Raw genomic sequence first — 53610 nt, 5'->3', positions numbered from 1 at the left:
CCCACTTCGAAGCCGACATTGGTCATCCCGTGCGCCCGCGCATGCGCGGTTGCGGCCGCGATCGAGGCCGGATGGAAGTCGTATCCGGTGAAGTGCGACTTCGGGAAGGCCTGCGCCATCAGGATCGTCGACAGGCCGTGGCCGCAACCGACGTCCGCGACCTTCGCGCCCTTGTTCAGCTTGTCGACCACGCCGTCCAGCGCGGGCAGCCAATCCTGCACCAGTGCGTTGACGTAGCCCGGCCGGAACAGCCGCGCCACGGCGCAGAACATGCAGCCGGCCTGGTCGCCCCACGCGACGCCCTTGCCGGTCTTGAAGGCCGCCTGCACCTTGGGCTGGTTTTCGACCATCGCGGCGGCTGTGTCGAAGGCGCCGATCAGATTGACCGGACTGTCGGGTTCGGCAAACACGAAGGCCTGCTCGGGCGTCAACGAGAAGCGTCCGCCCTCGTAGGTGACATAGCCGGACGCCGTCTGCGCGCAGAGCCACTCGCGCACATATCGCGGCGCGCAGCCTGCGGCCGCGGCAAGATCGTCGGCTGTCGCCGGTCCGCTGTTTCTGAGCGCGGCGTAGAGGCCGAGCGTGTCGCCTATTCGCACCAGAGGCACGCTCACGGCGCCGCCGAGGTCGCCGAGCACGCGGCCGACCAGCTCGTTCAACCTGGTTTCGTCGATCTGGGTCATATCGCATTCCTCCTGGTCTGCGGAGGGCTTGCTGCCGCTCCGAGGCTTCCAGGATGCGCGCGTGCATGGCGGCCGGCATGGGGCGGCTGTCCCGCGTGGCCAGCGAAATCCGGCTCGGACCGGGGACAAATGTCCCGCATAGGCTCGGAAACGACCTCAGCCGGACAGCGACTTGACGATAGCCTGCGAACGGCTGTGAACGTCGAGCTTGTCGAAGATCGCCGACAGCTGGTTGCGCACCGTCTTCTCGCTCTTGCCCAGGCGCTGGGCGATCGTGCGGTTGTCGAGCCCCTTCGCGACGAGGTCGAGGATCGCCTTTTCTGCGGGAGTCAGTCCGGCATCGCGGACGGCGTGGGGCTGCGTCGCCTGGTCCTGCCCTAAAAACCCCGCGAGTTCGGCCTGGAACACCGCCCACGCAGGCTCGTCGGGCAGGAGCACGTGGTTCCTGCTCTCCAGCGGCACGAAGCGCGCGCCGGGGATGGCGGCCGCCAGCTTGCAGCCTTCGTTGAAGGGCACGCGCATGTCGCCGCGGCTGTGCATGACCAGCGTCGGCACGCTGAGCCTTGCCGCAAGATCGAGGACGTCGATGCCCTGCATCTGCCAGAGCAGTTGCGCCGCGACGTCGGCCGTCGCCGTCTCCCGTTCGAGATCGCCCCACCAGCGATGTTGCTCCGGCTTGCCGCCCGGAATGAAGAGATTGGTGAAGAACCGGCAGAACGCGGGGTTGTCGCGACCCCAGCCGATGCGGACGAAATTGACCAGCGTCTCCGCCTCCAGCCGCTCGGCATCGTTCTGGGCACGCACCCGCCCGCCCTGGCCGTAGGCGTTGACGAGTACGAGACGCGATACCCGCTCCGGGTGCCTGAGCGCGAACGCTATGCCGAGCGCGCCGCCCTGCGACAGGCCGAGCAGGACGACGCGTGGCTCCGCGATCGTCGCTGCCACGGCGTCGAGGTCGGCATGCCAGGCGTCGATCGTCAGGTCTGCGACATGGCGGTCCGACAAGCCGCATCCGCGCGGGTCGTAGCGGACGAAGCGGTTACGGGCCGAAAGCGCCTCCACCCATGGCCGCCACACCGGACTTTCGAGATCGTAGTCGACATGGCTCAGCCAGTGCGCGGCTCGCAGGATCACCGGACCCTCGCCGCATGACGCCACGGCGATGCGTGTGCCATCGGCGGAGGCGCAGAAGCCTATCGTCTGCCGCAGTTTCATGGGGCAAGACTACCGCAGCAGCCCGCGCCGTGACAGCCGGAACCGCGGAGGGCGGGTAGCTCGGCCGGCTCGAGGGTCTGGAGATCACCGTCGACGGCGGCCCCGCGCTCAATCCTTCAGCGGCTTGCCAAGCCGACCGGCGAGATCCTGGATGAACTGCCAGGCGACGCGACCGGAGCGGCTGCCGCGCGTCGTCGCCCATTCCAGTGCCTCGGCGCGCAGCGTTTCCGGATCCATGTCGAGGCCGTGATAGCCGACATAGCCGTCGATCATCTCGAGATATTCGTCCTGCGAGCATTTGTGGAAGCCGAGCCACAGGCCGAAGCGGTCCGACAGCGACACCTTTTCCTCGACCGCTTCCGATGGATTGATCGCCGTCGAGCGTTCGTTGTCGATCATGTCGCGCGGCAGAAGATGCCGGCGGTTCGAGGTCGCGTAGAAGATGACGTTGGCAGGCCGGCCCTCGACTCCGCCTTCGAGCGCCGCCTTGAGCGATTTGTAGGACGTGTCGTCGTGGTCGAAGGAGAGGTCGTCGCAGAACAGGACGAAGCGGTGCGGCGACGTCTTCAGGATCGCCATCAGCCGGGGCAGGGTGTCGATGTCCTCGCGATGGATCTCCACCAGCTTGAGCGGCGTCTTGCCTTCGCCATTGACTGTGGCGTGCGCGGCCTTCACCAGCGACGATTTTCCCATGCCGCGCGCGCCCCACAGTAGCACGTTGTTGGCCGGCAGGCCGGCGGCGAAACGCTGCGTGTTGTCGACGAGGATGTCGCGCACCCGGTCGACGCCGCGGATCAGGCCGATCTCGACGCGGTTGATGCGATGTACCGGTTCGAGCACGCCCTGCTCGGCCGACCAGACGAAGCAATCGGCGCCGTCGAGATCGGTCGGCGGTGGCGCCGGCGGCGCGATCCGGCCGACGGCCTCGATCAGGCGGTCGAGCTTCTCCGACAGGGCGTGCAGCGAGGGGCTTGGCATGAGAGGCGTCCGGACGTTTCGTTAGCGCACACGGATACGCGAATCCGCCCGTCAGCCCAAGAGGCGGCCGCTGGTCCAGGACGGCAAAAAGCTGCGGGTAAGCCGCCGGGGCGGCCGCGGATCGTCGCGAGGCTCTCGAAAACCGCTGAATCAGCGGCGAAAAGCGGCGATCCGCCGCGCCGGGCCGGTTGCAATGGCGCCTCGACCGACTATATTCCGGCCAACTTTTGGCGGGGCCATGGCGGCTCCTTTTTCCACCTCAGGAGCACTCTCGCATGATCGTGACGCCGGCATATGCACAGGGCGTGGGCGCGGGCCCGGATATGTTCATCAGTATCCTGCCGTTCGTCCTCATCTTCGTGATCATGTACTTCCTGATCATCCGGCCGCAGCGCACCCAGTTGAAGAAGCGCAACGAGATGCTGGCCGCGATCCGCAGGGGCGACACCGTCGTCACCGGCGGCGGCTTCGTCGGCAAGGTCACCAAGGTGATCGACGACAACGAGCTCGAGATCGACCTCGGCGGCATGAAGGTGACCGCCCTGCGCTCGACCATCGCCGACGTGCGCGTCAAGGGCGAGCCGATCGCCAACCAGAACGTCAAGAAATAAACGCCATCGGGGCCTAGAGTCCCGATCGGCCGCGGCACGGACTGAAGGCAGATGCTTTATTTTTCACGCTGGAAGACGATCGGCATCTGGGGCGTCGTGCTCCTGGGTGTGCTCTTTGCGCTTCCCAACCTGATGTCCGAATCGTTCCGCGACAGCCTGCCGGGCTGGGTGCCGAGCCGGCCGATGACGCTCGGGCTCGACCTGCAGGGCGGCTCGCACATCCTGCTGGCGGTGGACCGCAACGATCTCGTCAACGAGCGCCTGCAGGCCGTGCGCGACGACATCCGCACCCTGCTGCGCGACGCCCGGATCGGCTACACCGGCCTGTCCGGCACCGGCCGCTCCGTGCAGGTGCGCATCCGCGAGGCAAACGAGGTCGACAAGGCCAGGACGGCGCTGCAGACGCTGATCCAGCCGGTGACCAGCGGCGTGTTCGGTACCGGCTCCATCACCGAGGTGACGCTGGAAGAGCCGGAGCCGGGATTGCTGCGCTATACGCTTACCGACGAGGGCATCGACTACCGTATGTCGTCGGCCGTCACCCAGTCGATCGAGGTGATCGGGCGGCGCGTCAACGAGCTCGGCACCACCGAGCCGGTCATCCAGCGTCAGGGCGTCGACCGCGTGCTCGTCCAGGTGCCGGGCCTCCAGGATCCGCAGCGGCTCAAGGATATTCTCGGGCAGACGGCCAAGCTCACCTTCCAGATGGTCGATCAGTCGGTGCCGGTCCAGGAAGCGATGCAGGGGCGGCCACCGGCGGGCACCTCGGTGCTCTATTCGACCGACGATCCGCCCGTTCCCTATCTAATCGAGGACCGGGTGATCGTATCGGGCGAGAACCTCGTCGACGCCCAGGCGACCTTCGACCAGCGCACCAATGAGCCGGTCGTCTCCTTCCGTTTCGACAGCAAGGGCGCCGCCCGCTTCGGCCAGGCGACCCAGCAGGGTGTCGGGCGGCTGTTCGCCATCATCCTCGACAATCAGGTGATCTCGGCGCCGCAGATCCGTGAGCCGATCGTCGGCGGTACGGGACAGATTTCCGGCAATTTCACGGCCGAATCCGCGAACGATCTGGCGGTGCTGCTGCGCGCCGGCGCGCTGCCGGCCGACTTGACCATCGTCGAGGAGCGCACCGTCGGCCCGAGCCTCGGCGCCGACTCCATCGCCGCCGGCGAGTTCGCCGCTCTCGTCGCCGGCGTGCTCGTGGTTGTTTTTATGCTGGCTGCCTACAGCACGCTCGGCATCATCGCCAACATCGCCCTGGCCGCCAACGTCATCCTGATCATCGCCATCCTGTCGGTGCTGGGCGCCACGCTGACCATGCCGGGCATCGCCGGTATCGTGCTCACCGTCGGCATGGCGGTCGATTCCAACGTCATCATCTACGAGCGCGTACGCGAGGAGCGACGATGGGGCCGCTCGCTGGTGCAGTCGCTCGACCAGGGCTTCGCGCGCGCATTGGCGACCATCGTCGACGCGAATTTCACCACCTTCATCGCCGCCGTCATCCTGTTCTACATGGGAACGGGGCCCATCCGCGGCTTCGCCGTGACGCTGGCGATCGGCATCGTCACCACGGTGTTCACGGCCTTTACGCTGACGCGCTGGCTGATCGCTATCTGGCTGCGCAAGGCCAAGCCGAAGGATCTGCCCGGCGGTCTGATCCGGCTGCTGCCGGAAGAGCCGAGATTGCCGTTCATGGCATGGCGCAAATATGCCTTCACGCTTTCGGCAGCGCTGTCGATCGCCTGTGTCGCGCTGTTCTTCGCCGTCAACATGAACTACGGCATCGACTTCATGGGCGGCACCAGCATCGAGGTGCAGGCCAAGGGCGACAAGGCCGATTCTGCCGAGGTGCGTGCCGTCCTCGGCGAGTTGAACATCGGCGACGTCCAGGTCCAGGAGTTCGGCTCCGACCGCGACCTGCTGATCCGGGTGGAAGGCCAGGGAGCAGGCGACAATGCCGAGCAGAGCGTCGTCGAGAAAGTGCGGCTGTCGCTCGAGGACAGCTACGATTTCCGCCGCGTGGAATCCGTGGGGCCGACGGTATCGTCCGAGCTCGCCTGGGCCGGCGCCATGGGCGTGCTCGCCTCGCTGGCGGCGATGCTGATCTACATCTGGTTCCGCTTCGAATGGCAGTTCGGCCTCGGCGCTGTGATCTCCACAGTGCACGACGTGATCATGATGGTCGGGCTCTATGTCATCACCGGGCTGGAGTTCAATCTGGGCAGTATCGCGGCGATACTCACCATTGTCGGCTATTCGATCAACGATACGGTCGTGGTCTACGACCGCGTTCGCGAGAATCTGCGAAAATACAAGAAGATGCCGATCGAGCAGTTGCTCGACCTGTCGATGAACCAGACCCTGTCGCGCACCATTCTCACCGGCGTGACGACGCTGCTGGCCCTGACGGCGCTCTATCTGTTCGGCGGGGAGGTCATCCGCTCCTTCACCTTCGCGATGATCTTCGGCGTTCTCATCGGCACCTATTCCTCGATCTTCGTGGCCGGCCCTCTGCTGATCCTGTTCAAGCTCAGGCCGGAGAGCTTTGAGGCGAAGGAGGACGGCAAGTCGACGCTGCCGCCGGCGGGCGCGCAGCCATCGCAGACCTGACCGGCCGTCTCGTGGCGGCCGGCATCGTCATCCGCAAGGCGCATTTCCCGGGGCGCGCGCCGATCGAGGCCTATGGCAATGGCGGCTTCCGCTTTGCCGACATGTCGCATCGCGGATCGCTGCTCTGCCTGCCCTCGGGCATATACGGCTGGGAGCCTGCCGACCCGGCGGCACTGGCACCAGCCGATTTCGGCCGGTTGCTGGACGAGGCGGACTCGGTCGAGATCCTGCTGGTCGGCATGGGCAGGGATTTGCGGCCGCTCTCGCCCGAGTTGAGAGCCGCCTTCAAGCAGGCCTGCATCTCCGCCGATCCGATGTCGACGGGCGCGGCGGTCAGAACCTACAACGTCCTGCTGGCCGAGGAACGCAGGGTGGCGGCCGCCCTGATTGCCGTCGACTGAGGTGACCTCCACGGCTGACCCGGTGACTGATTCCGTCCGCACGGCGGATCACGACCGCTATCTCTCGACGCTCTATGCGCCGCAGGACAGGCGTTCTGCGCTGTTGGCGCTCTATGCCTTCAATGCCGAGATCGCCGGCGTGCGCGACCGCATCCGCGAGCCGCTGCCGGGCGAGGTCAGGCTGCAATGGTGGCGGGATGCGATCGCCAACCGCGCCGCCGGCGCGCCGACGGGTCACCCGGTGGCCGACGCGCTGATAGACACCATCGATCGTTACGGCTTGCCGGAAGCGGCCTTCCAAAACTATCTCGAGGCGCGCATCTTCGATCTCTACGACGATCCGATGCCGGCGCGCACCGACCTGGAAGGCTATTGCGGCGAGACGGCCGGCGCCGTCATCCAGCTTGCCGCGATGGTGCTCGACGCCAGGGCCGCGCCGGACTTCGCCGCGCTTGCCGGCCACGCCGGCTGCGCCCAGGCGATCACCGGGCTTTTGCGTCTTCTGCCGCTGCACCGGGCACGAGGCCAGTGCTTTGTCCCGCGCGACATCCTTGCTGCCGCCGGAACGACGCCGGAGGAGTTCGTCGGAGGCATGAACGCCGCCGCCGCGGAACGCGCCTTCGCCGCTATGGCCGCGCTGGCCGGCGAGCACCTGTCGGCCTTCCAAGCCGCCGCCAAGGATATCCCGCAGACGCTGCGCCCGGCCTTTCTGCTCCTGGCGCTGGTGCCGGCCTATCTCGACCGGATCGCATCGCAACCGGCAAAGGCCCTCACGAAACCGGCCGACATCGCCGGCTGGAAGCGCCACTGGCTGCTCCTCACGACGGCCTCGCGCGGCTGGCGCAGGCCGTCTTTGACGTAAACGTCAATTGTGATACCACATAGCCGGCGGGTGAAATGCCTGCCGGGAGGAAATCGCCTTGAGCCTGCCGATCCTCGTCGCCATCGTGGCGATCGGCATAAGTCTGACCGTGGCCGCCGTGCACTTCACCGGCGGAAGCCGGCCCGCGCTCGTCGCGGATGCCGACCATGCCCGGCAAATCTTTCTCGGCGATTTCCCCGACGAGCGGCCGTCGACCGCTACCCTGACCATCGACCGCAAGTCGGCCTTTCTGGCCCTGACCGGCGGCAGAATGGGCATTGTGCAGAGTTTCGGCGACGGCTTTTTCACGCGCATCGCGTCACCTGGGGACGTGGCCTCGGTCCAACTGCGCGAGCCGGCGACCGTCTTGATCCGCTTTCGCGACTTTACCTGGACCGGCGGCCGTTTCGCCTTCGCCGAGGCGCGCGCCGCCGAGGCGGTCGTGTCGGCGCTCGCCCCTTCAGGCGCCAGGACGGCCTGAGCGATGGAAAGCCACGAATTCCCCAATGTGACGGACTACGCGATCCCGTTTTTCGTCGCCGCCATGCTGATCGAGATATGGCTGGTTCGCACCGGCCGCGCCAAAGGCTCCTTCGAGACGCGCGACACGCTGACCAGCCTGGTGATGGGGACGGGCAACGTCGTTGCCGGACTGCTGCTCGGCGTCGTTTCCTATTCCGCCCTGCTCTGGGTCTGGCAGTTCCGCCTCTTCGACCTCGGCCTGTCGCTCTGGGTGTTCGCAGTCGCCTTCCTGATCGATGATCTGCGCTACTACTGGTATCACCGCATCGCCCATCGGGTGCGCTGGGTGTGGGCGGAGCATGTCAACCATCATTCCAGCCAGCACTACAACCTGTCGACGGCGCTGCGGCAAAGCTGGACGGGGCTGTTCACCGGCATGTTCGTGCTGCAGGCACCGATGGTGCTGCTCGGCTTCCACCCGGCGGTGATCGTTTTCGTCTACGGCTTCAATCTGGTCTGGCAGTTCTGGATCCACACCGAGACCATCGGCAAGCTGCCCCGCTGGTTCGAGTTCGTCATGAACACGCCGTCGCACCACCGTGTGCACCACGCGACCAACCCGCGTTATCTCGACGCCAACTATGCCGGCACGCTGATCGTCTGGGACAGGCTGTTCGGCACCTTCGTCGAGGAGTTGGAGGATGACCGCCCGCGCTACGGCATCGTGAAGAATCTCGGCACGTTCAACCCGCTGCGGGTCGCCTTCCACGAATATGTCGGCATTTTCAGGGACGTGTTTTCGCCGGGCCTGACGCTGCGCCAGCGCCTCGGCTATCTGTTCATGCCGCCCGGCTGGAGCCATGACGGCTCGCGCCAGACCTCGGAAAGCCTGAAGCGGGCCTATGTGGAGCGCAATCAGTCGGAGGCCGGAAGGCCGGGACTGCCGGGCAGGGCAGGCATCGAGCCGGCGGAATGATCAGTCGTCACCGGGATCCGGGCGCTCGCCGTGCAGGATGGCCTCGAAATCGCGGCCGCCATAGAACACATTGACGATGCTGACTCTGTCGCCCTCGATGACATAGGTGATCACTGCAGATCGCTCGAACGGCACTGTCCGCAGGCCCGGCGAAATATCGTCCCGCGCCCTGCCGCCACGCGGAACATCACCTATTCGATGACAACGATCCCTGATCCGTTTTGCGAAGCGCCGAGCTGCCGCGGCGCTGCCCGACTCTCTCGTTATGTACTCGGCGATGCGGCGCAGATCATCCAGCGCGCTTCGTCGCAACTCCACGCGCAGCCTTTGTATCATCCGCCGTCTCTCCCAGCCGGTCGATATGGTCCTCCAGCATCGCAAACGCTTCCTCGATCGGGATAGCGGGACGAGGATCCTCAAGAGATGCCTTGGTTCGCTCCCTGATGGAAGCCATGCGCTCGGCATGCTCTTCGTCATCGCGCTGCAAGGCGCGCAATGCCGCGCGGATCACCTCGCTGGCAGAGCCATAGGAGCCGTCCTCGACCTTTTCGCGGATCATCCGCGCCATGGCGGGCGTAACGGTGACCGAGAGTTTTTCCGCATTTTCCATGGGTACGCTCCGACAGGACTTTCACGAGTAGGATGATATCCTACTCGTGAAAGTCCGTCCAACAAGCCCGATCGGCTATTCGGCCGCCTGCGCCGCCGGAGCCAGTCCCAGCCAGGCCCGGCAATCGCGCAATGCGCGCGCCGACGTCGCCTTCTTCTTGGCGATCGCCTTGTCCTTGCCGCGGAAACGACCCTCGAAGCTGTCCGGTTTGAGCTTCGTGCCGGGCTCCAGCGGCGGGAACAGGCCGAAATTGACGTTCATGGGCTGGAACGAGCGTTTGCCGGGCTCGTCGTCGGAGACGATGTGGCCGCCGGTGATGTGATTGAGCAGCGCGCCGAAGGCGGTGGTTGCCGGCGGCGGTGAAACAGGCCTGCCGAGACGCTGGGCGGCGGCGAAGCGGCCGGCCAGAAGGCCGATCGCGGCGCTCTCGACATAACCCTCGCAGCCGGTGATCTGGCCGGCGAAGCGCAGGCCTGGCCGGCCTTTCAATTGCAGCGTTGGGTCGAGCAGGGTCGGCGAGTTGATGTAGGTGTTGCGGTGCAGGCCGCCCAGCCGCGCGAACTCGGCATTCTCCAGGCCGGGGATCGTGCGGAAGATGCGCACCTGCTCGCCATGCTTCAGCTTCGTCTGGAAGCCGACCATGTTGTAGAGCGTGCCCAGCGCATTGTCCTGGCGCAACTGCACGACCGCATAAGCCTTCACCGTCGGATTATGCGCGTTGGTCAGCCCCATCGGCTTCATCGGCCCATGCCGCAGGGTCTCCGGGCCGCGCTCGGCCATCACCTCGATCGGCAGGCAGCCGTCGAAATAAGGCGTGCCCTCCCACTGCTTGAACTCGGTCTTTTGACCATCGAGCAGCGCCTGGACGAATGCCTCGTATTGCGCCTTGTCCATCGGGCAGTTGATGTAATCCTTGCCGGTGCCGCCCGGCCCGACCTTGTCGTAGCGCGACTGGAACCAGCAGGTGTCCATGTCGATCGTGTCGAAATGCACGATCGGCGCGATCGCATCGAAGAAGGCGAGCGCGTCCGCGCCGGTCCTTTGGGCGATCGCCTCGGCCAGCGCCGGCGCGGTCAGCGGGCCGGTGGCGATGATCGCCTGGTCCCAGTCCTCCGGCGGCAGGCCGGTCACCTCTTCACGTACGATGCTGATCAGCGGATGCGCTCCCAGCCTCGCCGTCACGGCGGCGGAAAACCCATCGCGGTCGACCGCCAGCGCCCCGCCGGCCGGCACCTGGTTGGCGTCGCCGCTCGCCATGATCAGCGAGTTCGCCAGCCGCATCTCGGCATGCAGCAGGCCGACGGCATTGGCTTCGGCGTCATCGGAGCGGAAGGAGTTGGAGCACACCAGCTCGGCAAGCCCGTCGGTCTTGTGCGCGTCGGTGCCGCGCACCGGACGCATCTCATGCAGCACGACCGGCACACCGGCCTGCGCGGCCTGCCAGGCAGCTTCCGAGCCGGCCAGCCCGCCGCCGATGATGTGGATGGGTTTCGTCGTCATGGCCGGGGACATATGCCCGCGGGGCCGGGAAAGCAACGTTCCACGCACGGCTTGTAAGCGGGGGAAGCCGCCTCCATTATGTGGTCGATGGCGCTGGGCAAACGCATTTCCGTCGCAGGGGTGGTCGTGCTGTCGGCCATCGGCACCGCAGACGTGAGTCACGCCGTCCCGTTGACCGTCTGCCATGGCTATTCATGCAGCTTCAGGACGCGGCTGGAATTGGGCCCGGGCGACCTCAAGGACATCGCATCCATCTTGCGTAGCGGTGCGTCGTCGGCCGCGGCCGAGCGCCGCGCGATCTCGAAGGCCGTGCAATATTACGAGCGCAGGGCCACGGCGGCTGTGGGAATCCGGGATCGTGCGAAGGGCGATTTCTCTGGTGGCCTTGAACGCGGCCAGATGGATTGCATCGACGAATCCACCAACACCACCAGCCTGCTTGAACTGCTGGAGAGCCGGGGCATGCTGAGACACCATACCGTCCAGCGCAAAGTATCCCGCGGCTTCCTTGCCGACCGCCGCTATCCGCACTTCACCGCCGTGATTGCCGACAAGGCGGGTGAAAGATGGGTGGTGGACAGCTGGTACGAGCCGGCCGGCGGTGCGCCGGACATCATACCGCTGGCCCGCTGGCGAACTCGCGGCGTGTGGGGCGAACGTTAGATCAGGAGATGTCGCCCTAGGATGGTGCGCTTGCCCTGTCGAGCTGCACGATGTCGTCGGGGTCGAGATCGAGGCTCACCGCCCTGATCAGGCTGTCCATCTGGTCCAGGGACGTCGCGCTGGCGATCGGCGCGGTCACCTCGGGACGCGCGATGACCCAGGCTAGCGCCACTTCGGCGGGCTGTGCGCCATGCTTCGCCGATACCGCGTCCAGCGCAGCGAGGATGGCGTAGCCGCGCGGGTTGAGATAGCCCGACACGCCGCCGCCGCGCGGGCTTTTGCCGAGGTCGGCCTCGCTCCGGTACTTTCCGGCGAGGAAGCCGCGCGCCAAGCTGAAATAGGTGATGACGCCGAGCCCCTCGGCGCTGGCAAGTTCGCTCAGCGCCCCGTCGAAGCTGCCGCGATCGTAGAGATTATATTCCGGCTGCAGCACTTCGTAGCGGGGCAGGCCTTGCGACTTCGCCACGTCGAGCGCCTCGCGCAACTGGCTGGCATCATGGTTGGAGGCGCCGATGGAGCGCACCTTGCCGGCCTTCAGCAGCTTGTCGTAGGCGCCGAGCGTCTCTGCATAGGGCGTCTCGGGATCGTGCCAGTGCGAGAGATAGACGTCGATGTGGTCGGTCCGCAGCCGCCGCAGCGAGGCCTCGACCTCCTCCAAAATCCATTTCGCCGACAGGTCCTTCCTGCCCTGGCCCATGTCGGACCCGACTTTCGTGATGACCACGACCTTGTCGCGGTTGCCGCGGCTCTTCATCCATTCGCCGATGATCGTCTCGGATTCACCGCCGGAATTGCCGGGCACCCACCTGGAATAGGCATCGGCCGTGTCGATGGCGTCGAGGCCGGCCTCGGCGAAGCGGTCGAGCAGGTCGAAGGAGGTCTTCTTGTCGGCGGTCCATCCGAAGACGTTGCCGCCGAGGACCAGGGGCGCAATCGAAATCCCGGTGCGGCCGAGTGCTCGCTTGGTCATGCCGATCTCCTAGGGATGAATAGGCGTTGATCCACGGGACATAGGTCACGCGCATGGATGATGCCAGGTGGTGCGGGAGAACTGTCGGTTGGGCCACGAAACACAACACCCGCCGGGGGAGGAGGTCCGGCGGGTGTCGCATAGGCCGGGCAGCGTTCGGGAGGAGGTGAAGGCTGCCCGTAGTCGCCGGACCCTGGGAGGAGGATGGGCCGGCGATGTTCTTTTCGCAGGTCACGGGTGCGAAGCCCGAAGTTTACAGCACCCGCCGGGGGAGGAGGTCCGGCGGGTGCCGCATAGGCCGGGCAGCGTTCGGGAGGAGGAGAAGGCTGCCCGTAGTCGCCGAACCCTGGGAGGAGGTAGGGTCGGCGATGTTCTTTTCGCATGTGGTGGGTGCGAAGCCCGTTTTCAACAGCACCCGCCGGGGGAGGAGGTCCGGCGGGTGCCGTTTTGGTGGCCAGTCATCGGGAGGAGGATGAAGACTGGCCGTATCCGTCGGGACCGGGGAGGAGGTCGGTCCCGGCGAAATTCGTCAGATCGCCTTGCGCGCCACGTGGGGAATGTCGCTGCGGGTGAAGCCGAGATCGGAAAGGTCGCGGTTGGACAGGCGGCTCAGCTCGGAAACGGTCTCCCGGTAGCGGCGCCAGTTGCGATAGTTGCGGATCAGGTTCATGGTCGTTCTCGGTGCTTCTGTCGTTCGTCTCTTTTCTTCACGGTCCGAAAATAAGGGCGGGCCACCCGGATTAAAAGTGCCGATACCGCATGGCAGCAATGCGGTTTGTGCAATGCAACATTAATCGGTTTTAGCGGGTGCGGCGGCTCTGCAGCCGATTCGAGAATATGACGCGACGTCAAAAGCTTGCCGACTAAAACTAAAGTCGTAGGCGGTGCGTCTGGGAGGGACGGGAATGGCGGGCTACGGGAAGCGTCTCCGGCGCGATGTGGAGCGCTGGATCGGCCTCGGACTGATCGACGCCTCGACCGGTGAGGCCCTGCTGGCGGATGCTGCGGCCAACGACCGGCGGTCGCTGAGCTTCGGCTCGGTGCTGCTGATGATGGCGGCACTGCTGTTCTGCGCTGCTCTGCTGCTGCTCGTCGCCGCCAACTGGGAGGCGCTGCCGCGGCTGGGGCGCGTCGGCCTGCTGTTCGCGCTCATTCTCGCCGGCTATCTCGGCGGCGCGCTGCTGAAGAACCGCGGCCATGGCGCATTCGCCGAGGGCGCATGGCTGATCGCGGCCACCGCTTTCGGCGGGGCGATCGCGCTGATCGGCCAGATGTATCACCTGTCCGGCGACGAGGAGGCGGCGATCCTCACCTGGTGCGCCGGCACGGCGCTGGCGGCGGTTGCCCTGTGCTCCGGCCCGCTGACGGTCGCGGCGGTCGGCATCGCTGCATGCTGGATGGTCACCGAAGGCTTCGACCTGTGGGGCCGTGGCGACCTGCCGCTTGCCTATCCGGCGCTGGCACTCGGGCTCTGGCTGGTCTCGCTGTGGAGCGGCAGCGTGGTGGCGCGCCATCTCCTTCTTCTGTCGCTGGTCGCCTACGCGGTGCTGCTCACCGGCGTGGCCGACGTGGCGGTGGTCGGGCTTTGCCTTGCCGCGGTGTCGGCGGTCGTCTTCGCCGTCTCCGTCCTGGCTGCCGAACCGGTCGAGCGGCTGACCCGGCTCGACGGGCGGCTGCCGCTGCATGGGCTGATCGGCTTTCTGGTCGGCGCGGCCATGGTGCAGCTCGAACACTCCGATGACACTGCGCTGCTCGTCGTCTGCGCGCTCGTCGTGTTCGCGGCCATCGCCGCGGCGATCCTGCTCGCCGGACGCGACAGCCGCGGCCTGCGCTGGCTCGCCTATCTCGGTTTCTTTAGCGAACTCGCTTTCCTCTATGTCGCGACCGTGGGCACCATGCTCGATACGGCCAGCCTGTTCCTCGCCTCGGGTCTCGCGCTCGGCCTCGTCGCCTTTCTCATCATCCGCATCGAGCGTCGCCTGGGTGGTGGCGGGGAGGTGGCAGCATGATGCGCCCGAAACACCTTGTCCTCGCCGCGCTCGCTTTGGCGATCGTCCAGATCGGCTTCCTGTCCTGGATCATCCTTGCGCGCGCCGCGGTGCTGCGCGACGGCCGCGAGATACTGCTCAAGGTGGAGCCGGTCGACCCGCGCGACCTCCTGCGCGGCGATTATGTGCGGCTCGGCTACGAGATCTCCCGCATCCCCGTCGGCATGGTGGCGGACATGCCTGCCGACGGCACAGTCGCGGCCGGCAACATCCATGTACGTCTGCGCCGGGAAGCCGATGGATACTGGGGGGCAGCGTCGGCAAAGCTGGGCGGCGCGCCCGAACAGCCGGCCGGTGCGGAGGAGGTGGACCTGCGCGGCCGCGTCGCCCCGGCCTGGAACCTCGGGCCGGACGCGACGCTGTCGGTCGACTACGGCATGGAACGCTTCTACCTGCCGGAGGGCGAGGGGCGGCCGATCGAGCGCGACATGAACGTGCGAAGCTTCGGCATCGTGGCTGCCGTCGGCGCGGATGGGACGCCGCAGATCAAGGCTTTGATGGACGGCGAGACGAAACTTTTCGAGGAGCCGCTATATTGAAGAATGCCGCGCCTCTCCGCGGAGAGGTCCAACCCCGGGGGTTCGCAAGGGAGACCGCCGGTCTGCCGGTCAGGCCGCCCATCGGAACGGTGAGCGATAGCGAACGCGCGCGAGATACGGAATGGTGCGGATGAAGGGACTCGAACCCCCACGCCTTTCGGCACTGGAACCTAAATCCAGGGCGTCTACCAATTCCGCCACATCCGCGTCCGTCCGGCATTCCCACGCCGCTTCGTTTCTGTCAACGCGGCAGGCCGGCGTCGATTTCCCGTCAATGCCGACGTTTCGCCGGCCGCGGCCATGCGAAGAGAGTTGAAAAACCGCCCCTCCTATGACAAAAGGCGTCACAAAATTGACGGGATGTGACGGTCCGCTTCGGACGGGTTCGGTAAGAAGCAGGAAGAACAACGGCTTACCGACAGTCCTGGCGCGCAGAGAGAACATCTCCCCTGGTTCGACAGGGTCACGGTTTCTCCACACGCGACAGATTGCCGCCCGGCATGCAGAAATTCATGGACGCGAGCGGTCGCAGCCAGCGAGATGACAAAGGTTTGATGATGCAGGTTACCGAAACTCTGAATTCCGGCCTGAAGCGCGAAATCACCGTGACGGTGCCCGCCGGCGACATGGAATCGAAGCTGCTGGCGCGGCTCGAGACCGCCCGCGGCAAAGCCCGGATCAACGGCTTCCGCCCAGGCAAGGTGCCGCTTCAGCACCTGCGCAAGATGTACGGCAAATCCTTCATGGCCGAGGTGGTTAACGAGATTCTCTCGGACACGCCGCGCAACATCGTCGCCGAACGTGGCGAGAAGGCTGCCATGCAGCCCGAGATCACCATGACCGAGGACGAGAAGGAGGCGGAGAAGATTCTCGCGGGCGGCAGCGACTTCGAGTTCAAGCTCGCCTACGAAGTCATCCCGGCCTTCGAAATCAAGGATTTCTCCGGCATCTCCGTCACCCGCCCGGTCTACGACGTTCCGGAGGAGGAGATCGACGAGCAGGTCAAGCGCGTCGCCGAATCCGCCCGCAGCTACGAGCCGAAGGACGGCAAGGCCAAGGAAGGCGACCGCGTCACCATCGACTATGTCGGCAAGATCGGCGACGAAGCCTTCGCCGGCGGCAGCGGCACCGACCAGCCGCTGGTGCTCGGCTCCAAGGAGTTCATCCCGGGCTTCGAGGACCAGCTCGTCGGCGCCAAGGCCGGCGACGAGAAGAAGGTCACCGTGACCTTCCCGGAAAACTATTCCGCCGCCAATCTGGCCGGCAAGGAGGCGACCTTCGACGTCACCGTCAAGGAGATTGCCGCCCCCGGCGAGCTCGAGATCAACGATGAGACGGCCAAGAATCTCGGCCTGGAATCGCTCGAGCGCCTGCGCGAGATCGTGCGCGGCCAGATCGAGAGCCAGTTCGGCTCCATGACCCGCCAGAAGGTGAAGCGCCAGCTCCTCGACCAGCTCGACAAGGACTACTCCTTCGAGGCGCCGTCCAAGCTCGTCGAGGCCGAGTTCAACAACATCTGGGCCCAGGTCAACCGCGATCTCGAAGCCGCCGGCCGCACCTTCGCCGACGAGGAGACGACTGAGGAGGAGGCCCGCGCCGACTACATGAAGCTTGCGCAGCGCCGGGTGCGTCTCGGCCTGGTGCTCGCCGAGATCGGCGAGAGGGCCGGCGTCCAGGTCTCCGACGAGGAGCTGCAGCGGGCGCTGTTCGAGTTCATCCGCCGCTTCCCGGCCGATCAGCAGCAGGGCATCTACGAATATTATCGCGGCAATCCTTCGGCTCTGACCACGCTGCGCGCGCCGATCTTCGAGGAGAAGGTCGTCGACCACCTGCTCGGCCTGGTTTCCGTCACCGACAACAAGGTGAGCAAGGAAGAGCTGATGGCCGAGGACGATGAGGCCGACGCCAAGCCGGCCAAGGCCAAAAAGGCCAAGAAGGCGGAAAAGGCCGAGGCCGGCGCCGACGAGGCCGCCGAGGAGCCGAAGAAGAAGGCGCCGGCGAAGAAGAAGGCCGCCTCCAAGGACGCCGACGCGGAATAACGCCACGCCGTCCGAAATCATCCGCGAGGGCCGCTCTTCGGGGCGGCCTTTGTTTTTCGGAGCCTGTGGCGACCCGGCGCACGTCCGGGTACGGACAATCTGGTTTCCGGTCGGCAACCGCCGGCCCGTGGCTCGCGCAGCCGGCTTTCCGATAAGGCCTTGCTCTCGCGTCCGATCCCGTCAAAGTTGCGATCCAAAGGCGCGTATCGGCGGAAGAGGGCGGGGATGGCGTGGAGGTATGCGGCTGGACGGATACTGGCGGCGCTGGCAGTCGTCGCCCTGTCGGTGCCGCCGGCGGATGCGCAGCAGTTCGGCCGCTGGAAGATTTCGCGCGGGCAGGGAGCGGCCAGCGCCACGCTTTACAGCCTCAACACGCTGACGGCCGGAAACCGCACCATCGAATACCATCCCGCGCTGGTCGTTTCCTGCGAGACGCGCCGCTATCCGGTATGGCGCCAGGAGGTTCAGGTGCGCCGCGCCATCTCGGGGGAGGGCCGGACGGCCGTGACCATCCGTCTCGACAATGGCGGCGCCTTTTCCGAGGAGTGGGCGCTGGTGAGCATGAGCCGGTCGCTGCGGCTCGACGGCGACCACGCGGTGGGCCGGCTGGCGCGCGCCAGGCGGCTCAACATGTCGTGGCGTTTCGGCGTCTTCTCCGGCAGGGGCGAGGCGGTGTTCGACGTCGCCGGAATCAGCGACACGCTCGTCGAGCTGGCCGAGGCCTGCGGCACGCCGGTGCCCTAACGGCAGGACCACGGGCCGCCATCCTGGAACGGGTGGGGAACGTTTTCTGCAAAAATCAAATAAATCAAGATGTTGTCCATCTTGCCAAAAAAGAACAAAAGAAGTACAAAGAGTCTGGGATATCGGCCCGCATGGCCTTCATAGACGATCAAGGGGTATGTATCATGGCGCAAAACACATTGCGGCTTGTTGAGGACAGATCGGTGGACAAATCAAAGGCTCTGGACGCGGCGCTGTCGCAGATCGAGCGCGCGTTCGGCAAGGGCTCGATCATGCGGCTCGGTGCCAACGAGCAGGTCGTCGAGATCGCGACGATCTCGACCGGCTCGCTCAGCCTCGACATTGCGCTCGGCGTCGGCGGGCTGCCGCGCGGCCGCATCATCGAGATCTACGGGCCGGAAAGCTCGGGCAAGACGACGCTGGCGCTGCACACGGTGGCGGAGGCCCAGAAGAAGGGCGGCATCTGCGCCTTCGTCGATGCCGAGCACGCGCTCGATCCGGTCTATGCCAGAAAGCTCGGCGTCGATCTGGAGAATCTGCTGATCTCGCAGCCGGATACCGGCGAGCAGGCGCTCGAGATCTGCGACACGCTGGTGCGCTCCGGCGCCATCGACGTGCTGGTCGTCGATTCGGTCGCGGCGCTCACGCCGCGCGCCGAGATCGAGGGTGAGATGGGCGACTCGCTGCCGGGCGCGCAGGCGCGACTGATGAGCCAGGCGCTGCGCAAGCTCACCGCCACCATCTCGCGCTCCAACACCATGGTGATCTTCATCAACCAGATACGCATGAAGATCGGCGTGATGTTCGGCTCGCCCGAGACCACGACCGGCGGCAATGCCCTGAAATTCTATGCCTCGGTGCGCCTCGACATCCGCCGCATCGGCTCGGTCAAGGACCGCGACGAGGTTGTCGGCAACCAGACCAGGGTGAAGGTCGTCAAGAACAAGCTCGCGCCGCCCTTCAAGCAGGTCGAGTTCGACATCATGTATGGCGAGGGCGTTTCCAAGACCGGCGAACTGGTCGATCTCGGCGTCAAGGCCGGCGTCGTCGAGAAGTCGGGCGCCTGGTTCTCCTACAACTCCCAGCGTCTCGGCCAGGGTCGGGAGAATGCGAAGCTGTTCCTGCGCGACAATCCCGAGACGGCGCGTGAGATCGAGATGGCGCTGCGCCAGAACGCCGGGCTGATCGCCGAGCGTCTTCTCCAGAACGGCTCGGACGGCGGCTTCGACGACGCCGCGGAGATGTAAGCCGGCTACTTCCCCTGCATTTGTCTGATCCAGGCCGCCGGCAGCAGTGCCGGCGGCTTTTGCGTTTGAGGGAAGAGACGGCTGAAGCAAGGGAACAAGCCGGCGGAACGGCGCAGGATTGGCGCGCGGGTGGCGGTGTCGCCGGATGCCGCGCCGTTCCGCGCCCCGTGGACAGGGTTCGGCGCTGCCGCTAAAAGGCCGTACCCATTTTTCCCGGGCGGGATCAAGCAAAGGCAGTGACATGAGTGGCGTCAACGAGATCCGGTCGACCTTCCTCGACTATTTTGGGAAGAACGGTCACGAGATCGTCGCCTCCAGCCCGCTCGTGCCGCGCAACGATCCGACGCTGATGTTCACCAATGCCGGCATGGTGCAGTTCAAGAACGTCTTTACCGGACTGGAGAAACGCGCCTATGCCCGCGCCACCACCTCGCAGAAATGCGTGCGCGCCGGCGGCAAGCACAATGATCTCGACAATGTCGGCTACACCGCCCGTCATCTCACCTTCTTCGAGATGCTCGGCAATTTTTCCTTCGGCGATTATTTCAAGGAGCGCGCCATCGATCTCGCCTGGACCCTGATCACCAGGGATTTCGGCCTGCCTAGGAACAAGCTGCTGGTCACCGTCTATCACACCGACGATCAGGCTGCCGATCTGTGGAAGAAGATCGCCGGCTTTTCGGACGACCGCATCATCCGCATCCCGACGTCCGACAATTTCTGGGCGATGGGCGATACCGGCCCCTGCGGGCCGTGCTCGGAGATTTTCATCGATCGCGGCGAGCATATCTGGGGCGGCCCTCCCGGCAGCCCGGAAGAGGATGGCGACCGCTTCCTCGAATTCTGGAACCTGGTCTTCATGCAGTATGAGCAGGTGACGAAGGAAGAACGCATCGATCTGCCGAGGCCGTCCATCGACACAGGCATGGGCCTGGAGCGCATGGCCTCGATCCTGCAAGGCGTCGACAGCGTTTTTGAGACCGACCTGTTCCGCACCCTGATCGACGCCACTGCGTCGGCGCTCGGACGCGGGCCGGACAAGGACAGCGTTGCCTCGTTCCGCGTGATCGCCGACCATCTGCGCTCGTCCTGCTTTCTGATCGCCGATGGGGTTTTGCCGTCGAACGAGGGCAGGGGTTATGTGCTGCGCCGCATCATGCGCCGCGCCATGCGCCATGGGCAATTGCTGGGTGCCGGCGAGCCGTTGATGTGGAAGCTGGTTCCGGCGCTGGTGCGCGAGATGGGCCAGGCCTATCCCGAACTGGTGCGCGGTCAGGCGCTGATCACCGAGACTCTGAAGCTGGAGGAGACGCGCTTCCGCAAGACGCTGGCGCGCGGCATCGGCCTGCTCGAAGACGCGACGGCCACTCTCGGCCCGGGCGACATGCTCGATGGCGAGACGGCCTTCAAGCTCTACGATACCTATGGTTTTCCGCTGGATTTGACGCAGGATGCGCTGCGTCAGCGCAATATTTCCGTCAATCTCGACGGTTTTCAGGATGCGATGGCGCGGCAGAAGGCCGAAGCCCGCAAGAGCTGGGCGGGGTCCGGCGAGGCGGCGACGGAAGTCGTCTGGTTCGGCGTGCGTGAACGAACCGGAGCCACCGAGTTTCTGGGCTACGACACCGAACAGGCCGAGGGCGTCGTGGCTGCGCTGGTCAAGGACGGCGTGCCGGTGGAGAGCGCAGCGGTCGGCGAGACGGTCGGGCTGGTCGCCAGTCAGACGCCGTTCTACGGCGAATCCGGCGGACAGGTCGGCGATACCGGCACGATTGCAGGCGAGGGCTTCCGCTTCGACGTGACCGACACGCAGAAGAAGGGCGACGGCCTGTTCGTGCATTTCGGCAAGGTGGCGGAAGGCACGGTCAAGGTCGGGGCTGCCGTCGTGCTCGAGGTCGACCACGCCCGCCGCACGGCGCTGCGCTCCAACCATTCCGCCACGCATCTTGTCCACGAGGCGCTGCGCGAGGTCCTCGGAACCCATGTGGCCCAGAAGGGATCCCTGGTCGCGCCCGACCGGCTGCGCTTCGACATCTCGCACAACAAGCCGATTTCGCTCGAAGAACTCGAACAGGTCGAGCATATGGCCAACGAGATCGTCGTGCAGAACAGTCCGGTCACGACGCGGCTGATGTCGGTCGACGACGCGATCGCCGAGGGCGCGATGGCGCTGTTCGGCGAGAAATACGGCGATGAAGTCCGTGTCGTGTCTATGGGCACGGGTCTGCACGGCGCCAAGGCCAACCGGCCCTATTCAGTCGAACTGTGCGGCGGCACCCATGTCCGCTCGACCGGGGACATCGGCCTTGTCCGCATTCTCTCCGATAGTGCCGTCGCGGCCGGCGTGCGCCGTATCGAGGCGCTGACCGGCGAGGCGGCGCGAATGCACCTGGACGAGCAGGACCGCCGGCTGAAGGCGATCGCAGCGACCCTCAAGGTCTCGCCCGCCGACGCGCTGTCGCGCGTCGAGGCGCTGGTCGAGGAGCGCAGGAAGCTGGAGCGCGATCTGATCGATGCCAGGAAGAAGCTGGCGATGAGCGGCGGAGACGCCGCCGGCGGACAGGCGCGGACAGAGGCGATCGGCGGCGTGCAGGTGATGACGCGGCTTGTCGACGGCATACCGGCCCGCGAGGTCAAAGGACTGGTCGACGAAGCTAAACGGTCGCTCGGCTCGGGAATCGTGGTCTTCGCCGGCCGCTCCGAGGAAGGCAAAGGTTATGTGGTGGTCGGCGTGACCGATGACCTGGCGAAGGACTTCGACGCAGCCGAGATGGTTCGCGCGGCTGCACTGGCTGCCGGCGGCCAGGGCGGCGGTGGCAGGCGGGACATGGCGCAGGGCGGCTTCCCGGATGGCGGGCAATCGGCGGCGGTGTTCCCGGCTGTGGCCGCCGTTGTGCGGCAGAAGGCGGCGGCGTAGGGTCGGGGGTGCGTCCAGGCTTGGGCGGTTCGACTAGGCGCTGCCGAGAGAGACTCGCGAAAGCCACGGCAAGCTGATCGTGAGAAAAAATGCCGGGGAGGGCTGGTCTGATGAAGCCGACGGAGGTGCCGAAAGGCCCCTGGTTTCACGCGATCGATTTTCGTCCGCACCTGGATTTTGTCAGCCGCGGCCGCTTTGCCGCCTCGGTGCCGCCGAACCATACGCTGTTCGGCCTCTATGAACTGCTGAAACATGTCGATGTCGCCGGCGCCGATTGCCTCGACATAGGCACGATGGACGGCATCGCTTCCTTCATCGTGCGGGCGCGCGGGGCAAGTTCGGTGCTTGCCACCGACGTCGCGGCGCGCGAGACGTTCGCCTTCGCCAACAGAACCCTGGGACTGGGCGTCGACTACCGGACCGACATCGATCTGAGCAACATCGTCGACAGGCTTGCGGATCGCCGCTTCGATGTCGTGCTGATGTGCGGGGTCCTTTATCATGTTTTCGATCCGCTTCAGGCCGTGGGCACCTTGCGACGACTGACCCGGCTGAATGGCCTGGCCTTGGTCGAGACGCATTACCTGGCCGATGAGCGGCGCCCGATCATGCTGTTCAATCCGGGCGACGACGAGCCGATAACGACCGAGAATTTCTTCTGGAGGGCAAGCGCGTCCTGCCTGGAGGCGATGTTCCGGCTCTGCTGTTTCCAGGTCCTGGCGAAGGTCGACACCGGCCGGCGGATCACCTATCTGCTGCGGGCCGCCAGGCCTTCCGCCATGACCGAGGCAAACGCCCAGACGCGAAAAATCCACAAGCGCTTCATGACGCTTGCGCACTACCGCGAAAACATCGACTTCACATGGCTCGATGCGGACGAGGACATGGCCGCGGAACGAATCCTCCCCGGTCTGAAAGACCTTCAGACGATCAATATCCGGACCTATGTCCCGTCCGTGCCCTTCCAGCCAAAATGGCAGGCGCCGCCGCCGCGGGAAGAACCGAAGCCGGTCAAGAAAAGGCCTCTTTGGGCATCCTGGCGAAGAGGCTGACCGAATTCGAAGAAATGCCCGCCGGCGCCAGGCCGACGGCCGGCTGGCGTCCCGGATTCGGTCGGCCCGGAGCTTTCGGGCGGGGCCACGCCGCCGACAGGCGCTGTTTTCGGCCTGCTTTCTTGCATTCCTTTGCGGAACGCTGAAATCCTGCATCCGGCCTCCCTGATCGGAAGGCATTTCAATCTCCGACTGTCCCGATCCTCCCGCGCTCTTTTTCGCCGAAAGCGGCAAACTTGGTATTCGAAACCATCAGCGCCTCGCCAATTCCATATAATCTATAGACTAAGCAGTTTCTCTAGTCGGGAGGCGAGTTTGTCACGGATTCCGAACGGTGGCGGGTGGCCTGCGCAGGCGGTGGCCGTTGAACCTGTCGCTCGCTCCCGCGGGGGTTCGCATCGGCGCCCCGCCCGGTATGCGGCATGACCGGCAGGCGTATCCGCTTCGGCGTCTGGGCGCCGGTTCACGGCCCGCGCGCGGCGCTGCGGGACCCGCGGGAGCCGTTCGACGCCTCCTGGGAGCACAACAAGGCCGTCGTGCTCGAAGCCGAGGAACTGGGCTTCGATTCAACCCTCATCGCCCAGCACACGGTCAATCCGCATCTTCCCGACCACGATCAGCTCGAGGCCTGGACGGCAGCGGCGGCCCTGGCGGCGCTCACCAGCCGCATCGAGATCATCGCGGCGATCAAACCCTACATCCTCCACCCGGTGTTCCTGGCCAAGATGGCCCTGCAGATCGAGAACATCAGCGGCGCACGTTTCGGCATCAACCTCGTCAATGCCTGGAACAAGTCCGAATTCGAGAAGGCCGGCATCGCCTTCGGCGAGCATGACGGGCGCTATGGTTATGGGCGGGAATGGCTCTCCGTCGTGTCCCGGCTCGTGTCGGGCGAAAGCGTTTCGCACCGAGGGGAGCATTTTGCCATCAGCGACTACAGGCTGACGCCGAAGGATCTTCATCGGCAGCGGCCGGCGATCTATATCGGCGGGGAGTCCGAGCCGGCGCGGGTGCTCGTCGCCGAGCAGGGCGACGTCTGGTTCATCAACGGCCAGCCGCTTGCCGACGTCGCCGGGCTGGTTGCCGATCTGCGCCGCCGCCCGCGTGCCGGCGCACCGCTGCGCTTCGGCCTGTCGGCCTTCGTCATCGCCCGTCAAACCGAAGACGAGGCGCGGCAGGAAGAAGGGCGCCTGCTGGCGCTGGCCGCCGCGGCGGGCGACGTGCAGGCGCTGCAGGGACGCAACGCCGATCCCAAGGCCGCCATGTTCCAGACCATGGCGAAATCGGCGCGGCTCGGCACCAATGGCGGAACCGCGGCCGGGCTGGTCGGCTCCTACGAGCAGGTGAGCGAGCGCATCGTCGCTTTCCATCGTGCCGGGATCGAGCTGTTCATGCTGCAGTTCCAGCCGCTGCGCGCCGAGATGCGGCGCTTCGCCGACGAGATTTTTCCGCGCGTGCGCGCCCTGGAAGCGGGTTCGGCCGCTCGCGCTCTGTCCGATGCGTAGCGGCGGGGAGCGGCTGCGCCGCTGCCGGACGAGAAAGGATATGCGATGAGTTCGACCCTGCAGATCGTCGCCGAGGGCACAAGCTATGCGCCTGTTCCGTCGGCCCGGATCAGGCTCGGCAAGAATGCGCTGCTGCTGATCTCGTGGCTGGTGCCCGCGGCTCTGCTGGTGCTGTGGGAGGTGCTGGCGCGCTTCGGCTCGATCGAGCCGCATGTCATGCCGGCGCCGAGCAAGGTGCTCGCGACCGCCTACAATCTGACCGTGTCTGGCACGCTGCTGCACGACCTGTCGGTCAGCCTGCTGCGGGCGGCGATCGGCTTCGCCATCGGCGGCGGCATCGGCTTCGCGCTCGGCATACTGGTGGGCCTGTCGCGGCTCGCCGAAGCCGTCGTCGACCGCACCGTGCAGATGGTCCGCGCCATTCCGTTCCTGGCGCTGCTGCCGCTGGTCATCGTCTGGTTCGGCGTGGGCGAAGCGCAGAAGATATTCTTGGTCGCGCTCGGCGTCGCCTTTCCGATCTACATCAACACCACGCTCGGCATCCGCCAGGTCGATCCGAAGCTGATCGAGCTCGGCCGGGTCCAGGGCCTGGGCACCTGGGAACTCATCCGCCGCATCATCCTGCCCGGCGCCATGCCGTCCATCCTGACCGGCGTGCGCTTCTCGCTGGCGACGGCCTGGCTGGCATTGGTCGTGGCCGAGACGATCGGGGCGCAGGCCGGGCTCGGCTTTCTCGCCATGGACGCCCGCGAATTCCTGCGCACCGACATCATTGTGCTGGCGATCGTCATCTACGCGCTGATCGGGGTCGGCGCCGACAGCCTTGCCAGGCTGCTCGAGCGGCGCCTGCTCAAGTGGCATCCCAACTACGGAGCCAGGCCATGAGCCGGCAGCCTTCCGCATTCCACAAGAGTGCCGTCGTCGTCTCCAACCTGCGTCGCGCCTATGGCGACAGGATCGTCATAGACCGCCTGAACCTGCGCATCGGCGAGGGTGAGTTCGTGGCGCTGCTGGGCGAAAGCGGCTGCGGCAAGACCACGCTGCTGCGCGCTCTGGCCGGCCTCGACCCGATCCAGGGCGGCAGCGTCGAGGTTCCCGGGCGCCCGGCCGTTGTGTTCCAGGAGCACAGGCTGCTGCCGTGGGACACGCTGTGGCGCAACGTTACGCTCGGCCTGCGCGCCGCCGATGCGCGGGAACGGGCCGCCGCAGCCCTCGGCGAGGTCGGCCTCGGCGACCGGCTGGACGACTGGCCGCGCAACCTGTCGGGCGGCCAGGCGCAGCGCGTGGCGCTGGCGCGGGCGCTGGTGCAGGAGCCGAAGCTGCTGCTGCTCGACGAGCCCTTCGCGGCGCTCGACGCCCTGACCCGCATCCGCATGCACGGGCTCGTCAAGGACCTGGTCGCCCGCCACCACCCCGGTGCGCTGCTGGTCACGCACGATGTCGACGAGGCGATCAGGCTCGCCGACCGCATTCTGGTCATGCGCAAGGGCGTGATCGCGGACGAGCACCGGCCCTCCGCCGAAAAGGACGCGTCGGTGCTGCGCGCCGATCTGCTGCGCGCGCTAGGCGTCGGGTCAGAGCGCGAAGCCGCCTAGCTGCCACGTCAATCAAGGAAACATTTTGATGTCCGCTTCCCTTCTCAAGCCGTCCCGCCGCTCCTTCCTCGCCACGTCGCTTGCCGGGCTCGGCGCGCTCGGCCTGGCCGGGGGTGCCCCAGCCCGCGCCTCCGGTCGCAAGACCGACACGCTGCGGCTGACCTGGGGCTATTTCGGCCTGACCTACATCGCCAGGGAGCGTGGCGAGCTCGAGAAGCGCCTCGCCGGCGAGGGCATCGAGGTCGAGTGGGTAGGCCCGTTCCCCAACCACGCGCCGACCATGCAGGCGGTCACCGGCGGCACCGCCGACTACGCCTTCGGCGGCAGCACGACGCCGGCGCTGGCCGCCATCCTGGCCGGATCGCCTCTCGTCTTCACCCAGTTCTTCATCTACGAGCCGCGCACCACTGCAATCATCGCCAGGAAGAGCTCCGGCATCGCCACCGTCGAGGATCTCGTCGGCAAGTCGGTGGCGGTCAATCGCTCGGGCCTCGGCGAGTTCCTGGTGGTCGCCGCGCTGGAGAAGCACAATATCGACCGCTCGCAGGTCAACTTCGTTTACCTCAACCCGCCTGACGCCGCGCCGGCGCTGGCGGCGGGCAAGGTCGACGCCTGGTCGATGTGGAGCCCCGGCGTCGACATCGCGCGCGTCGAATACGATGCGCAGGACGTGTTTCTCGAAGAGCGCGACCTGCCGTTCCAGATCGACTTCAACACCTATCTGACCCGCCGCGACTTCGTCGCCGACAATCCCGACCTCGTGCGCGCCTTCAACGCCGCCATCGTCGCCGAGGCCGAATGGGCGAGCGCCAACAATGTCGAGGCCGAGGAGATCGCCTACAAGGGCCTGAACTATCCGCAGGCGGTCCGCGACCACTTCATTACGCTGAAGCGGAAATACACGCCCTATGCGGTGACCGACGAGGCGTTCCTGGAAAAGTTCCAGAGGGCCGCCGACTGGCTGAGCGAGCGCACGGTTTTGCCGGAGAAGATCGAGGTGGCGAAGCACGTCGCCGCGGTGTGAAATTGGTTCCTGCTGGCGCTTCTCCAGTCCGGGTTCCTCGCCACCACGAAGTGGGGGAGCGGTGGCGAGCCCGCAGGGCGAGACGGAGAGGGGGCGGCAGCACGCCAACGCTCGGCGACAGCGTTACGGCCAGAGTTCAGCACCCGCCGTATCGGAGCGCCTCACCGGTCAGCTCGTCGGCTCGGTCCCGCAATAGCTCGGGCGCTGCCGCATGCGCTCCCACCACGCGGTGAGCGCCGGATGGCCGGCAAGCAGCGCCTGCGCCGCCGCCGCTTTGGTGAAATAGCCGAACACCGGCGCGAGATGCAGGTCGGCGAGAGAAAGCGTGTCGCCCAGAAACCAGTCGCCGTCGCGCTTCAGCCGCGCCAACTCGGCCAGGCAGGTGAGGGCGACCGGCAGCGCGCTGGCGACCAGCGCTTCGTCGGTCCGCGCGCCCTGCGCAGGCTTGGACACGGTCTCGACATAGATGTTCCAGACCAGGGTGCGGTAGGCGTAGGCATCGACGATGCCGACGACCTGGTTCATCGTGGCCCGGAGCTTGGCATCGGCCGGCTGCAGCGCCGGGCCGGCAAAAGCCTCGTCGACATAGCGGCTGATCGCGCTGGTTTCGTAAAGCGCGAAGCCGCCATGCTCGAACGCCGGGATGCGCCCGAAGGGCTGGTGCCGCCCGTACCATTCCGGCGGCCCGCCCGTGGCGAACACGTCCACCGGCACAAGCTCGTAGTCGACTTGCTTTTCGGCGAGCGCCAGCCGCACGATGCGCACATAGACGCTGTAGTCGGCGCCGTAGAGGATTGGCTTGCTCATGGCGCGCGGAACCTGATGCCTGCCGTGTTGTACCGTCCGCGCGCCGTCTGACCTTCGCCGCGCCGGCGGCGCAACGAAGGCAACAGCGCGGATGGGCTCGTCACCCCATCGCCTTCTGCAGATTTTCGTCGATCTTGTCGAGGAAGCCCGTGGTGGAGAGCCACGGCTGGTCGGGGCCGATCAGCAGCGACAGGTCCTTGGTCATGTAGCCGCTCTCGACGGTCTGCACGCAGACCTTTTCCAGCGTGTCGGCGAAGCGCTTCAGCTCGGCATTGTCGTCGAGCTTGGCGCGGTGCGCCAGGCCGCGGGTCCAGGCGAAGATCGAGGCGATCGAGTTGGTCGAGGTCTCCTCGCCCTTCTGGTGCTGGCGGTAGTGGCGGGTCACGGTGCCGTGCGCGGCCTCGGCTTCCACGGTCCTGCCGTCCGGCGTCATCAGCACCGAGGTCATCAGGCCGAGCGAGCCGAAACCCTGCGCCACCGTGTCGGACTGCACGTCGCCGTCATAGTTCTTGCAGGCCCACACATAGCCGCCCGACCATTTCAGGCTGGAGGCGACCATGTCGTCGATCAGCCGGTGCTCGTACCAGATCTTCTTTTCCTTGAAGGCGGCCTCGAACTCCTGCTCGTAGACCTCCTGGAAGATGTCCTTGAAGCGGCCGTCATAGGCCTTCAGGATCGTGTTCTTGGTCGACAGGTAGACCGGATAGCCGCGCAGCAGGCCGTAGTTGAGGGAGGCGCGCGCGAATTCGCGGATCGATTCGTCGAGGTTGTACATGGCCATCGCCACGCCGGAGGACGGCGCGTCGAACACGTCGTGCTCGATCACTTTTCCATCCTCGCCGACGAATTTTATCGACAGCTTGCCCTTGCCCGGGAAGAGGAAGTCGGTGGCCTTGTACTGGTCGCCGAAGGCGTGGCGGCCGACGATGATCGGCTTGGTCCAGCCCGGCACCAGCCGCGGCACGTTCTTCATGATGATCGGCTCGCGGAAGATGACGCCGCCGAGGATGTTGCGGATGGTGCCGTTGGGGCTCTTCCACATCTTCTTCAGCTTGAACTCTTCCACGCGCGCCTCGTCGGGCGTGATGGTGGCGCATTTGACGCCGACGCCGTGCTTCTTGATGGCGTTGGCTGCGTCGACGGTCACCTGGTCGTTGGTGGCGTCGCGATGCTCGACGCCGAGGTCGTAATAATCGAGCTTGAGGTCGAGATAGGGGTGGATCAGCTTGTCCTTGATGAACTGCCAGATGATGCGGGTCATCTCGTCGCCGTCGAGCTCGACGACGGGGTTTGCCACCTTGATCTTCGCCATGAAAAGCCTCGTGTTGGGAAAGGGACAACGGTCCCGCGGGGTCGCGATCGGAAGTATGGCGCCTATAGCAAAGCGGGCAGGGGTGCGCAAACGGTCTGCCGCGCCGCGAGCGCCGCTTCGTGGGCACCGTCCGCCGGCTTCTTCCGCTTCCCGGACATCGGCCGGCACAGGCGGCTTGAGTTTTCGGGCGGATATGCGAGGAGGGCGGTGAAAGGAGTGGTGACGACACCATGGCAGAACCATCCAGGCAGTCGCCGGCCGGCGGCCCCGTGATCGTCCTCGTCGCCCCGCAGATGGGCGAGAACATCGGCATGGTGGCGCGCGCCATGGCGAATTTCGGCCTGTCGGAGCTCAGGCTGGTGGCACCCCGCGACGGCTGGCCGAACGACAAGGCCACCGCCGCCGCCAGCCGCGCCACCCATGTGGTCGAGGCGGCCGCCGTGTTCGATGATCTTCGCGCCGCCACTGCCGACCTCTCCTTCGTCTTCGCCACCACGGCGCGCGAACGCGACGGTTTCAAGCGGGTGGCCGGTCCGGTCGAAGCGGCGCGCATGCTGCGGGAAAAGGAGGCGTCGGGCGCGCGCACCGGCATTCTGTTCGGGCGGGAAAGATTCGGCCTCGACAATGACGAGATCAGCCTGGCCGACGAGATCGTGACCTTCCCGGTCGATCCCGCTTATGCCTCGCTCAACGTCGCGCAGGCGGTGCTGCTGATGGCCTATGAATGGCGCAAGGCCGGGTTGGAGCACGAGACCGACACGCCTTTTTCAGGGCCGGAAATGGTGCCGGCGCCGAAGGATGAGCTTTTTGGCCTGTTCGGCCACCTGGAGGAGGCGCTGGAGAGCCGCGGCTATTTCCGCCCGCCCTCGAAAAAGCCCAAGATGGTCGACAAGCTGCGCGCCGTGCTCACCCGGCCGGCCTTTTCCAGCGGCGAGATTAAGGTTTTGCGCGGCATCGTCGCGTCGCTCGACTATTTTTCGCCGAGGGAGCCGCGCGGCGCCGGCTATCCCGAGCGCAAGGCGGCGGCCGACCGGCTGGCCCACCAGCCCGGCGCGCCGGATCAGGCGAAGGGGGAGAAGGATGGCTGAACGCCCGGTGCTGATGTTCGATTCGGGCATAGGCGGGCTGACCGTGCTGCGCGAGGCGCGCGTGCTGATGCCCGACCGGCGCTTCGTCTATGTCGCCGACGACGCCGCCTTTCCCTACGGTGACTGGGAGGAAGAGGCGCTGGACCGGCGCATCGTCGACCTGTTCGGCACGCTGCTCGACCGCTACCGGCCCGAGATCGCCGTCATTCCCTGCAACACCGCCTCGACCCTGTCGCTGGCCAGCCTGCGCGCCGCCTATCCCGGCACGCCCTTCGTCGGCACGGTTCCGGCGATCAAGCCGGCGGCCGAGCGCACCCGTTCCGGCCTGGTCTCGGTGCTGGCGACGCCCGGCACGGTCAAGCGGCAGTACACGCGCGACCTGATCGCCCAATGGGCGCAGAAATGCCATGTCAGGCTGGTCGGCAGCACAAAACTCGCCCGGCTCGCCGAGATCTACATGCGCGACGGCTTCGTCGACGAGGAGGAGGTGAGCGCCGAGATCGCGCCCTGCTTCGTCGAGCGCGACGGCAAACGCACCGACATCGTCGTGCTCGCCTGCACCCATTATCCCTTCCTGGTCAACCGCATGCGCAAGATGGCACCATGGCCGGTCGACTGGCTGGACCCCGCCGAGGCGATCGCGCGACGCACGCTGTCGCTGCTCGACGGCAGGGGAGAAGCTCCGGCCGGTGACCGCGCCGCCGACCTGCGCGACATCGCCGTCTTCACCTCGGGCAAGGCGGATTTCGCCATCCGCCGGCTGATACAGGGGTTTGGGCTCAGCCTCACGCAGCCCTAGGCCGCTCTCCGGCTCGCCTGACTGCCACCGAGGCGCCGACGATTGCCGCGACCGTCGCCAGGTAGAACACGATCTGGATGCCCTCCGGCCGGGCGACATAGCCGACGAGGATGTGCAGCAGGAAGCCGAGGGCATCTGTCTGCGGCAGGATCTTCGACGTGTTCCAGATGTCGTAGCCGAGCGCCGGCAGCCAGCCCGCCTGCACCAGGAACGCCGCCGCCTGCGCCGCGAGCCCGGCGGCGAGCAGGACGATGATGATGCCGGTGACGCGGAAGATGTGTTTCAGCGGCACGCTGAGCAGCCCGGCATAGAACAGCGCGCCGACGATCGCGGCTGCGGCGACGCCCAGCAACCCGCCCTGCAGCATGGAGGCGACCGTCATCTCGCCGTCGACGGCGAGGCCGTAGAGGAACAGCACCGTTTCCGAACCTTCGCGCAGTACCGCGACGGCACAGATGGCGGCCAGCGCCGAAAGCGGCTTCGCGCCTTCCTTCACCGCCCGGCCGACGGTTCGGCTCGTATCGACCAGTTCCCGCGCGTGGCCGCTCATGCAGATCTGGTGCCAGGCCAGCATGGCGACGGCGAGCAGCAGCACCACGGCATTGAAGATTTCCGTGCCGTTGCCCTCGAACAGGTTCGCCAAGCCGTCGGCGAAGAGCGCGACGAGGCCGGCGCCGGCGAGCCCGGCGGCCACGCCCGCCGTCACCCAGCCGCCGCGCGCGGCAATGCCCTTGCTGGCCGCCAGCACGATGGCGACGATCAGCGCCGCCTCCAGCGTCTCGCGAAAGACGATGACGAAGGTGGAAAGCACCGTCCTACTCCGCGAACAGCCTGCCGAGCGCCGAATCCATGTGCCGCTCGCCGAAGAAGCCGTATTCGCCGGCGGCCAGCGGGCCGACATGGAAGGTCATCCGCTTGCCGCCGCCGATCACCTTCTCGACATGGAAATCGTTGCTTTCGAACTCTTCCGCCGTCGGGTCGGCATTGATCACGACCAGCGCGAATTTTTCGCCGGCCGGCACCGTCAGCGCCGCCGGCGAGAAGCGATGATCCTGGATCGTCAGGGTGAAGGACTGCTCGGCCAGGGCCGGCGCAACGTGAGCGCCGAGCGCTGCAAACGCCACTGCGGCGAGCGGGACAAGGCTGCGGCAAGCGGGCATGTGGGTCATCCTCGTAGGGCCGTCCGCGGTCGCGGACTTCCTTCAAGGATAGAAAGGTGATGCCTCTTGTCAAGAAAAACCGCAGATTATAGATCCCGTAAATACAATGATTACAACATGTTGGGTGCTGTATGGCGTTGTTCGAGCGGAACCCCTTGCGCGAGCATGCGTTGTCGCAGCAGCAACGACGCAAGGAGCATTGCCATGCCCGCCAAATCGAAAGCCCAGCAGAAGGCCGCCGGCGCCGCCTTGTCGGCCAAGCGCGGCGATACCAGGAAAAGCGAGCTCAAGGGCGCATCGAAGGGAATGTACGAATCGATGAGCGAAAAGCAGCTCGAGGATTTTGCCGAAACCAAGCGCAAGGGCCTGCCCGAGAAGAAGAAGTCCAAGGACTGAGGACGACGGAGAAGCGCCTCGTCCATCGAACGAGGGCGCTTCGCGATAGCGGCAGCCGTTCGGACCGCCGGCTGGCTCGCTATCTTCGTCCGGATGTTTCACGATCCCTTCTACCGATGAAGAAGGCCGGGCATTCCGACCCCATCCCGCCATTGGGTCGCGGTACCAAGGGGAGGCGATGCCCTAATACGCCACGGTGAAGCGCTGGCGCCGGTGTGCCGGCTTTTCCGCCTCGTTGAGAATGGCGACCGCGAGATCCTCTACCGAAATCGCGCTCTGGCCCTTGTCGTCGAACACCGGATTGTCGCCGCCGACCCGGTATTTGCCGGTGCGCTCGCCCGGCGCGAGCTGGAAGGGCGGCGACACGAAGGTCCAGTCGAGGCCGCCGTCCTTTTTCAGGTCGTTCAGGGAATCGCGAGCCGCCAGCGCGCCCTGCTTCCATTCGGCGGGGAATTCCGGCGAATCGACGAACTGGCTGCCGTCGGGTGCATGGAGGCTGCCGGCGCCGCCGACTGCGATCAGCCGCAGGCCGGCCGTCTTCGCCGCCGCCGCGATCGCCGCCGAGCCCTTGCGGTGCTTGTCGTAGATGTCGGGGTCGCCCCAGCCGCCGTTGAAGGCGGAGACGACGACGTCGTGACCGGCGAGCGCATCGGCGAGCGCGGCGGCGTCGAAGACGTCGGCCTTGGCCGCGGTCACGCCGGCCGCCTTCTCCACCTTGTCGGGGTTGCGCACCAGCGCGGTGACGGAATGGCCGCGGCGGACCGCCTCCTTGAGCAGCGCGCCGCCGACGAAACCGGAGGCGCCGATGAGGGCAATCTTCATGACAGATCCTTTCATCGCCCGGCCGGCCTCTCGGATGGTCGAGCATCTTGTGTAATCAGGTTATCACCGGTAACCAGATAAGGGATTGCGGTCTGCCGCGTAAGAACGCATGAATCCGTGCCGAGGTTACCGCGAGGGAACTGCGATGAATGCCAGAACCGGAACGACGGCGGCGGCGCCGCTTCTGCAGGCCAGCCCCGGCTTCGCCCAGGACGAGCGCGGCGGCTGCCCGATCCGCGAGGTGCTCGACCGTGTCGGCGACACCTGGAGCATCCTCGTCATCTTCAACCTCCAGCCCGGGCCGATGCGCTTCAATGCGCTCAAGCGCGCCATCGAAGGCATCTCGCAGCGCATGCTGACGGTGACGCTGCGCTCGCTCGAGCGCGACGGCCTGGTGAGCCGCACCGTGCGGCCGACCACCCCGCCGGAGGTCGAATATGCGCTGACCGAGCTCGGTCATTCGATCGCCGTGCCGATCGATGCGCTGGGCGTATGGGCGGCGCGCAACCGCGACGCGATGCGGATGGCGCGCTCGGCGTTCGATACCGGAGCGTGAGCGGTCACGGGAACGGCGTGGGGCCTTCCGATGCGAGATGACTGCAACCGCCGGGAACATTCGCGGTACGGTTGAGTTTTGGAAGCGATTGCGTCCAGAACGAAACGCCTGCCGGCGTTGCTTGGCCAGCACCCGGCAGGGAGCATCGGGAGCAGGCCATGGAACTGACGATCTATCTTTCGAAAGTCTTCGGCATCGCGCTGATCGCCATGGGCGCGTCGATCATGCTCAGGCGGCGCTATTTCGTTCCGGTCTTCGGCGCATTCGTGCGCGAGCGGCTGCTTCGGGCCGTCATGTCCTTCATCGAGCTGCTCGGCGGGCTGTTCCTGATCGTCGGCCATACCGCCTGGTCGCCCTTGCCGGCGGCGATCATTTCGCTGCTCGGCTGGGTCGCGGTGATCGAGGCGCTGTGCTATCTGCTGCTGCCGGACGAGGCGGTCGAGGGCATGCTGGATACCTTCAACAAGCCGTCCTGGTATGTCGGCGGCGGGCTGGTTTCGATCCTGATCGGTGTCTATCTCGCCGGTTTCGGCTTCGGATTGTGGTGAAACTGCGATTTTGTTGACAGACCGGGTCGGATGCCGTAGTAGCCCACCGAACCGCGCAGCAATGCGCGGTCTTTTGTTTGACGTGTCCCGTGGGTCTTTCCGCAAAGCGTGCGTGGGAGACCCTGTCAGGTCCCGAAAAAGGGGGCCAGAGGAGGGCGCGTTTCCTTCGCTCGGAGCGTGAGGCTGCGGGCGTATCGTTTTGAAAGGGAATGCGATGAGCAAGCGCGAATCCGCGAAGTACAAGATCGACCGCCGTCTCGGCGAAAACATCTGGGGCCGTCCGAAGTCCCCGGTCAACAAGCGTGAATACGGTCCCGGCCAGCACGGCCAGCGCCGCAAGGGCAAGCTGTCCGACTTCGGCCTGCAGCTGCGCGCCAAGCAGAAGCTCAAGGGCCATTATGGCGACGTCTCGGAAAAGCAGTTTCGCAAGACCTACGAGGAGGCCAACCGCCGCCGCGGCGACACCTCCGAGAACCTGATCGGCCTGCTGGAGTCGCGCCTCGACGCGGTCGTCTACCGCTCCAAGTTCGTGCCGACGATCTTCGCGGCGCGCCAGTTCGTCAACCACGGCCACGTCAACGTCAACGGCAAGCGCGTCAACATCGGCTCCTACCGCTGCAAGCCGGGCGACGTGATCGAGGTGCGCGAAAAGTCGAAGCAGCTCGTCCTGGTGCTGGAATCGGTGCAGCTCGCCGAGCGCGACGTGCCGGACTACATCGAGGCCGACCACAACAAGATGACCGCCACCTTCGCGCGCGTTCCCGGCCTGGCCGACGTCCCGTTCGCCGTGCAGATGGAACCGAACCTGGTGGTCGAGTTCTACTCGCGCTGATAGTCGTCCGCGAGCGATCCTGTTTTCGAAGGCCGCCCTCGAGGCGGCCTTCGTCGTTTCCGGCTTCGGTCTGCGCCGTCCGGAGCGGGTCTCGTGCCCGGCCGAGCCGTTGCCGTCGATCGGTCCCGCGCATCTTTTGCGCCGGCCTGCTCTTCCCGCAGTTGTTTGCGGTGGGCAGGCCGGATAGAGAGGGCCGCATTGAAGAGGCTCGTCAGCGCCATGAACGTCGCCGTCATTCCGCAACAGGTCGAAGAAAGCAGTGGGGGCTGCCATCCGCTGTTCCGCGACGTGCCGTCCTCCGTCGAGTTCAACAAGCTGCGCAAGCGGCTGCTGCGGCAGGTGCGCGAGGCGATCGACAGTTTCGCCATGGTGCGGCCGGGCGAGCGCTGGCTGGTGGCGCTGTCGGGCGGCAAGGATTCCTACGGGCTGCTCGCGGTCCTGCTCGACCTCAAATGGCGCGGCCTGCTGCCGGTGGACCTGCTCGCCTGCAACCTCGACCAGGGGCAGCCGGATTTTCCAAAACACATCCTGCCGGATTTTTTGAACCGCTACGACATCCCGCACCGCATCGAATACCGCGACACCTATTCCATCGTCACCGACAAGATCGCCGAAGGCGCCGCCTACTGCTCGCTGTGCTCGCGGCTGCGGCGCGGCCATCTCTACCGCATCGCGCGCGAAGAGGGCTGCTCGTCGCTGGTGCTCGGGCATCACCGCGAGGACGTGCTCGAGACCTTCTTCATGAACCTCTTCCATGGCGGGCGGCTGGCGGCGATGCCGCCGAAGCTCATCAACGACGAGGGCGACGTGATGGTGCTGCGGCCGCTCGCCTTCTGCGCGGAAGCCGATCTTGCCCGCTTCGCCGACGCCATGGCTTTCCCGATCATCCCTTGCGATCTCTGCGGCAGCCAGGACGGCCTGCAGCGCAACGCCATGAAGGCGATGCTCGACGACATCGAACGAAAGATGCCGGGCCGCAAGGACACGATGATCCGGGCGCTCGCCAATGTGCGGCCCTCGCACCTGCTCGACCGCGGCCTCTTCGACTTCTCCGCCCTTTCCCGATAACAGCGAGATTTTCCCATGCGTTTTGACGACACTTCGGTCGATTGGCTGACCGCGCTCCTTGCCGAGGCGGCCGCTGCCGAGATCATGCCGCGCTGGCGCCGTCTTTCGGCGGACGACATTCGCCAGAAGACCTCGGCCATCGACCTCGTCACCGAGGCGGACATCAGCGCTGAGCGCTACATCACCGCGCGGCTCAGGCAGCGGTTTCCCGGCGCGCTGGTGGTGGGCGAGGAAGCCTATGCCGCCGATCCCGCCGTGCTCGCCGGCCTGGACGAGGCGGACCTCGCCTTCGTCATCGACCCGATCGACGGCACGCTGAATTTCGCGTCGGGGCTGACGCTGTTCGGCGTCATGCTGGCGGTGGTGAGCAAGGGCGAGACGATCGCCGGCATCATCTACGACCCGGTCGGCAAGGATTTCATCCTGGCGGCGCGCGGCGCCGGCGCGCATGTCCGCCACGGCGACGGCCGGCTGGAGCCGGTCCGCGCGGCGGCCGCGGCGCCGGTATCGGCGATGAGCGGAGGAATCTCCTGGACCTATGTGCAGGAGCCGGAGCGCTCGATGCTGACGCGCAACCACGCCAAATTCCGCTCGCATTTCAACTTCCGCTGCGCCGCGCACGAATACCGCCTGCTGGCGACCGGCGGCGCGCATTTCGTGCTCTACATGAAGCTGACGCCGTGGGATCACCTGCCGGGCATGCTGATCCATGCCGAGGCCGGCGGCTATTCGGCGCGGCTCGACGGCGAGCCTTACGTGGCGTCGCGCATGGACGGCGGCATCCTGGTGGCGCCCGACAAGGCGAGCTGGGATGAGATCCGCGCCACGCTCTGGGCGCGCTGACCGTCGGCGGGCGAACCTCGGCGCACCCGCCGGCCCCTACGCCGTCGGCTTCGGATCGTGCTGGGCGCGGAACAGTTTTCCGCGCTCGGCGATCAGCACCATGACGAGCCCGAGCGCCGCGACGCCGCAGAAGCCGGCGGCGAGCGGGGTGGTGGTGCCGTCGAAGGACTGGCCGATGAAGGCGCCGATGAGGCCGCCGCCCAGCGTCTGCACGAAACCCTGCACCGACGAGGCCGAGCCGGCGATGTGGCCGAGCGGCTCCATCGCCAGCGCGTTGAAGTTCGAGCCGATCCAGCCGAACTGGAACATGGCGGCGGCGAACAGGATGACGAACGGGACGAGCGGCACCGGGCCGAGCAGCGACCAGACGAACCAGGTCAGGCTGACCAGGAAGAAGCCGATCAGCGCCGCGTGCGACAGCCGGCGCATGCCAAGCCGCATCACCAGGCGCGAGTTCAGGAAGGACGACACCGCCATCAGCCCGGCGACCAGGGCGAAGACCACGGGGAACCACACGCCGAGGCCGTAGATGCCGACATAGACCTGCTGGGCGGAGTTGATGAAGCCGAACAGCGCGCCGAACACGGTAGTGGAGGCGAGCGTGTACCAGAGCGACACGCGCGTCGTCAGCACGATGCCGAAGGCCTGGCTGATCGCCCCCAGCGTGAAGGGCCGCCGGTCCTCGGGGTGCTGCGTCTCCGGCAGGCGCAGCGCCGCCCACAGCGTGATCGCCAGCGCGATCAGCCCCATGCAGACGAAGATGAAGTGCCAGTTGGCGAACAGCATCATCACTTGGCCGATGCCCGGCGCGATCACCGGGATGATCATGAAGACCATGAAGATCAGCGACATGGTCTCGGCCATCTGCCGTCCGCCGAAGCGGTCGCGCACCATCGACACGGCGATCACGCGGGTCGAGGCGGCGCCGACGCCCTGGATGAAGCGCAGCGCCAGCAGCGTCTCGAAATTCGGCGCGAACGCGGCGGCGAAGGCGGCAATCAGGTAGACCGTGAGGCCGAACAGCAGCGGCAGCCGACGCCCGAATCGGTCCGAAGCCGGGCCATAGGGCAGCAGCGCGGCCGCCATGCCGGCGAAATAGGCCGTGATCACATATTGCCGGTGGTTCTCGGTCTCGACGCCGAGGCTGGCGCCGATCTCCTGCAGGCCGGGCAGCATGATGTCGATGGCGAGCGCGTTGAGCGCCATCAGCGCCGCGCAGAGCGCGATGAACTCCCAGCGGGCGAGGGGGAAGGCGAGTGCCTTGCTGGCGGGCGATTGCTGGTCCATCGGACGGCTCCGGCTAAAGCATGTATCCCGAAAGCGCGCAGCGGTTTCGGGATAAAGACATGCGCAAAATCAAGAGCAGCGCGTCGCATGGATCCTCTTTCACGCGACCCGCCGTAGAGCATGATTCCGAAAAGCGCGGACTTTTCGGACGAAGATCATGCGGTAGACAAAACACACGGAGCGGAATGACCGTTCACTCCGACCGCACTCCGCTCCAATGCGCCAAACGAAATGCGCCGGCAGGCCGGCGCATCCTTTGTCTGGCTTTTGTTTTGAGCCCGGCCGGTCCGCCGGGCCGCGCGTCAGGCCGCGCTGCTGACGCTGACGCCTTTTTCCTCGAAATATCCCTGCAGCTCGCCCGCCTGGAACATCTCGCGGATGATGTCGCAGCCGCCGACGAACTCGCCCTTCACATAGAGCTGCGGGATGGTCGGCCAGTTCGAATATTCCTTGATGCCCTGGCGCAGCTCGTTGGAGGTGAGCACGTTGACGCCCTTGTAGTCGACGCCGAGATAGTCGAGGATCTGCACCACCTGGCCGGAGAAGCCGCACTGCGGGAAACCCGGCGTGCCCTTCATGAACAGCACCACGTCTTTGCTCTTCACTTCGCTGTCGATGTATTCGCCGATGCCGCTCATCCGAAAAATCCCTTGCCTTGCCTGTGGGAGTCAGGCCCGAAACATGCCATTCAAATAAACCCTAAGGCCACCCGAAACAAGGCATCCGATCCTTTTCCGGCTGGTCCAGCCAGCACGATGCCGCCGCCGGACCTGGCCCGGCAGTTCGTTCGCACCGCGATGAGGCAGGGTGAGCCGCGCAGCGATTGTCTCGATTGTCCTGATCGTTCTTGCGATTGCCGCCGCCGCCGGCTTGTGGTTGTCCGGCGGGGACAAGCGTCCGGCGCCTTTCGACGCCGCCGAGTTGCCGGCGATGTGTCGGGAAACGACGTTCGAGCAGGCCGCCTACGTCGTCTGCACGGTCGACCCCGGCCAGGCCGATATCGGCGTCTTCCATGCGGGGCCGGACGGCGGGGCTTACGGGTCGCTCGATGCTTTCGATCAGGCGATGGCGGCGCGCGGCAGGCCCGTGGCGCTGGCCATGAACGCCGGCATGTATCACGAGGGCCTCGGTCCGGTCGGCCTGCTGGTCGAAGACGGCCGCGAGGTCACGCCGGTCGAGACCGCGGACGGGGAGGGCAATTTCTTCCTCAAGCCGAACGGCATCTTCGTCATCCGCGACGACGGTGCGGCGGCCGTGACGGAGACGGAAAAATTCCGGGCCGGGCGCCCGGCGGTGCGCTTCGCCACACAGTCCGGGCCGATGCTGGTGATCGACGGACAAACCCATCCGCGCTTCCTGCCGGACGGCACGTCGCGCTACACCCGCAACGGCGTCGGCGTCACCGAATCCGGCAGCGTCGTGCTGGCGATCTCGCTGACCGAGGTCAGCCTCGGCAGCTTCGCCCGGCTGTTCCGCGACGCGCTCGCCTGCCCGAACGCGCTGTTCCTCGACGGCGACATTTCGGCGTTCTCCAACGGGAGGAGAACGCTGCTCGGCGGAAAGCATCCGGTCGGGCCGATCATCGCCGTGTTCGCGAAACAATAGCAGCGGCTACAATTATCCGCATCGCGCTAGGCAGGTCGTCGGCGCAGCGGCGCGTTCCCTTCTCCGAGTGCCTTCCGGGCCATGCCATTGTTTAGGGAACGCTCCCTACCGCAGGGGAGAAGCCGGGAGCGGGCCTGCCGGGCCGAACCTCTCGAACGATAAAACTTAGCAAGTTGGCGAAGTTTTCCTTGCGCCGCCGCGGATCGCGCGATAGTTAGCATTATGGCTAAGCATGATCCTGACCTCTCGCTGCTCTTCCACGCTTTGGCCGATCCGACCCGCCGATCGATCCTGACGCGGCTCGCCGAAAGGCCGGCGCGGGTGACGGAGCTGGCTGGACCCACGGGACTGCGTCTGCCCACGGTGATGCGGCACCTTTCCGTGTTGGAGGAGGCCGGGCTGATCGCAACCTCCAAGGACGGGCGCATACGCACCTGCGCCATCGTTCCCGAGGCCTTGGAGCCGGCGCGGACATGGATCGATGAACAGCGGGCCATCTGGGAAGCTCGGCTCGACCGGCTGGACGCCTTTGTGATGAACGTGATGAAGGAGCGCGCGAAATGACATCGAACTTGCAGCGGGGCAGCACGACCCCTGAAGGATCCGATGGTGGAAGGAGCCGTTTTGCGACGCTGACCTTCGAGCGGGACGTGGCCGCGCCGTTGTCGGTGCTGTGGCAGGCCTGGACGGCGCCCGCCGCCCGGGCGGTCTGGGCCGCGCCCACCCCCTCCGTCACCGTGGAGTTCTTGGAGGCTGACACCAGGGTTGGCGGACGCGAAGTCTCGCTCTGCAAGGTCGAGGGCCGGCCGGACATCCGCTGTGAATGCGGCTGGCTTGAGCTGCAACCGGCGATGCGTAGCGTCAACTACGAGGTGGTCTCCTCCGGTGGTGTGCCGCAATCGGCGGCGCTGGTGACGGCTGATTTCTCAGGCTCGGACGAGCGCAGCCGGCTGGTCGTGACGGTACAGCTTTCCTCGCTGGCCAAGGATATGCAGGCTGGCTACCGACAGGGTTTTGGCGCGGGGCTGGATAATCTCCAGGGCGCGGCCGAGCGGACAATGGTGCTGCAACGGGTCATCCGGGCGCCGCGATCCGTCGTCTGGGGCGCGTGGATGAACCCCGAAGCGCTGCCGCAATGGTGGGGGCCGGACGGGTTTTCCTGCCGGACGAAGAGGATCGACCTGCGGTCGGGCGGCGAATGGGTTTTCGACATGATCGGGCCCGACGGCACCGTCTATCCCAATCACCATCGCTATGGCGAGGTCAGGCCCGAAGTGGGGTTCGGCTATGCGCTGTTATGGGGCGAGAACGGGCCGAAACATGCCGACGCCTGGGCCTCGTTCGAGGATCAGGACGGAGCGACGAAGGTCACGCTGGGCATGGTGTTCAGCACGGCTGCCGAGTTCCGGGAGGCCAAGGGTTTTGGCGCCGTGGAACTGGGACTGCAAACCCTGGGCAAGCTGGAGCGCTTCGTCACATCCCGCTGAATTGCCGCGGCTTCCCGTCGGCGCGAATTGGGCTTGCGGGCGAGGTCGTCATCCATGCCGCCCCCGATGGCTGTCCGAGCAAGGCTGGATCGCGGACGTCATGAACAAGATCGAGAAGGTGGTCTTCTCGGTCGCGGAGCGCTGCGGCATGCTTGTGCATGCCTGTTGCCATCACGAAACGCAGCGGCGCTGCCGAAGCCGATTGAAACGAATCGCGCCGAAGCAGGTCAATCCGGCGCGCTGGTCTGCAGCGCCAGCGCGTGCAGCACGCCGCCCATATTGCCCTTCAGCGCCTCGTAGACCATCTGGTGCTGCTGGACGCGGCTTTTCCCGCGAAAGCTTTCCGCCACGACTTCCGCCGCATAGTGGTCACCGTCGCCGGCAAGGTCGCGGATCGTCACCCGGGCATCCGGAATGCCTTCCTTGATCAGGCGTTCGATGTCGTGCGCGTCCATCGCCATCGGCGAAGCTCCCCGTTTGGTCTGCTTGACCCAGATATGGCCTCCGGGGCCGGGGAGGTCAATCGGCCGACCGTCGATCGCCGAAGAAGCAATACCCGTCCGCCGGAGCGTCCCGTCAGTTTTCCTGCGGCAGGTCGCCGGCCATGAAATTCGGGAACCAGCCTTCGTGCGCCGCCTTCAGCTCGGCGAGCGCTATCGCCCGGGCATCGCCGAGCTTCAGCTCCTGCCCGCCGGTGACGCCGATCCACGGCGCGAACACGCCGGTATCCTCGAGGAACTCGTTCAGGAACCAGTCGATCCGGTCGCGCCGCATGGTGACGACGTAGCGGCCCTGGTCCTCGCCGAAGAAGACGGGAACCGGCGAGACGCCCTTGAGCTGGCTGACATTGGCGCCGATGCCGCCGGCCATCGCCATCTCGGCCAGCGCCACGGCCAGCCCGCCGTCGGAGACGTCGTGCACGGCGGTGGCGACGCCGTCTGCGATCAGTTTTCGTACCAGATCGCCCACTTTCTTCTCATGCGCGAGGTCGACCGGCGGCGGCGGGCCGTCGCTGCGGCCGAAAATGTCGCGCAAATAGATCGACTGGCCGAGATGCGTGCCCCAAATGGCCGGCGCGCCGACCAGCACGATCGCCTCGTCGGCGGCGGCGAAGCCGATGCGTGCCATCTTCGACCAGTCGCCGATCAGGCCGACGCCGCCGATGGTGGGCGTGGGCAGGATGCCCTGGCCGTTGGTCTCGTTGTAGAGCGAGACATTGCCCGACACGATCGGGAAGCCGAGCGCCCGGCAGGCTTCGCCGATGCCTTCGATGGCCTTCACCAGCTGGCCCATGATCTCCGGCCGCTCCGGATTGCCGAAGTTGAGATTGTCGGTGGCGGCCAGGGGCTCGGCGCCGGTCGCCGTGAGATTGCGCCAGCACTCCGCCACCGCCTGCTTGCCGCCCTCGAACGGGTCCGCCTCGCAGTAGCGCGGCGTGACGTCCGAGGAGAAGGCGAGCGCCTTGGTCGGGTGGCCGTCGATGCGCACCACGCCGGCGTCGCCGCCGGGGATCTGCAGCGTGTTGGCCAGAATCAGCGTGTCGTACTGCTCCCACACCCAGCGCCGGCTGGAGAGGTCCGGGCCGCCCAGCATCTTGATGAGCGCGTCGGCCACGTCGGCCTGCGGGATATCGTCTGTCGCGAGCGGCGCGGGCACTTTCGGCTCCGTCCACGGCCGGTCGTATTCCGGCGCCTGGTCGCCGAGTTCCTTGATCGGCAGGTTGGCGACCTCCTCGCCCTGGTGCAGGATGCGGAAGCGCAGATCGTCGGTGGTCTTGCCGACGATGGCGAAGTCCAGCCCCCACTTCTCGAAGATCGCCGCCGCCTCGGCCTCCTTTTCCGGCTTCAGCACCATGAGCATGCGCTCTTGGCTCTCCGACAGCATCATCTCGTAGGCGCTCATGCGCTCCTCGCGCACCGGCACATGATCGAGGTCGAGTTCGATGCCGAGGTCGCCCTTGGCGCCCATCTCCACCGCCGAGCAGGTGAGGCCGGCCGCGCCCATGTCCTGGATGGCGATGACGGCGCCCGACGCCATCAGCTCGAGGCAGGCCTCCAGCAGGCATTTTTCGGTGAAGGGATCGCCGACCTGCACGGTCGGGCGTTTTTCCTCGATCGTATCGTCGAACTCCGCCGACGCCATGGTGGCGCCGCCGACACCGTCGCGCCCGGTCTTGGCGCCGAGATAGACGACGGGCAGGCCGACGCCCTTGGCCTCCGACAGGAAGATGCCGTCGGTGCGCGCCAGGCCGGCGGCGAAGGCGTTGACCAGGCAGTTGCCGTTGTAGGAGCGATCGAAATTGACCTCGCCGCCGACCGTCGGCACGCCGAAGGCGTTGCCGTAGCCGCCGACGCCGGAGACCACGCCGGCCACCAGGTGGCGCGTCTTCGGATGGTCGGGCTCGCCGAAGCGCAGCGCGTTCATCGCCGCGATCGGCCGCGCGCCCATGGTGAAGACGTCGCGCAAGATACCGCCGACGCCGGTCGCCGCGCCCTGGTAGGGTTCGATGTAGGACGGGTGGTTGTGGCTCTCCATCTTGAAGACGACCGCCTGGCCGTCGCCGATGTCGACCACGCCGGCGTTCTCGCCCGGCCCCTGGATCACCCGCTCGCCCTTGGTCGGCAGCGTGCGCAGCCATTTCTTCGAGCTCTTATACGAGCAGTGCTCGTTCCACATCGCCGAGAAGATGCCGAGCTCGGTGAAGCTCGGCTCGCGGCCGATCAGGTCGAGGATGCGCCGGTACTCGTCGGGCTTCAGCCCGTGCGCCTTCACCAGCTCGTCGGTGATGGCGACGTCGTTGCGGATGGTCATCGTGCTGCCATGGACTCCGTGGGGCTTGCCGCGCTCCATAGCGCAAGCCGGCGCCGCGATACACCGCCCGCTGGGGATAAATTCGCGTGAAGTGCCGGTTTTTGCGCGATCAGCCGTAACTGTCGTAGCCGGCGCCGCCGTGATCCATCAGCCGCCTGAGCGTGGCGAAGCCGGCGGCGACGTCTTCGCGGGTGGGCGGCATGGAGAAGCTGATGCGGACGCGGTGGAAGACACGCTCGCTGCGGCCGGCCTTGTATTCGTCCTCGTCGTCGACGAGCACGCCTTCGTTGGCCGCCACCTGCTTGAAGGTGCCGGACATCCATGGCTCGGGCAGCTTCATCCACAGGTAAGGCGCGTTCTTGTGCGAGCGGAAGTCGTGGCCGGCGAAGATCTTGCGCGCCAGCTCCTCGCGCGCGGCCAGCTCGCGCCGCACCTTGCCGCGGGTCTTCGCCGCCTCGCCGCCATTGACCAGCTCGGCCGATAGAGAGGCGAGCAGGAAGGGCAGGCCGCCGGTCACCATCTTGTGCGCGGTCTGCACGCGCGGCGCGAAATGCGCGGGGCAGGCGACCCAGCCGCCGCGCACGCCTGCCGACACCGCCTTGGACAGGCCGCCTATGTGGAAGGTGCGCTCCGGCGCGATCTCCGCAAGCGTCGAATAGCCGGTCTCCAGCAGCGTGCTGTAGACCGCGTCCTCGATGATCCAGACATTGTATTTTCTGGCGATCTCGACGATGGCGCGCTGCCGCTCCGGCGCCATGATCGACAGCGTTGGGTTCTGCAGCGCCGACATCAGGAAGACCAGTTTCGGATGCTGCTGGGCGCACAGCCGCTCGAAATCGTCGGGATCCGGGCCGTGCTCGTCATTGCCGAAGGCGACCGTGCGCCGGCCGATCAGGCTGGCGCTGCGCGAGATCGACGAATAGGTGATCTGCTCGAAGGCGACCCTGTCGCCTGGCGCGGTGGTGGCGGCGATCACCGCCAGGATGGCGGCATGGCAGCCGGATGTCGGCACGATCGTCTGCGGCTCCGGCCGCCAGTCGCCGGAGGCGAGCCACGCGCTGCCGGCGGTGCGCCACTCGTCGGGCCAGCGCCGGGTGTAATCGACCACCTCGTCCGGATGATTGCGAATGATGCGCTCGGTGATCTCGCGGATGGCGGCGCTCTGGCCGAGATCGGGCGCCGACGTCGTGTCCATGCGCAGCTTGCCCGCCGGCGCCGGGACGGCGCGGCTCCAGGTGGCAGCGGGAGCTGCGGCCTGGGGCTGCGGCTCGGGCGTATCGCCGCTGCCCAGCACATAGGTTCCGCGTCCGACCTCGCCGCTGACCAGGCCGCGCTCGCGCGCCACCGCATAGGCGCGTGTCACCGTGCCGATGGTGACGCCGATGTCAAAGGCGAGGTTGCGCTGCGGCGGCAATTTTTCGCCCGTCGGCAGCCTGCCGTCGCTGATGTCGCGCTCGATCTGGTCGGCGAGGCGAAGATAGAGCGGGCCGGAGCCCTCGGACAGATCGGGAAGCCAATTTGTCATGATGACAATTTCATAGCTTGCAATTGCAATAGGGTCAATTCACAAGATTGTACCCATTGAAGAGGACATTTTGTGCGAGAGGACAGGAAAATGAGTGCAATAGAGACATTGGCTCAGAGCCGGTCGATTCATTCAGGCCCGGCGCGCGGTTTCTTCCGGCGGCAGGGCGCCGCTGCGGCCCGCCTTCTCAACACCGTCTCGGACAGGGTCTCGGTCATGCTGGAGCGGCGGCGCAGCCGGCTGGCGCTGCTGGGGCTGACCGACGACCAGCTCAAGGACATCGGCCTGTCGCGCGCCGATGCTCATCGCGAGGGAATCCGCCCCTTCTTCGACTGATGCCCGCATTGCCGGGGATGGACGCGGGCAGAAAAGGCGATCATGCGATGCGGAGGCGATCGACCATTCCGGCACGGCCGCTGCCCGTCCGCTGTCTCGACGCCGCGTTGCGCTGGTGGAACGGGCTGCCGCGAAAGCAACTCACGCGGCGCGGGCTGATGGAATTGAGCGACGATCAGCTGGCCGAGCTCGGCATGCCGCCGCGGAGGCGCCGGTCGAATTGAGCTTGCCTCGAGCCTGCGGGGCAAAGGCTAAGAGGGCTACAGTTTCGGATCTTCGGCATCGGCTTTGGCGTCTTCGAGTCCGAGGCCCGGATTCCCGACACTCTCCGCTCGCTTCGCTCGCTCACGAGGTCGGGAATGACGACATCGACCGATACTGCGCCAATCACCAACGTCTGTGATTGGCAAAGCAGATCGTCTGTGATTGGCGAACCAGATCATGATTGTCGTCATTCCCGACCTCGTGAGCGAGCGAAGCGAGCGGAGAGTGTCGGGAATCCAGGCCTCGGACTCGAAGACGCCAAAGCCGATGAAGACCTTCTCTCGGAGACGGCCCGAAGGGCCGGTGAGGGGGCGCTTCCGCCGCCTGTGACCGGCCAGACCCATATGCGATCACCCGCAACGGTCCTTGTCAGCATCCGTCAGGATTGTTTTCGCAAATTTATCCCCACCCTCCCGACCGCAGCGATACTTTCGTCCGCCTGTGCTGGAAAGGAAGCGGCGGTGGACTGGGATGCGGCGATCGACAAGAACCGGGAAGCGCTGAAGCGCATCGTCGCCATGCTGCTTGCCATGGCCGGGCTGGATGCCGGGGAACTCAGGGGACAGTTTACTTTGTTTCGGCAGAAAGGCGGCAGCGGTTCAGGCCTCGCGCGGGCCGAAAAAAGTAAACTGTCCCCGGCGCTTGCGCCGGCACTTGACCCCGCGCTTGCCCTTCCCCGCCGCCTCCATCGCGCCATACTCAGGTTGCTGCGCCCGGCCGAAGCCGCGGTGCGGCGCCTCATCGTCGTGGCCGCGCGCGGGCTCGTCGTGACCCTGCCGCCGCCGCGGCAGAAACCGCCGCCGAAATATCGGCCCGGAGCCGGCCCGGTTCGCATGCCGGCACGGCCGAAAGCCCGCGCCCGCCGCACCTCCCTGCCGCTGCTCGACCCGCTGAAACCCTGGAACCGCCGCCCGCGGCGGGCGCCCAGGGGCGTGCCGCGCATCTCCTGTCCCGGCTACAGCGAGCCGTTCCGCATCCCCGTCTGGTCGCCCAACGATCCGATCGACGCGTCACGGCTGGACGCGCGGCTGCGGGCGCTGGTTTTGGCGCTCGACGACCTGCCGGGCCAGGCAAGGCGCTTCGCCCGCTGGCGAGCACGCCGCGACGCCGCCCTCGCGCGCGAGCGGGAATCCGGCTGCCTGCGCCGGTTCGGCCGCTTCTCGCCGCTGAAGCCCGGCCGGCCGCCAGGCTGGCAGCGAAAAAAGCCCGTTCATGAGGTGCACGAGGTCCTCGACGTCGTGCACGGGCTTGCCCAGTGGGCGCTGGAGCCGGCCGATACGTCGTGATTGCGCCCTCCGGACGCGGACAGCTAAGGTGGATGGCCATCGCGGATTTTTTCGCGGCGTGGCGGCGACGGAGGCTGCCGGAAACGGGAATGTCAGGTCAGCCCGGCGGCCGCGGCGCGGCGTCGGCTGATCGCGCCGTCGACGAGCACGGCCAGAATGCCGAGCACCACGAACAACGCCGCGACGGCAAGGGCCATCGCGGCGACGCCGCCGATGCCGTTCGTGCCGACATCCAAGAACGGGTAGGGCACTTCGCCGGCGAGCGGCGCCCGCGCCAGCACATAGGCGAGATAGGCGAAGGGATAGATCAGCCAGAACGGGATGTCGCGCCAGCGAGAAGACCCATCGGCACCGAAAAGCAGCCACCAGCCGACGAACAGGACCGGCGTGACATAGTGCAGGAGGATGTCGCAAAGGAGAAAAAGCCCTTGCGGCTTCCAGAGATGCGCAAGCATGGTGGCATAGACGACCAGCACCACGGTCATGGCGACGGCGACGCCGGCACGCACCCGCGGCCGGGCGAAGAACGGTGGCCCGTCGCGGCCGGAGCCGAACAGCGACGCCGCGTGCACGAAGACAGCGCCGAAGTTGGTCAGGATGGTGAAGAAGCTCAGGAAGAAGACGATCGGGGCAATCGGTCCACGACCCGCCTCGATCGACGCCGGTATCGTGATCGCCGCCTGCAGGGCGAGGCCGCCCGCCCCGACGATCAATCCTGCGAGCTGGAGCAACCGGGCCATGCGATCAGGCGGCGGCGCCGCAGGAGGTGTCGCCCCTGGTCCAGCGGCCGAGATCGCCCGAGATGCGCGCGCCGAGCGGCTCCGAAAGCAGCGGCCCGAAGGCGTCGACCCTGGACGAGCCGCCCTTGGCCTGGACGACCAGCAGCGGACGCCCGCCGAAATCCTTGGCGGGCACCAGCAGGAAGCGCGGCTGGCCGGTCATGGAATTCAGCTCGTTGGCGAAGCGGTAGGACCGGAAGGCCGGGTCCTTCGAGGCGAACCAGCATTTGTGCGCGGCGATCGCCACCGTCTCCATGGCGTGCAGCGCCGCGCTCTTGCCGCCGCCGCCACCGCCGCCGCTTTTGGGCGCCTGCGCCTGGCAGGCCGCCAGCGCCAGCACCAGGACGGGCAGGGCGGCGAGGACAAATCGCATCGGCAGGGTCCTGGTTGGGGTGCGGGAAGGTCTGGAGGGTAGGTTGGTCAGGCGGCGGCCTTGATGCCGAGCGCGCTTTCGAACAGGCCGCGCCCGTCGATGCCGCCATGCGCCGCTTCGATCAGGTCCTCCGGATGCGGCATCAGGCCGAGCACGTTGCCGCTCTCGTTCATGATGCCGGCGATGTCGTTGATCGAGCCGTTGGGATTGGTGTTTTCGGCATAGCGGAACACCACCTGGCCCTCGCCCTCGATGCGGGCGAGCGTTTCCGGATCGGCGAAGTAGTTGCCGTCGTGATGGGCGACCGGCGTACGGATGATCTGGCCGGGCGCATAGTTGCGGGTGAACCGCGTGTTGGCGTTGGCCACCGACATCTTCACCTCGCGGCAGACGAATTTCAGCGAGGTGTTGCGCATCAGCGCGCCCGGCAGTAGGCCGGCCTCAAGAAGAATCTGGAAGCCGTTGCACACGCCGATGACCGGCACGCCCTTTTTTGCCTTCTCGGCGACGGCCCGCATCACCGGCTTGCGCGCGCCGATGGCGCCGCAGCGCAGATAGTCGCCATAGGAGAAGCCGCCGGGGATGACGATCAGGTCGACGTCGGGAATCTCCGTCTCGGTCTGCCAGACGGTGACCGGCGCGTGGCCGGAAATCTTCGTCAGTGCCGCGATCATGTCGCGGTCGCGGTTGAGGCCGGGGAGCAGGACGACGGCGGATTTCATTTGGGCTCGTAGGGTTTTTGCGTTTCGGCGAGTTCGTGAAGATCGAGTCGGCGCTCGATGCGCTCCAGCCGGTCGTCCTGACGGTCCAGTCGACGGTTCACACCGGCGAGCGCATCTTCGGCGCCGGTCATCCGCTTCTTCAGTTCGTGCACGTCGAACTTCACTTCCGCGAGATTGGCGTGGACTAGCTTTAGCATCCCGTAAATCAGGTCGTTCGTCACTTCCGCCATGCCGGCTGCAACTTTCGATGCAGGTTGAAGTCCGTCTACGTTCTCGGATCGAACGGCCGCTGAGGTTCGGCGAGTTCACGCAGTTCAAGCCGATTTTCGATTCGCTCCAAACGCTGATCACTTCGCGCGAGCATGGCATAGATGTTATGAATATCGTTCTGCATGCCAAGCTGCTGCAGACGAATCGAAATCAGCTCCTGCTTGAGTTCGGCCTGCCCATCCTTGAGCTGCCGGATGTCCTGCTGGACGCTCTTCAGAATCTCGCAGAGCAGGTTACCATCAATTTCCGCCATCACCCGCTCCGGCAACCTCAGGTAAGCGTCACACTATAATTCTCGATCACCGTGTTGGCCAACAGCTTCTCGCACATGGCCTTGAGGTCGGCCTCGGCCTTCGCCGTGTCGGTGCCGTCGAGCTGCACGTCGAACACCTTTCCCTGCCGCACCTGGCCGACGCCCGAAAAGCCCAGTGTGCTGAGCGCGCCCTCGATCGCCTTGCCTTGCGGGTCGAGCACGCCGGTCTTGAGGGTGACGGTGACGCGGGCCTTGATCACGGGACTGTCGTTCCTTGACTGACTACGAAGAGAAGGTGAGGCGGCCGCTCAGTGCGGCTTGCCCTTGCCGGTGCCGGAGGAGGCGACGAGGATGGGCCCTGCCGGACGCGGCGGCTCGTTCTCGTTCATGATGCCGAGGCGACGGGCGACCTCCTGATAAGCCTCCACCAGTCCGCCCATGTCGCGGCGAAATCGGTCCTTGTCGAGCTTGTCCTGGGTGGCCACGTCCCACAGCCGGCAGGAGTCCGGCGAAATCTCGTCGGCGACCACGATGCGCATCATGTCGCCCTCGTAGAGGCGGCCGCACTCCATCTTGAAGTCGACGAGCTGGATGCCGACGCCGAGGAAGAGGCCGGAGAGGAAATCGTTGACGCGGATGGCGAGCGCCATGATGTCGTCGATCTCCTGCGGGGAGGCCCAGCCGAAGGCGGTGATGTGCTCTTCCGACACCATCGGGTCGTCGAGCGCGTCGGCCTTGTAATAGAACTCGATGATCGAGCGCGGCAGCACCGTGCCTTCCTCGATGCCGAGGCGCTTGGCCAGCGAGCCGGCGGCGATGTTGCGCACCACCACTTCCAGCGGAATGATCTCGACTTCCTTGATCAGCTGCTCGCGCATGTTGATGCGGCGGATGAAGTGGGTCGGGATGCCCATCCGGTTCAGGTGATTGAAAATATGCTCGGAAATGCGGTTGTTGATGACACCCTTGCCGTCGACGATCTCGTGCTTCTTCTTGTTGAAAGCGGTGGCGTCGTCCTTGAAAAACTGGATGAGCGTGCCCGGTTCGGGTCCCTCATAAAGGATCTTGGCCTTGCCTTCGTAGATTCGGCGGCGATTTTTCATAGCGGGTTCTCTGGATTTGCTGGAAGGCGGATCATAACCCTACCCTCCGAGTCGCGCTGCAATTTCGCGATGATGGGTTTCAACGGCGGTCTCTATCGTAATCGCGGTCTTTCCTCAATTGGCAATTCCGCGCAGTCGACGGCTTTCCGCCGCCATTTGCCGCAGCGCAGCATGCCCGTCGATATTGACCCCGCCGCGGCGTTTTGGTTTGTGCAGCTTGGACAGCTTATATGGGATCCGACGAATCGGATTCCCAGCCGGAGGATTTGCCATGACCAGCATGAAGGACCGCGAGGAAGGCTTCGAGCGCAAGTTCGCGATAGACGAGGAGCAGCGCTTCAGGGCCACCGCCCGCCGCAACAAGCTGCTCGGACTGTGGGCCGCCGAGAAGCTGGGCAAGACCGGCGCCGACGCGGAGGCCTATGCCAAGGAGGTCGTCGCCTCGGATTTCGAGGAGGCCGGCGATCACGACGTGTTCCGAAAGGTCCGCAAGGATTTCGACGCCGCCGGCGTCGACCAGTCGGACCACCAGATCCGCCGCACCATGGAAGAATTGATGGCGCAGGCCGTCGAAGCGGTGAAGAACAGTTAGCAGCCGTCGCCTGGACCAATCGACCGCCCGCTCGCCGGGCGGTTTTTCTTTGCGTTTTGCACCGCGCGCGGGTCAATCTACGGCCCACCTTGGAATGGAGGAAGCGGATGACCTTGATCGACCGGCTGGCCGGAGACAAGCCCGTCGTCACCGCATGGTCGGGCGTGCCCGATGCGCTGACCGTCGAGATCCTTGCGGCCCAGCCCTTCGACGCCGTGACGCTCGACATGCAGCATGGCGGCCACCACGAGGACAGCGTCCTGCGGGGAATCGTGCCGATCAAGCGGGCCGGGAAGCCGGCCATCGTGCGCATCCCGGTCGGCCGTTTCGACATGGCCAGCCGGGCGCTGGATTTCGGCGCCGATGCCGTGATCGCCCCGATGGTGAACTCGGCCGAGGACGCCCGCCGCTTCGCCGCGGCGATGAAATATCCGCCGGTCGGCGAGCGCTCGTGGGGGCCGACCTTCGCCATGCCGCGGTACGGGCAGGGCACGCAGCAGCAATGGCTGGAGGAGAGCAACAAGCGCACCGTCTCCTTCGCCATGATCGAGACGCGCAGCGCGCTTGACGCGCTGGACGACATTCTGGCCGTGCCGGGCATTGATGCCGTCTTCTTGGGCCCATCCGACTTCTCGATAGCCTGGAGCCGCGGCAAGACCGTCAATTCGACGCTCGAGGACATGATGGAGACGGTTGCCTCGGTGGCGGCGCGCGCCCGCGCCGCCGGAAAGTTCACGGGCATCTATGTCATCGATCCGGCGATCGCCGGCCGCTTCGTGAAGATGGGCTACAGGTTGCTGGCGACCGGCAGCGAGGGCCAACTGATCGCGCGCGGCGCGGCCGCGCAGCTCGGAGCGATCAGCGAGTCGATCGGCAAGGCCTAACCCGCCCGCGGCAAACTTCTCGCGCCGAGCGAGAACACCAGCAGCGCGCCGGCAAGCATCGCCGTGCCGGCATAGATGAAGGCGCCGAGCGGGCCGAAACCGTCGACCAGCAGGCCGCCGAAGATGGCGCCGCCGGCGATCGCCACCTGGAAGGCGGTGACCAGCAGCCCGCCCGCGCTCTCGGCCTGGTCGGGCGCCGCCCGTACGATCCAGGTCTGCAGCCCGACCGGCAGCATGCCGAAGGCGAAGCCCCACAGCGTGACGGCGCCGGCCGACAGCCATTCGGAACTGCCGAGCAGCACCAGCACCAGCGCCGCCGCGGCAATCGCCAGGGCGCCAGTGCCAATGTCGGCCTTGAGGCTGCGCTCGATCAGGAAGCCGCCGAAGAGGTTGCCGAAGAAGCCGCCGATGCCGAAGGCGAGCAGCACGAAGGAGATGGTCTCGATGTCGAGCGCCGGCACCTCCTCGAGGAACGGCCGGACATAGGTGAAGCCGGCGAAATGGCCCGACGCGATCAGCAGCGTGGCGAGCAGCGCCATGCTGAC

General features: G+C 66.2%; 59 protein-coding genes and 1 tRNA gene (2 of these 60 only partly in view). 33 read left to right on the top strand and 27 right to left on the bottom strand.

The window, feature by feature from the left end; all coding sequences use genetic code 11:
- From C7I84_RS00600 to C7I84_RS00590, 3 genes are all read right to left on the bottom strand, one after another.
- Nucleotides 1-683, bottom strand: partial view of a class I SAM-dependent methyltransferase gene (locus C7I84_RS00600; protein WP_106770203.1) — the 5' portion only. 367 nt of this gene lie to the left of the window's left edge; the window shows 683 of its 1050 coding nt (coding positions 1-683); it begins with the start codon at nt 681-683; its stop codon lies beyond the left edge, outside the window.
- Between the two features lie 156 nt (nt 684-839).
- The gene (locus C7I84_RS00595) at nt 840-1898 is read right to left on the bottom strand and encodes an alpha/beta fold hydrolase (RefSeq protein WP_106770202.1); all 1059 of its coding nucleotides are present in this window, start codon (nt 1896-1898) and stop codon (nt 840-842) included.
- A 108-nt stretch (nt 1899-2006) separates the two neighbouring features.
- On the bottom strand, nt 2007-2876 hold the full coding sequence (locus C7I84_RS00590; RefSeq protein WP_106770201.1) for an ATP-binding protein: 870 nt from the start codon (nt 2874-2876) through the stop codon (nt 2007-2009).
- 275 nt (nt 2877-3151) lie between these two features.
- Here C7I84_RS00590 and yajC point away from each other — a divergent pair, with 275 nt between their 5' ends.
- From yajC to C7I84_RS00560, 6 genes are read left to right on the top strand one after another with little or no spacing between them, the layout of a single operon-like run.
- A complete protein-coding gene (gene yajC / locus C7I84_RS00585; protein WP_106770200.1) occupies nt 3152-3487 on the top strand; it encodes a preprotein translocase subunit YajC in 336 nt (111 codons plus the stop codon).
- A 51-nt stretch (nt 3488-3538) separates the two neighbouring features.
- A complete protein-coding gene (gene secDF / locus C7I84_RS00580) occupies nt 3539-6103 on the top strand; it encodes a protein translocase subunit SecDF (RefSeq protein WP_106770199.1) in 2565 nt (854 codons plus the stop codon).
- An 11-nt stretch (nt 6104-6114) separates the two neighbouring features.
- A complete protein-coding gene (locus C7I84_RS00575) occupies nt 6115-6504 on the top strand; it encodes an Mth938-like domain-containing protein (protein ID WP_106770198.1) in 390 nt (129 codons plus the stop codon).
- 1 nt (nt 6505) lies between these two features.
- A complete protein-coding gene (locus C7I84_RS00570; protein WP_106770197.1) occupies nt 6506-7366 on the top strand; it encodes a phytoene/squalene synthase family protein in 861 nt (286 codons plus the stop codon).
- 58 nt (nt 7367-7424) lie between these two features.
- Entirely contained in the window at nt 7425-7847 is a 423-nt protein-coding gene (locus C7I84_RS00565) for a hypothetical protein (protein ID WP_106770196.1), read from the top strand.
- 3 nt (nt 7848-7850) lie between these two features.
- Nucleotides 7851-8804, top strand: coding sequence for a sterol desaturase family protein (locus C7I84_RS00560; protein WP_106770195.1), 954 nt, complete (start codon nt 7851-7853; stop codon nt 8802-8804).
- On the opposite strand, the gene C7I84_RS00555 is transcribed toward C7I84_RS00560, so the two are convergent.
- The 3 genes from C7I84_RS00555 to trmFO all read right to left on the bottom strand — a co-directional run bounded on the left by C7I84_RS00555 (nt 8805) and on the right by trmFO (nt 10914).
- Nucleotides 8805-9140, bottom strand: a complete 336-nt coding sequence (locus tag C7I84_RS00555; RefSeq protein WP_106770194.1) for a type II toxin-antitoxin system RelE/ParE family toxin — start codon at nt 9138-9140, stop codon at nt 8805-8807.
- The gene (locus tag C7I84_RS00550; protein WP_106770193.1) at nt 9094-9414 is read right to left on the bottom strand and encodes a type II toxin-antitoxin system ParD family antitoxin; all 321 of its coding nucleotides are present in this window, start codon (nt 9412-9414) and stop codon (nt 9094-9096) included. Before C7I84_RS00550 ends, C7I84_RS00555 begins: the two co-directional genes overlap by 47 nt.
- A 75-nt stretch (nt 9415-9489) precedes the next feature.
- A complete protein-coding gene (gene trmFO, locus C7I84_RS00545; RefSeq protein WP_106770423.1) occupies nt 9490-10914 on the bottom strand; it encodes a methylenetetrahydrofolate--tRNA-(uracil(54)-C(5))-methyltransferase (FADH(2)-oxidizing) TrmFO in 1425 nt (474 codons plus the stop codon).
- A gap of 78 nt (nt 10915-10992) precedes the next feature.
- On the opposite strand from trmFO, the gene C7I84_RS00540 reads away from it, so the two are divergent.
- Nucleotides 10993-11577, top strand: coding sequence for a hypothetical protein (locus tag C7I84_RS00540; RefSeq protein WP_245428268.1), 585 nt, complete (start codon nt 10993-10995; stop codon nt 11575-11577).
- A 16-nt stretch (nt 11578-11593) separates the two neighbouring features.
- Here C7I84_RS00540 and C7I84_RS00535 read toward each other — a convergent pair whose 3' ends face one another.
- Together C7I84_RS00535 and C7I84_RS00530 are read right to left on the bottom strand one after the other, a co-directional pair.
- The gene (locus C7I84_RS00535; RefSeq protein ID WP_106770192.1) at nt 11594-12547 is read right to left on the bottom strand and encodes an aldo/keto reductase; all 954 of its coding nucleotides are present in this window, start codon (nt 12545-12547) and stop codon (nt 11594-11596) included.
- Between the two features lie 529 nt (nt 12548-13076).
- A complete protein-coding gene (locus C7I84_RS00530) occupies nt 13077-13217 on the bottom strand; it encodes a DUF1127 domain-containing protein (RefSeq protein ID WP_106770191.1) in 141 nt (46 codons plus the stop codon).
- A 235-nt stretch (nt 13218-13452) separates the two neighbouring features.
- On the opposite strand from C7I84_RS00530, the gene C7I84_RS00525 reads away from it, so the two are divergent.
- Together C7I84_RS00525 and C7I84_RS00520 are read left to right on the top strand one after the other, a co-directional pair.
- Nucleotides 13453-14556 carry a DUF2157 domain-containing protein gene (locus C7I84_RS00525; protein WP_106770190.1) on the top strand — a complete coding sequence of 368 codons (1104 nt, stop codon included), beginning with the start codon at nt 13453-13455 and terminating at the stop codon, nt 14554-14556.
- On the top strand, nt 14553-15134 hold the full coding sequence (locus tag C7I84_RS00520; RefSeq protein ID WP_106770189.1) for a GDYXXLXY domain-containing protein: 582 nt from the start codon (nt 14553-14555) through the stop codon (nt 15132-15134). The genes C7I84_RS00525 and C7I84_RS00520 overlap by 4 nt, the downstream gene beginning before the upstream one ends.
- A gap of 122 nt (nt 15135-15256) precedes the next feature.
- Here C7I84_RS00520 and C7I84_RS00515 read toward each other — a convergent pair.
- Nucleotides 15257-15341 (bottom strand) — tRNA-Leu (locus C7I84_RS00515).
- A 350-nt stretch (nt 15342-15691) separates the two neighbouring features.
- Between C7I84_RS00515 and tig the strand changes: the two genes are divergently transcribed.
- From tig to C7I84_RS00470, 9 genes are all read left to right on the top strand, one after another.
- Nucleotides 15692-17173 (top strand): trigger factor, encoded by a 1482-nt coding sequence (gene tig, locus C7I84_RS00510; protein ID WP_106770421.1) that lies wholly within the window; start codon nt 15692-15694, stop codon nt 17171-17173.
- Between the two features lie 225 nt (nt 17174-17398).
- Complete coding sequence (locus C7I84_RS00505; RefSeq protein ID WP_106770188.1) at nt 17399-17917, top strand: hypothetical protein; 519 nt, start codon at nt 17399-17401, stop codon at nt 17915-17917.
- Nucleotides 17918-18081: 164 nt separating this feature from the next.
- Nucleotides 18082-19164, top strand: coding sequence for a recombinase RecA (recA, locus tag C7I84_RS00500; RefSeq protein WP_106770187.1), 1083 nt, complete (start codon nt 18082-18084; stop codon nt 19162-19164).
- Nucleotides 19165-19405: 241 nt separating this feature from the next.
- Nucleotides 19406-22081, top strand: a complete 2676-nt coding sequence (alaS, locus tag C7I84_RS00495; RefSeq protein ID WP_106770186.1) for an alanine--tRNA ligase — start codon at nt 19406-19408, stop codon at nt 22079-22081.
- Between the two features lie 89 nt (nt 22082-22170).
- On the top strand, nt 22171-23133 hold the full coding sequence (locus C7I84_RS00490) for a class I SAM-dependent methyltransferase (protein WP_106770185.1): 963 nt from the start codon (nt 22171-22173) through the stop codon (nt 23131-23133).
- A 422-nt stretch (nt 23134-23555) separates the two neighbouring features.
- Nucleotides 23556-24638: an LLM class flavin-dependent oxidoreductase gene (locus C7I84_RS00485; protein WP_106770184.1), complete on the top strand. Its 1083-nt coding sequence runs from the start codon at nt 23556-23558 to the stop codon at nt 24636-24638.
- 45 nt (nt 24639-24683) lie between these two features.
- Nucleotides 24684-25523, top strand: a complete 840-nt coding sequence (locus C7I84_RS00480) for an ABC transporter permease subunit (RefSeq protein ID WP_106770183.1) — start codon at nt 24684-24686, stop codon at nt 25521-25523.
- Nucleotides 25520-26233: an ABC transporter ATP-binding protein gene (locus tag C7I84_RS00475; protein WP_106770182.1), complete on the top strand. Its 714-nt coding sequence runs from the start codon at nt 25520-25522 to the stop codon at nt 26231-26233. The genes C7I84_RS00480 and C7I84_RS00475 overlap by 4 nt, the downstream gene beginning before the upstream one ends.
- Nucleotides 26234-26261: 28 nt before the next feature.
- Nucleotides 26262-27257, top strand: a complete 996-nt coding sequence (locus tag C7I84_RS00470; protein WP_106770181.1) for an NrtA/SsuA/CpmA family ABC transporter substrate-binding protein — start codon at nt 26262-26264, stop codon at nt 27255-27257.
- 168 nt (nt 27258-27425) lie between these two features.
- Here C7I84_RS00470 and C7I84_RS00465 read toward each other — a convergent pair whose 3' ends face one another.
- Both C7I84_RS00465 and C7I84_RS00460 read right to left on the bottom strand, forming a co-directional pair.
- Nucleotides 27426-28064, bottom strand: a complete 639-nt coding sequence (locus C7I84_RS00465; RefSeq protein ID WP_106770180.1) for a glutathione S-transferase family protein — start codon at nt 28062-28064, stop codon at nt 27426-27428.
- Between the two features lie 100 nt (nt 28065-28164).
- On the bottom strand, nt 28165-29376 hold the full coding sequence (locus tag C7I84_RS00460; RefSeq protein ID WP_106770179.1) for an NADP-dependent isocitrate dehydrogenase: 1212 nt from the start codon (nt 29374-29376) through the stop codon (nt 28165-28167).
- Between the two features lie 230 nt (nt 29377-29606).
- On the opposite strand from C7I84_RS00460, the gene C7I84_RS00455 reads away from it, so the two are divergent.
- Together C7I84_RS00455 and murI are read left to right on the top strand one after the other, a co-directional pair.
- Nucleotides 29607-30464 (top strand): RNA methyltransferase, encoded by an 858-nt coding sequence (locus tag C7I84_RS00455; RefSeq protein ID WP_106770178.1) that lies wholly within the window; start codon nt 29607-29609, stop codon nt 30462-30464.
- Nucleotides 30457-31263 (top strand): glutamate racemase, encoded by an 807-nt coding sequence (gene murI / locus C7I84_RS00450; RefSeq protein ID WP_106770177.1) that lies wholly within the window; start codon nt 30457-30459, stop codon nt 31261-31263. The genes C7I84_RS00455 and murI overlap by 8 nt, the downstream gene beginning before the upstream one ends.
- On the opposite strand, the gene C7I84_RS00445 is transcribed toward murI, so the two are convergent.
- Nucleotides 31250-32074 (bottom strand): FTR1 family iron permease, encoded by an 825-nt coding sequence (locus C7I84_RS00445; RefSeq protein WP_106770176.1) that lies wholly within the window; start codon nt 32072-32074, stop codon nt 31250-31252. The two genes, murI and C7I84_RS00445, sit on opposite strands and share 14 nt — an antisense overlap.
- A gap of 4 nt (nt 32075-32078) precedes the next feature.
- On the bottom strand, nt 32079-32423 hold the full coding sequence (locus C7I84_RS00440) for a cupredoxin domain-containing protein (protein WP_106770175.1): 345 nt from the start codon (nt 32421-32423) through the stop codon (nt 32079-32081).
- A gap of 204 nt (nt 32424-32627) precedes the next feature.
- Between C7I84_RS00440 and C7I84_RS00435 the strand changes: the two genes are divergently transcribed.
- Nucleotides 32628-32819, top strand: coding sequence for a DUF3008 family protein (locus C7I84_RS00435; protein WP_106770174.1), 192 nt, complete (start codon nt 32628-32630; stop codon nt 32817-32819).
- A 183-nt stretch (nt 32820-33002) separates the two neighbouring features.
- Here the strand turns inward: C7I84_RS00435 and C7I84_RS00430 are convergent, their stop codons facing one another.
- On the bottom strand, nt 33003-33641 hold the full coding sequence (locus C7I84_RS00430; RefSeq protein WP_106770173.1) for an NAD(P)-dependent oxidoreductase: 639 nt from the start codon (nt 33639-33641) through the stop codon (nt 33003-33005).
- Nucleotides 33642-33786: 145 nt separating this feature from the next.
- Between C7I84_RS00430 and C7I84_RS00425 the strand changes: the two genes are divergently transcribed.
- The 5 genes from C7I84_RS00425 (at nt 33787) to C7I84_RS00405 (ending at nt 37488) form a co-directional block, all read left to right on the top strand.
- Nucleotides 33787-34197: a winged helix-turn-helix transcriptional regulator gene (locus tag C7I84_RS00425; RefSeq protein ID WP_106770172.1), complete on the top strand. Its 411-nt coding sequence runs from the start codon at nt 33787-33789 to the stop codon at nt 34195-34197.
- Between the two features lie 158 nt (nt 34198-34355).
- Nucleotides 34356-34745 carry a hypothetical protein gene (locus C7I84_RS00420; RefSeq protein ID WP_106770171.1) on the top strand — a complete coding sequence of 130 codons (390 nt, stop codon included), beginning with the start codon at nt 34356-34358 and terminating at the stop codon, nt 34743-34745.
- 214 nt (nt 34746-34959) lie between these two features.
- On the top strand, nt 34960-35577 hold the full coding sequence (gene rpsD, locus C7I84_RS00415) for a 30S ribosomal protein S4 (RefSeq protein ID WP_106770170.1): 618 nt from the start codon (nt 34960-34962) through the stop codon (nt 35575-35577).
- 219 nt (nt 35578-35796) lie between these two features.
- Nucleotides 35797-36645, top strand: a complete 849-nt coding sequence (gene ttcA / locus C7I84_RS00410; RefSeq protein ID WP_106770169.1) for a tRNA 2-thiocytidine(32) synthetase TtcA — start codon at nt 35797-35799, stop codon at nt 36643-36645.
- Between the two features lie 15 nt (nt 36646-36660).
- Nucleotides 36661-37488, top strand: a complete 828-nt coding sequence (locus tag C7I84_RS00405; protein ID WP_106770168.1) for an inositol monophosphatase family protein — start codon at nt 36661-36663, stop codon at nt 37486-37488.
- 36 nt (nt 37489-37524) lie between these two features.
- Here C7I84_RS00405 and C7I84_RS00400 read toward each other — a convergent pair whose 3' ends face one another.
- Nucleotides 37525-38775, bottom strand: a complete 1251-nt coding sequence (locus C7I84_RS00400) for a multidrug effflux MFS transporter (protein WP_106770167.1) — start codon at nt 38773-38775, stop codon at nt 37525-37527.
- Between the two features lie 302 nt (nt 38776-39077).
- Nucleotides 39078-39413 carry a Grx4 family monothiol glutaredoxin gene (grxD, locus tag C7I84_RS00395; protein ID WP_106770166.1) on the bottom strand — a complete coding sequence of 112 codons (336 nt, stop codon included), beginning with the start codon at nt 39411-39413 and terminating at the stop codon, nt 39078-39080.
- Nucleotides 39414-39582: 169 nt separating this feature from the next.
- Here grxD and C7I84_RS00390 point away from each other — a divergent pair, with 169 nt between their 5' ends.
- The 3 genes from C7I84_RS00390 (at nt 39583) to C7I84_RS00380 (ending at nt 41867) form a co-directional block, all read left to right on the top strand.
- Entirely contained in the window at nt 39583-40380 is a 798-nt protein-coding gene (locus C7I84_RS00390) for a phosphodiester glycosidase family protein (protein ID WP_245428266.1), read from the top strand.
- Between the two features lie 222 nt (nt 40381-40602).
- Nucleotides 40603-40944 carry an ArsR/SmtB family transcription factor gene (locus C7I84_RS00385; protein ID WP_106770165.1) on the top strand — a complete coding sequence of 114 codons (342 nt, stop codon included), beginning with the start codon at nt 40603-40605 and terminating at the stop codon, nt 40942-40944.
- A complete protein-coding gene (locus C7I84_RS00380) occupies nt 40941-41867 on the top strand; it encodes an SRPBCC family protein (protein ID WP_106770164.1) in 927 nt (308 codons plus the stop codon). The genes C7I84_RS00385 and C7I84_RS00380 overlap by 4 nt, the downstream gene beginning before the upstream one ends.
- Nucleotides 41868-42094: 227 nt before the next feature.
- Here C7I84_RS00380 and C7I84_RS00375 read toward each other — a convergent pair whose 3' ends face one another.
- From C7I84_RS00375 to C7I84_RS00365, 3 genes are all read right to left on the bottom strand, one after another.
- The gene (locus C7I84_RS00375; RefSeq protein WP_106770163.1) at nt 42095-42328 is read right to left on the bottom strand and encodes a BolA/IbaG family iron-sulfur metabolism protein; all 234 of its coding nucleotides are present in this window, start codon (nt 42326-42328) and stop codon (nt 42095-42097) included.
- 115 nt (nt 42329-42443) lie between these two features.
- Complete coding sequence (purL, locus tag C7I84_RS00370) at nt 42444-44678, bottom strand: phosphoribosylformylglycinamidine synthase subunit PurL (RefSeq protein ID WP_106770419.1); 2235 nt, start codon at nt 44676-44678, stop codon at nt 42444-42446.
- Nucleotides 44679-44787: 109 nt separating this feature from the next.
- Nucleotides 44788-46203 (bottom strand): aminotransferase-like domain-containing protein, encoded by a 1416-nt coding sequence (locus tag C7I84_RS00365; RefSeq protein WP_106770162.1) that lies wholly within the window; start codon nt 46201-46203, stop codon nt 44788-44790.
- 90 nt (nt 46204-46293) lie between these two features.
- On the opposite strand from C7I84_RS00365, the gene C7I84_RS00360 reads away from it, so the two are divergent.
- Both C7I84_RS00360 and C7I84_RS00355 read left to right on the top strand, forming a co-directional pair.
- Nucleotides 46294-46539: a DUF1127 domain-containing protein gene (locus C7I84_RS00360; protein ID WP_106770161.1), complete on the top strand. Its 246-nt coding sequence runs from the start codon at nt 46294-46296 to the stop codon at nt 46537-46539.
- Between the two features lie 725 nt (nt 46540-47264).
- A complete protein-coding gene (locus C7I84_RS00355; RefSeq protein ID WP_106770160.1) occupies nt 47265-48089 on the top strand; it encodes a hypothetical protein in 825 nt (274 codons plus the stop codon).
- 92 nt (nt 48090-48181) lie between these two features.
- Here C7I84_RS00355 and C7I84_RS00350 read toward each other — a convergent pair whose 3' ends face one another.
- The 7 genes from C7I84_RS00350 to purC are packed head-to-tail and all read right to left on the bottom strand — an operon-like array spanning nt 48182 to nt 51589.
- Complete coding sequence (locus tag C7I84_RS00350; protein WP_106770159.1) at nt 48182-48829, bottom strand: Pr6Pr family membrane protein; 648 nt, start codon at nt 48827-48829, stop codon at nt 48182-48184.
- A 4-nt stretch (nt 48830-48833) separates the two neighbouring features.
- On the bottom strand, nt 48834-49241 hold the full coding sequence (locus C7I84_RS00345; protein ID WP_106770158.1) for a hypothetical protein: 408 nt from the start codon (nt 49239-49241) through the stop codon (nt 48834-48836).
- A 47-nt stretch (nt 49242-49288) separates the two neighbouring features.
- A complete protein-coding gene (gene purQ / locus C7I84_RS00340; RefSeq protein WP_106770157.1) occupies nt 49289-49963 on the bottom strand; it encodes a phosphoribosylformylglycinamidine synthase subunit PurQ in 675 nt (224 codons plus the stop codon).
- Nucleotides 49960-50193, bottom strand: coding sequence for a hypothetical protein (locus tag C7I84_RS00335; RefSeq protein WP_106770156.1), 234 nt, complete (start codon nt 50191-50193; stop codon nt 49960-49962). The genes purQ and C7I84_RS00335 overlap by 4 nt, the downstream gene beginning before the upstream one ends.
- 35 nt (nt 50194-50228) lie before the next feature.
- Nucleotides 50229-50486 (bottom strand): hypothetical protein, encoded by a 258-nt coding sequence (locus tag C7I84_RS00330; protein WP_106770418.1) that lies wholly within the window; start codon nt 50484-50486, stop codon nt 50229-50231.
- Nucleotides 50487-50503: 17 nt separating this feature from the next.
- Nucleotides 50504-50746 carry a phosphoribosylformylglycinamidine synthase subunit PurS gene (gene purS, locus C7I84_RS00325; protein ID WP_106770155.1) on the bottom strand — a complete coding sequence of 81 codons (243 nt, stop codon included), beginning with the start codon at nt 50744-50746 and terminating at the stop codon, nt 50504-50506.
- A 48-nt stretch (nt 50747-50794) separates the two neighbouring features.
- A complete protein-coding gene (gene purC, locus C7I84_RS00320; protein ID WP_106770154.1) occupies nt 50795-51589 on the bottom strand; it encodes a phosphoribosylaminoimidazolesuccinocarboxamide synthase in 795 nt (264 codons plus the stop codon).
- A gap of 271 nt (nt 51590-51860) precedes the next feature.
- On the opposite strand from purC, the gene C7I84_RS00315 reads away from it, so the two are divergent.
- Together C7I84_RS00315 and C7I84_RS00310 are read left to right on the top strand one after the other, a co-directional pair.
- Nucleotides 51861-52181 carry a DUF1476 domain-containing protein gene (locus tag C7I84_RS00315; protein ID WP_106770153.1) on the top strand — a complete coding sequence of 107 codons (321 nt, stop codon included), beginning with the start codon at nt 51861-51863 and terminating at the stop codon, nt 52179-52181.
- A 107-nt stretch (nt 52182-52288) separates the two neighbouring features.
- Nucleotides 52289-53065, top strand: a complete 777-nt coding sequence (locus C7I84_RS00310) for an HpcH/HpaI aldolase family protein (RefSeq protein ID WP_106770152.1) — start codon at nt 52289-52291, stop codon at nt 53063-53065.
- On the opposite strand, the gene C7I84_RS00305 is transcribed toward C7I84_RS00310, so the two are convergent.
- A protein-coding gene (locus tag C7I84_RS00305; protein ID WP_106770151.1) for an MFS transporter crosses the window boundary here: on the bottom strand, nt 53062-53610 show its final stretch. It continues 678 nt past the right edge of the window; 549 of the gene's 1227 nt are visible here — the last part of the coding sequence; its start codon lies beyond the right edge, outside the window; the stop codon is at nt 53062-53064. The two genes, C7I84_RS00310 and C7I84_RS00305, sit on opposite strands and share 4 nt — an antisense overlap.

This window comes from Kumtagia ephedrae, from assembly GCF_003012745.1.
Lineage (GTDB): Bacteria > Pseudomonadota > Alphaproteobacteria > Rhizobiales > Rhizobiaceae > Kumtagia > Kumtagia ephedrae.
Note: the sequence above shows the minus strand (reverse complement) of the source record. Positions and strands in the feature narration are given on the sequence as shown.

Excerpts from the sequence above, each read along its gene's own strand:
- C7I84_RS00535 (WP_106770192.1), bottom strand. The coding sequence starts at position 12,547 with ATGACCAAGCGAGCACTCGGCCGCACCGGGATTTCGATTGCGCCCCTG.
- C7I84_RS00590 (WP_106770201.1), bottom strand. The coding sequence starts at position 2,876 with ATGCCAAGCCCCTCGCTGCACGCCCTGTCGGAGAAGCTCGACCGCCTG.
- C7I84_RS00315 (WP_106770153.1), top strand. The coding sequence starts at position 51,861 with ATGACCAGCATGAAGGACCGCGAGGAAGGCTTCGAGCGCAAGTTCGCG.
- recA (WP_106770187.1), top strand. The coding sequence starts at position 18,082 with ATGGCGCAAAACACATTGCGGCTTGTTGAGGACAGATCGGTGGACAAA.
- C7I84_RS00365 (WP_106770162.1), bottom strand. The coding sequence starts at position 46,203 with ATGACAAATTGGCTTCCCGATCTGTCCGAGGGCTCCGGCCCGCTCTAT.
- murI (WP_106770177.1), top strand. The coding sequence starts at position 30,457 with ATGGCTGAACGCCCGGTGCTGATGTTCGATTCGGGCATAGGCGGGCTG.
- C7I84_RS00550 (WP_106770193.1), bottom strand. The coding sequence starts at position 9,414 with ATGGAAAATGCGGAAAAACTCTCGGTCACCGTTACGCCCGCCATGGCG.
- C7I84_RS00335 (WP_106770156.1), bottom strand. The coding sequence starts at position 50,193 with ATGGCGGAAGTGACGAACGACCTGATTTACGGGATGCTAAAGCTAGTC.
- C7I84_RS00310 (WP_106770152.1), top strand. The coding sequence starts at position 52,289 with ATGACCTTGATCGACCGGCTGGCCGGAGACAAGCCCGTCGTCACCGCA.
- C7I84_RS00555 (WP_106770194.1), bottom strand. The coding sequence starts at position 9,140 with ATGATACAAAGGCTGCGCGTGGAGTTGCGACGAAGCGCGCTGGATGAT.
- C7I84_RS00525 (WP_106770190.1), top strand. The coding sequence starts at position 13,453 with ATGGCGGGCTACGGGAAGCGTCTCCGGCGCGATGTGGAGCGCTGGATC.
- C7I84_RS00405 (WP_106770168.1), top strand. The coding sequence starts at position 36,661 with ATGCGTTTTGACGACACTTCGGTCGATTGGCTGACCGCGCTCCTTGCC.
- C7I84_RS00420 (WP_106770171.1), top strand. The coding sequence starts at position 34,356 with ATGGAACTGACGATCTATCTTTCGAAAGTCTTCGGCATCGCGCTGATC.
- C7I84_RS00460 (WP_106770179.1), bottom strand. The coding sequence starts at position 29,376 with ATGGCGAAGATCAAGGTGGCAAACCCCGTCGTCGAGCTCGACGGCGAC.
- C7I84_RS00430 (WP_106770173.1), bottom strand. The coding sequence starts at position 33,641 with ATGAAGATTGCCCTCATCGGCGCCTCCGGTTTCGTCGGCGGCGCGCTG.
- C7I84_RS00475 (WP_106770182.1), top strand. The coding sequence starts at position 25,520 with ATGAGCCGGCAGCCTTCCGCATTCCACAAGAGTGCCGTCGTCGTCTCC.
- C7I84_RS00425 (WP_106770172.1), top strand. The coding sequence starts at position 33,787 with ATGAATGCCAGAACCGGAACGACGGCGGCGGCGCCGCTTCTGCAGGCC.
- C7I84_RS00440 (WP_106770175.1), bottom strand. The coding sequence starts at position 32,423 with ATGCCCGCTTGCCGCAGCCTTGTCCCGCTCGCCGCAGTGGCGTTTGCA.
- C7I84_RS00435 (WP_106770174.1), top strand. The coding sequence starts at position 32,628 with ATGCCCGCCAAATCGAAAGCCCAGCAGAAGGCCGCCGGCGCCGCCTTG.
- trmFO (WP_106770423.1), bottom strand. The coding sequence starts at position 10,914 with ATGACGACGAAACCCATCCACATCATCGGCGGCGGGCTGGCCGGCTCG.
- C7I84_RS00530 (WP_106770191.1), bottom strand. The coding sequence starts at position 13,217 with ATGAACCTGATCCGCAACTATCGCAACTGGCGCCGCTACCGGGAGACC.
- alaS (WP_106770186.1), top strand. The coding sequence starts at position 19,406 with ATGAGTGGCGTCAACGAGATCCGGTCGACCTTCCTCGACTATTTTGGG.
- yajC (WP_106770200.1), top strand. The coding sequence starts at position 3,152 with ATGATCGTGACGCCGGCATATGCACAGGGCGTGGGCGCGGGCCCGGAT.
- C7I84_RS00385 (WP_106770165.1), top strand. The coding sequence starts at position 40,603 with ATGGCTAAGCATGATCCTGACCTCTCGCTGCTCTTCCACGCTTTGGCC.
- C7I84_RS00595 (WP_106770202.1), bottom strand. The coding sequence starts at position 1,898 with ATGAAACTGCGGCAGACGATAGGCTTCTGCGCCTCCGCCGATGGCACA.
- C7I84_RS00520 (WP_106770189.1), top strand. The coding sequence starts at position 14,553 with ATGATGCGCCCGAAACACCTTGTCCTCGCCGCGCTCGCTTTGGCGATC.
- C7I84_RS00490 (WP_106770185.1), top strand. The coding sequence starts at position 22,171 with ATGCCGGGGAGGGCTGGTCTGATGAAGCCGACGGAGGTGCCGAAAGGC.
- C7I84_RS00505 (WP_106770188.1), top strand. The coding sequence starts at position 17,399 with ATGGCGTGGAGGTATGCGGCTGGACGGATACTGGCGGCGCTGGCAGTC.
- C7I84_RS00330 (WP_106770418.1), bottom strand. The coding sequence starts at position 50,486 with ATGGCGGAAATTGATGGTAACCTGCTCTGCGAGATTCTGAAGAGCGTC.
- C7I84_RS00375 (WP_106770163.1), bottom strand. The coding sequence starts at position 42,328 with ATGGCGATGGACGCGCACGACATCGAACGCCTGATCAAGGAAGGCATT.
- C7I84_RS00350 (WP_106770159.1), bottom strand. The coding sequence starts at position 48,829 with ATGGCCCGGTTGCTCCAGCTCGCAGGATTGATCGTCGGGGCGGGCGGC.
- C7I84_RS00455 (WP_106770178.1), top strand. The coding sequence starts at position 29,607 with ATGGCAGAACCATCCAGGCAGTCGCCGGCCGGCGGCCCCGTGATCGTC.
- C7I84_RS00470 (WP_106770181.1), top strand. The coding sequence starts at position 26,262 with ATGTCCGCTTCCCTTCTCAAGCCGTCCCGCCGCTCCTTCCTCGCCACG.
- grxD (WP_106770166.1), bottom strand. The coding sequence starts at position 39,413 with ATGAGCGGCATCGGCGAATACATCGACAGCGAAGTGAAGAGCAAAGAC.
- C7I84_RS00400 (WP_106770167.1), bottom strand. The coding sequence starts at position 38,775 with ATGGACCAGCAATCGCCCGCCAGCAAGGCACTCGCCTTCCCCCTCGCC.
- C7I84_RS00345 (WP_106770158.1), bottom strand. The coding sequence starts at position 49,241 with ATGCGATTTGTCCTCGCCGCCCTGCCCGTCCTGGTGCTGGCGCTGGCG.
- C7I84_RS00480 (WP_106770183.1), top strand. The coding sequence starts at position 24,684 with ATGAGTTCGACCCTGCAGATCGTCGCCGAGGGCACAAGCTATGCGCCT.
- purL (WP_106770419.1), bottom strand. The coding sequence starts at position 44,678 with ATGACCATCCGCAACGACGTCGCCATCACCGACGAGCTGGTGAAGGCG.
- C7I84_RS00485 (WP_106770184.1), top strand. The coding sequence starts at position 23,556 with ATGACCGGCAGGCGTATCCGCTTCGGCGTCTGGGCGCCGGTTCACGGC.
- tig (WP_106770421.1), top strand. The coding sequence starts at position 15,692 with ATGCAGGTTACCGAAACTCTGAATTCCGGCCTGAAGCGCGAAATCACC.
- secDF (WP_106770199.1), top strand. The coding sequence starts at position 3,539 with ATGCTTTATTTTTCACGCTGGAAGACGATCGGCATCTGGGGCGTCGTG.
- purC (WP_106770154.1), bottom strand. The coding sequence starts at position 51,589 with ATGAAAAATCGCCGCCGAATCTACGAAGGCAAGGCCAAGATCCTTTAT.
- C7I84_RS00540 (WP_245428268.1), top strand. The coding sequence starts at position 10,993 with ATGTGGTCGATGGCGCTGGGCAAACGCATTTCCGTCGCAGGGGTGGTC.
- C7I84_RS00560 (WP_106770195.1), top strand. The coding sequence starts at position 7,851 with ATGGAAAGCCACGAATTCCCCAATGTGACGGACTACGCGATCCCGTTT.
- rpsD (WP_106770170.1), top strand. The coding sequence starts at position 34,960 with ATGAGCAAGCGCGAATCCGCGAAGTACAAGATCGACCGCCGTCTCGGC.
- purQ (WP_106770157.1), bottom strand. The coding sequence starts at position 49,963 with ATGAAATCCGCCGTCGTCCTGCTCCCCGGCCTCAACCGCGACCGCGAC.
- ttcA (WP_106770169.1), top strand. The coding sequence starts at position 35,797 with ATGAACGTCGCCGTCATTCCGCAACAGGTCGAAGAAAGCAGTGGGGGC.
- C7I84_RS00465 (WP_106770180.1), bottom strand. The coding sequence starts at position 28,064 with ATGAGCAAGCCAATCCTCTACGGCGCCGACTACAGCGTCTATGTGCGC.
- C7I84_RS00380 (WP_106770164.1), top strand. The coding sequence starts at position 40,941 with ATGACATCGAACTTGCAGCGGGGCAGCACGACCCCTGAAGGATCCGAT.
- C7I84_RS00360 (WP_106770161.1), top strand. The coding sequence starts at position 46,294 with ATGAGTGCAATAGAGACATTGGCTCAGAGCCGGTCGATTCATTCAGGC.